Genomic DNA, 54,556 nt, shown 5'->3' with positions numbered 1-54,556 from the left:
TGCGCTGCGCCTCCGGAATCTGGAAACGGCTGTGGCTGCGGGAGCCGTCGGCGCCGGCGATGAAGTCCGCCTGGAGCTCGTATTCCACGCCGTCGGCGTCCGTGAACCAGACCTTCGGCTTGCCTTCAAGGTCATGGATGGTGGTGTCCGTGACGCTGTAGCGGACGTCGCCGCCGTCTTCCTTGCGCCGTGCGGCGAGGTCGAGGAAGACGTCGGTCTGGGGGTAGAGCCAGACCGATTCCCCGACGAGGTCCTGGAAGTCGATCCGGTGGCTTTCGCCGTTGAAGCGCAGTTCGATCCCGTCGTGCCGGTCACCGTCGCGGAGCACGCGGTCGGAGACGCCGCTGTCAACGAGCAGGTTCACTGAGCCGTGTTCCAGGATGCCGGCGCGCACGGTTTCCGAGATTTCGTTGTGGCTGCGGACCTCGATGACGGTGGATTCGATTCCCTGCCTGGCCAGCAGGTGGGAGAGCATCAACCCCGCCGGACCGGCACCCATGATGGCGACCTGGGTGGTGACGATTGTACGGTTTGCCATGTGTTCCTCGCTTCGTTGCGGAGCCCTGACCGCTGCGTGCCCTGGGGTACTTTGCGTACCCTGCAAGCGGTGCATCCAGCGCATCGGGGCCGGTTGGATTCCCTGGCTACAGTGTGCCCCGGGACACGTGATGGGCGTTACAACGGTTCCATTGAATGGAATTGAGCCGGCCGCGGTGAGATGATGGCCGGCGAGTCATGCAGTTGCCGCCCGATGCCGCGCGCCGCCGTCTGCAGCGCCGGGACCAGCGCCTGCAGCCGCATCTCGCGCAGCGGAACCACGACGCCGAGCGCGGCCACCGTACGGTTGCGCGCGTTCCGCACGGGCACGGCAATGCCCCAGGTGTCCGGGTCCACGACGCCGGCGAGCTCGACGTAGCCGTGGGCGGCAGTCTCATGAAGGAGGGCGCGGACATCCTCCGCGCGCAGCTTGCCCGCGGGATCCTTGAACTCGCGCAGATACTCAGCCTGCACGGCGGGTGGCTGGTTAGCCATCAGGGCAAGGCCGGCCGAGGATACGTGCACCGGCATCCGGCCCGCAATCTTTGCCCTGTTCGCTACGGATCCGCGGCGTGAGAGCCGTTCCACGAAGAGCGCCTCCCAGCCGTCCAGCACCGCCAGGTTCACGTTCTGGTTCAGGACCTGCTGGATGTCCTCCATGAACGGCATGGCCGCCTGGCGCAGGGCGAGGGTGGGCGAGTTGCGGTTGACCAGCTCCCAGAGCCGCAGGCCCAGCCGGACCGAGCCGCCGCTTCCCAGCTCCAGGAGCCCGTGCCCCGCGAGCTGCCGGACCAGCCGGTGGGCCGTGGCGAGGGGCAGGGCGGCGCGGCCGGCCAGCTCGGAGAGCTGCAGTTCGGTGACGCCCTCGGGAAAGGCCCCGATCACCCGGACGACGCGGTCCACCACGGAATCCCCGGACACAGAATTCGCCATGGGCGCCTCTTCCGTTGAATGGTATCTGGCCTTCCACCCTACCCATTGCGGCGGGAGAAAGCGCCGGATTCCGTGCGGACAGGGACCCTTCCCTGCAGCCTTCCGATATGGTAAAGGCCCCACAAGCGTAGAATGCGGGAAGAACCCGGTCGAGGCCACGTCCAGGTCCAGGTCCAGAATCTCCGAGGTAGCCATGTCCACGTCTCCATTGAAGAACAGATCCCGGTGGCCCATCTGGCTCTGTTGGCTGGCCATGGTCCTGGATGGTTTTGACCTGGTGGTCCTCGGCACGGTCATCCCGACCCTGATCAAGACGCACGATCTCGGGTTCGACGCCGTGGGCGCCACGTTTGCGGCCACCATCTCGCTGGTGGGCGTAGGGCTGGGTGCGCTGTTCATCGCCCCGCTCTCGGACCGCCTGGGCCGGCGGAAGCTGCTGGTGGCCTGCGTGACCTGGTTCTCCATCTTCACCATCGCCGTCGTCTTCGCCCCCAATGTGGCACTCTTCAGCACCTTCCGGCTCCTCGCCGGGCTCGGCCTGGGGGCGTGCCTGCCCGCCGCGCTGGCCTACATGAATGACTATGCGCCGGCCGGTTCTGCCGGGAAGTCCACCACGCGGACCATGACCGGGTACCACGCCGGTGCCGTGGCCACGGCCTTCCTTGCCCTGATGGTCATCCCGGACTGGCGGACCATGTTCGTGGTGGGCGGCGCTGCGGGCCTCGCCCTGGTGCCGTTCCTCTGGTTCAAGCTTCCCGAAACACTGCCGGCGGTGTATCAGGTCCCCGAGGCTGCCGCCGGCACCGCGGCGGCAGCGCCCGTCCCGACGTCCCAGCCGGGAGCGGCCCAGCCCGAGAGGGCCGGATTCCGGCACCTCGGCAGGAAGCCCTACCCCTTGGTGGCTGCAGGAGTGGCCGTGGCATCCTTCATGGGGCTGCTCCTGGTCTACGGGCTCAACACGTGGCTGCCGCAGCTCATGTCATCGGCCGGCTACAGCCTCAGCGCCGGGCTGTCGCTGCTGCTGGTGCTCAATGTCGGCGCCGTCGCCGGCCTCGTGATTGCCGGCATCCTGGCAGACCGGCACGGCACGAAGAAGATCGTGCTTCTCTGGTTCGGCCTCTCCGCCGTGTTCCTCGCGGTGCTCAGCGTCAAGATCCAGAACGAACTCCTGATCAACGTTGCGGTTTTTGTGACCGGTGTGTTCGTCTTCAGCTCCCAGGTCCTGGTGTATGCGTGGGTCAGCCAGCTGTTCCCGGCCCGGCTGCGCGGCACGGCACTGGGCTTCGCCGCCGGCGTCGGCCGCTTCGGCGCCATCCTGGGCCCCGCCGTGACCGGCACCCTGGTTGCCGCCGGAATTGCATACCCCTGGGGTTTCTACGTTTTCGCCGCCGCCGCCGTACTGGCTGTCGCGGCCCTGGCATTCGTACCGCACACCATCACCGCGCCGGCCGGCGCGGAGGCCGCCGTAGGCCGCTAGCAGGCAGCCGCTAGGGCGCCGGCTGCCGGGCGCGCAGGCGGCGCCAGGCCGTCGGGGCCAGCACGACGGCGACGCCGACGGCGGCACCGATGACGGTCTCCACGATCCGGTCCCGCAGCAGGAGTGCGGGCGACGAGGGCGCCACCAGCAGCGTCGAGATCAGGGCCAGGGGCGTGACGAAAATCTGGGCCAGGACGTATTGGCGTGCGATGAACATTTCGGCCCCGAACTGGCAGGCCGCGATCACCAGCACGGTCTGCCAGGGCGCCGGCCGCAGCAACAGGATCCCGGCCAGCAGCACGAGCCCCACGGCCGTGCCCACGATGCGCTGCAAACCCCGGCTCACACGGTGGCGGGTGGAGTGCCCGACTAGCGGGACCACCGCCGCCACCATGGCCCAGTAATTGTGGCCGAAGCCGAGCCACTCGCCGGCAACGGTCCCCAGGGTTCCGGCCACGCCGGCCGCCACGACGTACCCCACGGCCTCAAGCCGGGCAGCCCGCGTTTCGCCCGGCGTCAGCCGCGGGCGCTTCGGCCGCACCCACGGCATCCGGTGGCTTCGGACCACGCGGGCGGATATTCCGATCAGCAGCGAGAGCGCGACGGTCAGCACCGCCACCAGCATGCCTTGCCACAGCGGCGGCTGGTTGGGGATGGACGCGATGGCCGCGAAGGCGAAGATGTGGAAGAGCGAGCCTGCCGGGCGCAGGCGCCACCGCGCGACGATCAACGAACAGCCGCCGGCCACCACGGTGGTGGCCAGGACCTGGATCCATGTGGTGCCCGGGGCGGTCAGCGCGAAGGCCTCGCCGGTACGGGCCGTCAGGACGGCAAGGAGCATCACGAGCATCATGAGCAGGCCGGCACGCAACTGGAGGACGAACCGCTTCGCGTGCGGCTCGTTCCGGCCGTAGATCCCGGTGAAGGCCCCGAAGGAGGCGAAGACGGCCAGGTCCAGGCGGTCCAGCAGCAGGAGGGTGACCAGGGGAACAAAGACGCCGACGGCGCAGCGGAGCGCCACCTGATGGTCGTTCTTGCCGGGTCCCATGGTGAACATCTCGGAGAGCATCTTCACGGCTGGGGGCGCCTTTCGTTGAGGTCACAATGGTACGACGGCGGCGGTGGCATCCACGCTGGATTCTACGCCGCAACGGCAACGGGGCAGCATTGCCCGCCGTTCATTGGAATCGGACCCGCCTGCACGAAGTGGTAGCGTCTTTCGGTTGGTTCCTGCAACCAATTCATCCAGCAAAGACATACCGGAGGTCCCCATGCTCAAAGGATTCAAGGATTTCATCCTGCGCGGCAACGTGATTGAACTGTCCATCGCCGTCGTCGTCGGCACGGCGTTCACGGCACTGGTCGGCGCATTTACCTCCAACATCGTGAACCCGGTCATTGCGGCGGCCGGCGGTGTGGAAACCGACGGCCTGGGCTTCCACATCTGGCCCGGGAATGCGAAAACCTTCGTCAACTTCGGCGCGGTGATCACCGCTTTCCTCACCTTCCTAATCACGGCGGCGGTGGTGTATTTCCTCTTCGTGGCACCCATGAACAGGATCAACAGCATGGTCAAAAAACGTCTGGCCACGGCGGAACCCGAGGAGAAGCCGCTGCCGGCGGACACCGCGCTGCTCGCCGAGATCCGCGACCTGCTGGCGCAGCTCGCCGCCCCGGAGCGGCCGGCCGGACTGACCGGCGCGACGGCGGGCGCGACGGCGGGCGGGCCGTCCGGCGAAGAGGCGGCCGAGCTGACCGGTTCGCACCGCCGCTGACCGGGCCAGGCCGGTGCTTCCTCACCGGCAGCTTGCCTTGGCCGGCAGCGCCGGGTCCGAATCCGTCACCCGGCCGCAATCCGCCTGAAACAGCGGGCCGCCATCATGGGAGCATGAAGCCTAAAGCCCCTGGCAGAACATCGTCCCCCGCGCCCTCCGAATTGAGCTGCGAAGTCTGCGGCCAGATGCCCGAACCGACCAAGGCCAGGCTCACCCTCGCCAATATCGCCGTGATGCTGCCGATCGAACTGCTGGTGCACGCCGCTGTGGTGGAAACGCACCTGCCGTATGTCGCCAAGGTCCTGGTCCTCACGCTGACCGCCACGATTCTGGTGATCTGGGTGGCGGAACCCTCGGCTGCGAGGATGCTGCGCCGCTGGCTGCACGCCCCGGCCCTGCGGCACCGCAGCCGGCTGGTGGCGGCGCCTGCCCTCTGGCGGGCCCGGACCGTACTGAAGGACAGGCCCGGTTCGCTGCAGAAGATCACGCAGTCGCTGGCACGGCTGGACACCAACATCCTGAGCATCCATGTCCACCCGGTAGCCGGCGGGGTGCTGGACGAGTTCGTGCTGTCCGCGCAGGGGGAGCTCCGCGAAGGCGAGCTGCTCCGCGCGCTGCGCGACGGCGGCGGGAAGGATCCGCACGTCTGGCCCACCACGGCGCTGGCCATGGCGGACGGGCAGACCGGCGCGCTGAGCCTGGCCGCCCGGATCGCCGCCAATCCGGATGAGCTGCCGCTGGCGGTGGCGGAACTGCTGCACGCCGGGATCGTTCCCTCGGAGGGTTCGGACACCCGGCAGGAGGCCTCCACCGCCGGCGGCACGATGCTGCGCATCCCGACGGCCTGGCACGGCCCCATCACCTTTGTCCGGCCCGGCGAGCCGTTCACCCCGGCGGAATCAGCACGCGCCCACCGGCTGGCGGAGCTCGCCGAGATCCTGGCCCACCGCCCGGCCCCTGGGGGAGAGCAGGGCTCCCGGCCGTCATCCGCTTCCTGAGCGGCCGGAACTCCGCCGGCGTCGTCGGACACGGGCATCCACCGGGCGCTGCGGCCCGACCGGGAGTCAGGCGAGTCGGCCTAGACGGCCATTCTGATCTTGAGCGCGGCCGGCTCCACCGTCATGGTCAGGTGCGTTCCGGCGCCCACATGGTCGCCGTCCACTTGGAACTCCTGTTCGTGCTCCAGGGTGATCTCGGCCGATTTTCCCTGGAAATACTCGACGGATTCCGTCTCGCCTTTGCTGCGGCCGAAAATGCCGGCGATCACGCCGAGCCAGCCGAGCCGGCCGCGCGGTGCCAGGATCAGCAGGTCAAGCACGCCGTCGTCGGTTTTTGCCTCGGGGAAGATTTCGACGCCCCCCATGAGGCGGCCGCAGTTGCCGACCATGACGCTGCGGATCCGGCGGCGGACCGGCTCCCCGCCGTCGACGCTGATCCTCGCCCTCACGGGCTTGCCCGGCAGTTTGCGGATGCCGGCCTCAACGTAGGCGAGCCAGCCCATGCGGTCTTTCAGCACGTCCACGGTGTCGGCCATGATGGCGGCGTCATACCCGAGTCCCGCCATCACGAGGAACACCAGTTCGTCTTCCCGGTCCAGGGTTGCCTTGACCACGTCCAGGGACTTTTCGCTGCCGTTCAGGACGTCGAGGCAGGCCGCTACCGGGTCGCTGACGTTGATGCCGAGGTTGCGGGCCAGCAGGTTGCCGGTGCCCAGGGGAACCAGGCCCAGGGGAGTTCCGGTACCCGCGAGGACCTCTGCGACGCAGCGGACCGTACCGTCGCCGCCGGCGGCGATGACGACGTCGACCCCTTCATCCAGCGCCTGGCGGGCCTGCCCGGCGCCCGGGTCTTCGACGGTTGTCTCCAGCCAGAGCGGCTCGGTCCAGCCCTGCGTCTCGCAGAGCCGGTAGATGGCCCCCTGCAGCGCCGCACCGGAGGATTTCATCGGATTGATGATCACGGCGGCGCGCCTGGGCTGTGTTTTGCCATCAAGCGCGGGGTTGTTCTCTGGCATGGCGTCCTTCGGGGGCGGGGAGGCGGGTGTGTCCCGAACTGAAAGCCTAGCCGGACTCCGGCCGTAACCTCAGCACCGCGGGGGCGCGAATCGTGGACGTTCCGTCCGCGGGGTCATTAGACTGGCCATTCTTATGTACTGTGGAGCACGCGGGCACAATCTCACTGCCCGTCCGGACCAGCTGACGGGCCACGCTCCAGGCGCGGAACGCGGGGGAATCATGACCGAACCAGAGAACTACTCGGCCGAGGCCGAGGCATCCAGCATGGATCCCCATGACTGGGGGCGGGCCATGGCCTTGGCGGTCACCCGGCTCGCCTCCCAACTGGCACCCGGGGACAGCGAGGACGCCCATGCCTCGCTCGTGGGCAGGGACCTGCGCCTGCTGATCAGCGACGACCCCGCCGGGGTCAAGATCACCATTTCGACCGGGCCCATCGCGGGCTCCTGACACCTGCCGGCAGGGCCGCCGCCGCTACCGTCCCGAGGACAGGTCCGCCGAGATGAGCTCCGCGGTGGCAACCGTCGCCGCCCGCACTCCCGCCAGGTAGCTTTCCGGATCAGGCTGCGCGCCGACGGTTTGGGCCTGCAGGGAGACGTTGATGGCGGCCACGACCTTCGGCCCGTCATGGACCGGGGCCGCGACGGACATCAGCCCGAGTTCGAGTTCCTGGTTCAGCAGGCACCAGCCCTGCGCGCGGACGGTGTCCAGCTCCGCCAGCAGCGCCTCCCCCGTCCCGAGGGCCCGCGGGGTGAGCGGCCGGATCTCGGCGGCCGCGAGGTAGTCCTGGAGCTGGGCCGGCGGGAGGGCGGCGAGCAGTACCCGCCCCATCGACGTGGCGTACGCCGGGAACCGCGTGCCGACGGTGATGCCGACGGTCATGATCCGCTTGGTCGACACCCGCGCGATGTACGCGATGTCGGTGCCGTCGAGGACGGCCGCCGACGTCGATTCCCCCAGCCGCAGCGCCAGCTCCTCCAGGTGTGGCTGCGCGAGCTGCGGCAGGGACAGCCCGGACAGGTAGGCGTAGCCGAGCTGCAGCACCTTGGCGGTCAGCGCGAAGATCTTTCCGTCGGTGCGGACATAGCCGAGCTCCACGAGGGTGTACAGGAACCGGCGTGCGGTGGCGCGGGTGAGGTCGGTCCGGGCCGCCACCTCCGTAAGCGTCATCTTCGGATGGTCCGTGTCGAACGCCCGGATCACGGCCAGTCCGCGCGCCAGCGACTGCACGTACTGGTCGCTGGCGGCGGGCGCGCCGCCCTTTACTGCCTCAATCATATCCCACCTCATGGTCTCGCACCACTTTATCCGCGCGAACGTACACGTCAGGCCCTGAAACCGCCGTTTTGCGGGCCTGAAGTGTACGTTCGCGCAGCGGGGCGGAAGAGGCCGGCCTGTCAGCTTCCGACGGCGGACGCGGCCTTGAGCGGCACCGGCACCATCGCCTGCAGCTCCGCCAACGTGCAGCCGAAGGTTTCCCGCACCTCGACGCCGTCCGGGCCGGTCAGGAACACTGCCTTGTCCGTGTACACGCGCGTCACACAGCCGATCCCGGTCAGCGGGTACGTGCAGGTCTCCACGAGCTTGGACACGCCTTCACGGGTCAGGAGCGTCATCATCACGAAGACGTCCTTGGCACCGGTGGCGAGGTCCATGGCCCCGCCGACCGCCGGGATCGCGTCCGGGGCGCCGGTGTGCCAGTTGGCCAGGTCGCCGGTGGCGGAGACCTGGAACGCCCCGAGCACGCAGATGTCCAGGTGCCCGCCGCGCATGATCGCGAAGGAGTCCGCGTGGTGGAAGTAGGACGCGCCGGGCAGTTCGGTCACCGGGATCTTGCCGGCGTTGATGAGGTCCCCGTCGATCTGGTCCCCGGTGGCTTCCGGGCCCATGCCCAGCATGCCGTTCTCGGTGTGGAGCGTGATGTTCTGCTCCGGCTCCAGGTAGTTGGAGACCAGGGTGGGCTGGCCGATGCCCAGGTTCACGAAGGAGCCCGGCTTGATGTCCCGCGCGACCAGGCGGGCCAGGTCATCGCGGCCCAGCGGCTTCTCGGAGGTCTGGATGGACGTCTGGGTGCTGCTCATTTCAGGCCACCTTCACAATGCTGTTGACGTAGATTCCGGGGGTCACGATGATCTCCGGGTCGAGGCCGCCCGTGGGGACGATCTCGGCGACCTGGACCACGGTGTGCTTGGCGGCGGCGGCCATGATCGGGCCGAAGTTGCGGGCCGTCTTGCGGTAGACAAGGTTGCCCCTGCCGTCGGCCTTGAGCGCCTTGATCAGGGCGACATCGGCGTGGATGGGGGTCTCGAAGACCTGGCCGCGGCCGTCGATGACCCGGGTCTCCTTGCCCTCGGCGAGCATGGTGCCGTAGCCGGTGGGGGTGAAGAAGCCGCCGATTCCGGCGCCGGCGGCGCGGATGCGCTCGGCCAGGTTGCCCTGCGGGACGAGTTCCAGTTCAATCTCGCCGGCCCGGTACTTTGTGTCGAAGTGCCAGGAATCGGACTGCCGGGGGAAGGAGCAGATCATCTTCCTGACCCGGCCCTCCTTGATGAGCAGCGCGAGGCCCTGGTCGCCCTGGCCGGCGTTGTTGTTAACCACGGTGAGGTCCGTGGCGCCGCAGTCCATCAGGGCGTCGATGAGTTCGAACGGCTGGCCCGCGTTGCCGAACCCGCCGATCATGACGGTGGAGCCGTCCTTGATGCCGGCGACGGCCTCGCCGACGGTGTCTACGAAATTCAACATGCTTTAGCCCTTCTCTGTCTTTGCCGACAGCGCGGCAGTCTTTGCCGTCGGGGCGGCAGCAACGTTTTCGAGCACGACGGCCAGGCCCTGGCCGACGCCGATGCAGATGGCCGCGACGCCCCAGCGCTGGCCGGAGGCCTGCAGGCTGCGGGCCAGGGTGCCGAGGATGCGGCCGCCGGAGGCGCCGAGCGGGTGGCCCATGGCGATGGCGCCGCCGTGCCGGTTCACGATTCCCGGGTCGATGCCCCACGCGGTGATGCACGCCAGGGACTGCGCCGCGAACGCTTCGTTGAGTTCGACGGCGCCGACCTCATCCCAGCCGATGCCGGCCTTGGCGAGGGCCTTGTTCGCGGCCTCCACCGGGGCGTAGCCGAAGAACTGCGGATCGTTGGCGTGCGCGCCGCGGCCGGCGATGCGGGCCAGCGGCTCCATCCCGAGCAGCCCCGCGGCGTTTTCGCTCCCGATCCAGGCGGCGGAGGCGCCGTCGGAGAGCGGGGAGGCGTTGCCGGCGGTGACGGTGCCGTTCCCGGTGCGGAACACAGTCTTGAGCCCGGCGAGCTTTTCGGCCGAGGAGCCGGCGCGGATGCCTTCGTCCCGGACCAGGTCCGTGCCGGGGACCGGCGTGACGAGGGTGTCGTAGAAGCCCTCGTCCCAGGCGGCCGCGGCGAGGTTGTGCGAGTTCGCGGAGAATTCGTCCTGCGCCTCGCGGGTCACGCCGTACTTCTCCCGGAGCCGTTCGGTGGCCTCGCCGAGGGAAATGGTCCAGTCCTGGGGCATGGCCTTGTTGACCAGCCGCCAGCCCAGGGTGGTGGAGGCGAGGTTCAGGTCCCCGGCGGGGTAGGGCTTCTCGGTCTTGGGCAGGACCCAGGGGGCGCGGGACATGGATTCGGCTCCGCCGACCAGCATGAGCTCCGCGTCGCCGGTGTTGATCTGGCGGGACGCGATGATGGCGGCGTCCAGGGAGGAGCCGCAGAGCCGGTTGACCGTGGTGCCGGGGATGGAGACCGGCAGGCCTGCCAGCAGGGTGCCCATCCGGGCGATGTTGCGGTTTTCCTCGCCGGCGCCGTTGGCGTTGCCGAACACGACCTCGTCGATCCGCTCGACGTCGAGCTTCGGGGCGCGCTTGACGGATTCACGGATCACGTGGGCGGCGAGGTCATCCGGGCGGACGGCGGCCAGTCCCGCGCCGAACTTGCCGAAAGGGGTCCTGACTGCGTCATAGATGTAGGCCTGGTTCATTCTGCTCCTCTGATTCTGTGTGTCCCAACTAGCTCGCAGTGAATGTCGTTTTGAGGGCCCAAAACGACATCTACTGCTACCTAGTTGGGTGGGCGGCGGGTTCGTCGATCTGGGCGAAGACCTGCTGGGCGGTCTTGAAGGCGGTGTTGGCGGAGGGGACTCCGCAATAGATGGCGGTCTGGAGCAGGATCTCCTTGATGTCGTCCCTGCTCAGGCCGTTGGTGATGGCCGCGCGGATGTGCATTGCCAGTTCTTCCCAGTGCCCGTTGGCCACCATGGCGGTGATGGTGACGGCGGAGCGCATCTGCCGGGTCAGCCCGGGGCGGGTCCAGATGCCGCCCCAGGCGATCCGGGTGATCATGTCCTGGAAGTCCCCGGTGAAGGCGTCCTTGTTGGCGTTGGCGCGGTCCACGTGGGCGGCGCCGAGCACCTCGCGGCGCACCGCCATGCCGCCGTCGTAGATTTCCTGGCTGGTGGCGTCCGGCTGGACCACACCGTTTCTTTCCGGGCCGGAGAGTCCGGGACCGGGGATGACGGGGCTCACTTTTCGTTTCCCCCGATGAACGTCCGGAGGAGGTCCGCCACGACGCCCGGCGCCTCGAAGGGTGCCAGGTGGGCCACGCCTTCCAGTGCTACCGCGGTGGCGGTGCCGCCGCCGGCGGTGATGCCGGCGGCGATCTCTTCGGCGAACGGCGGCGGCGCGACGGTGTCCTCGACGCCCGCCACGGCCAGCACGGGGACGCGGATGCTGCCGAGTTCGTCCCGGACGTCGTAGCCGGCGAGGGCTTCGCAGCAGTAGGCGTAGCTGAAGCGGTCGGCATCGCGCAGGGAGTGCAGGAGCCGGCTGCTGAGTTCGGGTTCGCGTTCCATGAAGCCGGGGCCGAACCAGCGCTCCGCCGAGCCCTGGATCATCACCGGGGTGCCCTGGGTGCGCACGGTTTCGGCGCGTTCCAGCCAGCCCTCCGGCGTGCCGAGATTCGCTCCGGTGCACTGCACGGACAGGCTCTTGAGCCGTTCGCCGTGTTTGATGCCCAGCTGCAGCCCGGTGGCCCCGCCGAGGGAAACACCGGCGTAGTGGAACCGCGCGCCGGGCGCGATCGAATCGACGAGCCCGATCACGGCGTCGGCCAGCTCCGGGACGTCAAAGGTTTCCGTCGCGGCCGGCGAGATGCCGTGGCCGGGCAGGTCCCAGGCGACGACGTCGAAGTCGCCGCCGAGCAGGGCGCCGGCCCGGGCCCACAGCAGTGAGGACGTCCCGAGGGACGGTCCCACCACCAGGAGGGGCTTGTCGCCGAGAGGGCGCTCGGGCGAAAGCAGTAGTGCCTTGATCGTTGGTCTAGCCACGGGAGGCTCCGTTCAGGTCGGGATTCAGTGAGGGTCCGGCGTCGGCGCGGGCAGCTGGGCCGCGGGCATAGTCCGGGTAGGCCGCGAGGATGCGGCGGGAGATTTCGGCGGCCTGGCCCAGGTAGCCGGCCGGGTCCAGCAGCTCCTCGAGGCGGGTATCGGGGAGCTGCTCCGCGGGCACGGCCGCACGGAGCAGCCGCCGGTAGGTGGCTGCCTGCCCGGCGGCGGGGGCCTGGAGTGTCTGCTCCACGATGGCCTGCAGCTGCTGCTTGCCGGTCAGGCCCGCGCTGTCCGCGGCGAGCAGCGGCGCCACTGCGGCGGACACTCCCTCGCTGAGCAGCAAGGGCCCGGACAGGTCCAGGTTGCGGCGCATGGCCGCCGGGAAGAGCTGCAGCCCCTCGGCGAGCTCCGTAAGCTGCCCGGCGGCGCCGAGGGCCAGCCGGAGCAGCTGGCGGAGGGCCGGCCACTCGGTGTGCCAGGCACCGTCGGGGCGTTCGTCGTTGAAATTGGCGGCGGCAAGGTGCAGCTGGGCGGCCAGGGCGGGTGCCTGGAGCGCTGCGCTGCGGACCAGCACGGAGAGGACCGGGTTCTGTTTCTGCGGCATGGCCGAGGAAACGCCCCGTCCCGCGGCGCGTGGCTCCGCAAGCTCCGCCACTTCCGGACGGCTCAGGAACAGGACGTCGCCGGCGATTTTGCCCAGCGCATCCGTCACCGCGGCCAGGGCGTCACCCAGGGCGGTGACGGCCAGCCGGTTGGTGTGCCACGGCCCCGGCGTGGCAGCCAGCCCCAGTGCGGCGGCGAGGCGGTCCGCAAGGTCGAAGGGGGTCACGGCTGAGCCGTCGGTCAGCGCGGTGCCAGCTGCCAGCGTTCCGGCCGCACCGCCGGTCTGGACCGGCAGCTCCAGTGCTTCAAGCCGGCGCGCCGCGGCGGCGACGCCGTGGAACCACTGGGCTGCCTTGAGCCCGAAGGTGAAGGGCAGCGAGTGCTGGGTCAGGCTACGGCCCACGCACAGCGTGCCGGAGTGCTGTTCGGCGAGGGCTGCCAGCGCCGCCGTCGTCCGCTTCAGGTCGCCCAGGAGCGCCGGGAGGGCGTTGCGGGCCAGCAGCATGAGCGCGGTGTCGAGCACGTCCTGGCTGGTCAGCGAGGTGTGCACCGCTTTCACCGCCCCCACGTCGTCCGTGTCCAGGGCTTTGACCTGGGCGCGGAGGTCGGCCAGCAGCGGGATCACCGGGTTGGCGCCGCCCTGCGCGCGGACGGCGATGCCGGCGGCGTCGTAGCGGTCCACCTGCGCGGCGGCTGCCACCACCGCGGCGGAGCCGGCCGGGGCCAGTCCGGCGTTTTCCAGGACGGCGGCCCAGGCGGCCTCGACGGCGAGGATCGCCCCGAGCACCGCCCCGTCCCCGGTCAGCGCCGCCACGAGGGGCGACGCCGACACGGGGCTGAGCAGGCCAACGTCGCCGTGCAGTCCAATATCGCGGTGCAGGCCGGCGTCGCCGCCGGAGCGGTGCGGATCAGTCACTGCGCGGCGCCCCCGGCATCCGATCCTTCAAAATCCAGGAAGACGGTTTCGCCCTCGCCCTGGAGCCGGATGTCCCAGGTGAGGCCGCCGTCGGCGTCCCGGCGCGCGATCAGGGTCCGGCGGCGTTCCGGCTCGAGGGAGCGCAGCAGCGGGTCGGCGGCCAGGGCGTCCTCGTTTTCCGGCAGGTAGACCCGGGTGAAGAGCCGGTTCATCAGGCCGCGGGCGAAAACCACCACCGAGATGAAGGGCGCCGCACCGGCCTTGGTGGGCCCGGGGTTCACCGTGGTGAAGGTGTACACGCCGGTGTGGCCGACGGCGCTGCGGCCGAAGCCGGTGAAGGTGTAGCCGTCCCGCACAAGGGATCCCGTGCGGTGGGGGACATTGCCCTCGGCGTCCGCCTGCCAGATTTCCAGGATCGCGTCCGGGATGGGGTGGCCGGCGCCGTCGTACACGGTGCCCTGGAGCCGGATGGAGTCCGGGGTGCCGGGGGCCAGCAGCTCGCGGTCCTTGTTGTAGGGCAGGGCGTAGCCGTAGAAGGGTCCTACGGTCTGGCCGGGGGTTGGCGTCAGTCTGGTGGGGGTGGGGTTACTCATGGTCATCTCCGTCTGCTCCCAGAGCCTCGTTTTCGGTCCAGGTCCGCTTGGAGCCGGTCAGGACGATGTTCCAGTTGTATGCCAGGGCCCATTCGGGCGTGGTCTGCTCGTGGTTGTAGGTGGCCACGAGCCGGTCCCGCGCGTCCTGGTCCAGGATCGACTGGTAGATCGGGTCCAGCGGGAAGAGCTGGTCACCGGGGAAGTACATCTGGGTGATGATCCGCTGCGTGAATTCCTGCCCGAACAGCGAGAAGTGGATGTGGGCCGGGCGCCAGGCGTTGAGGTGGTTCTTCCACGGGTAGGCGCCGGGCTTGATGGTGGTGAAGCTGTAGGAGCCGTCGGCGCCCGTGATGCAGCGGCCGACGCCGGTGAAGTTGGGGTCGATCGGTGCCGGGTGCTGGTCGCGCTTGTGGATGTAGCGCCCGGAGGAGTTGGCCTGCCAGATCTCGACGAGTTGGCCGGCGACGGGGCGGCCGTCGCCGTCGAGCACGCGGCCGGAGACGATGATGCGTTCGCCGAGCGGTTCGCCGTTGTGCGCGATGGTGAGGTCCGATTCGAGGGCGTGGACGTCCATGTGCCCGAACGCCGGCGAGTACATTTCGATGGTCTCCGGGTCGGCGTGGTGCAGGTCCTTGGTCGGGTGGCGCAGGACGCTGCTGCGGTAGGGGGCGTAGTCCAGCCGGGGCTGGGTTTCCGCCGCGGCGCCGTTCCTGAGCGCCTGGGCGTAGGCCTCGCCGATGGCCTTCATCTCGGCGCTGAGGTCCGCCTGCGACTCCGCGGCGGCATCCAGGGCAGGGACAGCACTGGCGTGGGTCGTGGGTGCGGCTTCCGTGGCGTCGTCCGAGACGTCTTCGGTGATCGGGTCGGCGTTGAAAATGTCGATGGTGACTTCTTCAGGCACAGCAGCCTCCTTTCATTTCGGTGGTGGTTCGGCTTGGGTCAGATGGTGAGTTTGAGCTGGTGCAGGTGGTCGTACTGGACGGCGTGGCGCACCGGGGCGTTGGGTGCGCCGTAGCCGTCGTAGGCCCCGCGGCGTTCAACCATTTCGAAGAACACGCTGCCCACGGTGGCGGTATAGAAGTGCAGGAACTCGCCGTCGGCGTCGCGGTCATAGAGCAGGTTGAGCTCGCGGAGGGTGGCCAGGAAGTCCGGATCCAGCCCGAACCTCGCGTCCAGGTCCTCGTAGTAGTTGGCCGGGATCCGGAGGAAGTCCAGGCCGCGGTCCCGCGCGGCGCGGGCCGTGGCCACGAGGTCGTCCACCGCGAAGGCAATATGTTCCTGGTACGTCCTGCGCTGGCCGGTTCCGTCTGCGGGGCCCGCGCTGTGCTGGAGGAGCGGGGCCAGGTTCAGGACGAGGCGGACGCCCCGGTCCTCGGTGAGCATCACCTGGGACCGGACCAGCCCGGTGGGGCTGGCGACCTCCGCGTACGGCTGCGGCTCCAGGGCCAGGGCGCTCGTGTAGAAGAGCACGGCCTCGTCAAAGTGCTGCCAGGGCTGGGCCAGGTTCACGTGGTCGATCACGGCGCCATGGCCCGGGGTGGCGCCTGCGGCGGGCGCGACTTCCAGTCCTTCACCGAATTCGCGGGTCCACGCGGCGGTGCCGTCGGGGCTGCCCTGGCACAGGAAGATCTCGGTGGAGTCCGGGGCGGCGAAGCCCTGGAAGATTTCCTCGTCGGCCTGGCTCTTGCGCGGCACGGCCGGAGCCTTGAGCTGCTGGGCCCGCGCGGCGGCAATCACCGGGGAATCGACGTCGAAGCCCAGGGCGGAAATGGCCGGCGCGATGGCGGTGCCAGGGTTTACGGTGCCGGTTCCGGAGGCGGAGGCCCCCTCGGCAGTGCCATCGGCAGCCGGGGGCTGTTCGTTGATGATCACGCGCGCGTGGCCCATGGTCCACAATTGCACATTCTTGGTCCGGTGGCGGCCGTTGAACGCGAACCCCAGCTGGCCCAGCAGGGTTTCCAGGCTGGCGGTGTCCGCCGCCCTGACCTCTGCGAAGTTGAAGCCGGCGGGTTCTGCCACCTGCGGCAGGGTGGCCAGTTCCATCGGGTAGCGACGGCGGCCGGCGGCCCTGGTGGCCCCGCCGGATCCGTCGCTTCCGCCTCGTCCGGCACCTTCAGCGGCCGGGACGGGGTTTGCGTCGAGCCACTTGGCGGTTTGCTCTTCAAGCCAGATCAGGGAGCGCATCGCGTCCACGGCGGTGCGCTCGACATCGGACTGCCGGAAGACGTCGTTGAAGACTTCCAGCGACACCGGACCGGTGTAGCCGGCCCGGACGACGTGGCCCATGAACTTGGCGAGGTCGAACTGCCCTTCGCCCGGGAAGACCCGGTAGTGCCTGCTCCAGGAGAGCACGTCCAGGGAGAGTTTGGGGGCGTCGGCAACCTGGACGAAGAAGATCTTCTTAGGGTCGAAGCCCTCGATCGGGGCGGTGTCCGCGTCCCGGGAAAGGATGTGGAACGAGTCCAGGCAGGTGCCCAGGCTCGGGTGGTCCACCATGTCCACCAGGCGGTGGGCGTGCCCGTAGTCGTTGACGTACTTGCCCCAGGCGAGGGCCTCGTACGCCACCTTCATGCCGTGGTCCCCGGCGAGGGCGGCGAGCCGGGCGAGCTGGGAGGCGCGGAGCTCGTCGTCGTCGATGGCTGCGGTGGCCACGTTGGAGCAGACGAGGATGGTATCCAGGCCCAGGCGGGACATCAGCTTGAACTTGGCCCCGGCCCGGCGCAGGTTGGCGGCGAGGAGGTCCTCGGGAACGCTGTCGAAGTCGCGGAACGGCTGGTAGAGGTCCAGGGTGAGGCCCAGGTCGGCGGCCATCTTCCGGACGTCTTCCGGGCTCAGGGGGGACGTGACGAGGTCCTGCTCGAAGATTTCGATCCCGTCGAAGCCGGCGATGGCGCAGGCCTGCATCTTTTCCCGCAGGGTGCCGGAGAGGCAGACGGTGGCGATTCCGGTACGCATCAGGCGGCCACCTCTTCCGCGGCCACGAGTTCCAGGAAGTGCGCGCGCATGCGGTCCGCGTCGGCCTCGAGCCCCGTGAAGATCCGGAAGGCGTCGGCTGCCTGGCCCACCGCCATGCGGCCGCCGTCCAGCACGGCACACCCCTTGGCCCGGGCTTCGCGGACGAGCTCGGTTTCGATCGGCCGGTACACGATGTCCGCCACCCAGTGCCGGGACTCCACGAGGGACATGTCCAGAGGGACGCCGGGATGGGCGGCCATGCCCACCGGGGTGCAGTGCACGAGGCCGTCAGCCAGCGGCATCAGCCGCGGCAGCTCCGCCGTCGTCCGCGCCGTGACCGTGCTGGCCGGGAAGAATCCGGCAAGTTCGGCCGCGCGCGCCGCGCAGCGTGCGGCGTCGGTGTCCACCAGGTCCAGTTCGCGGACGCCGGCGGTGAGCAGGGCGTAGGCGACGGCGGAACCGGCACCCCCGGCTCCGAGCTGGACCACCCGGTCCAGCCTCGCGCCGGGCAGGCCCGAGGCCAGGGCGGCGGCGAACCCGGAGAAGTCCGTGTTGTGGCCGACAAAGCGGCCGTCCCGGATGATCACGGTATTGACCGCTCCGAGCCGCCGGGCGTCGGACGAGACCTCGTCCAGGTGTTCCAGGACCAGTTGCTTGCAGGGGTGGGTGATGTTCAGGCCGTTGAAGCCGAGCCGCCGTGCCGCGGTCAGGAGCTCCCCGACGGACCGGCCGGGCAGCCCGAGTTCAAGGAGGTCGATGGGGCGGTAGAGGTACCGCAGGCCCTGCACATCGCCTTCGCGTTCGTGCATGTAGGGCGTAAGCGACGGCATGACACCGTCACCCACCAGTCCCACGAGGAAGGACTCTGCTCGATTGCTCATCCGTGTAGCTCCTTTGACAATGGCACGCGGCGGGCGGGGACGCGCTCGGCGTCGCCGGCGGGCCGGGTGATGGGGATTACAGTACCGCAAATGTTCACATGTTGCACTGTTGTTCTTATGGCGAACAATTCAGAACGACGGCGGCCGCGGCCCTTCGGCTCCCGGATGGGGGCCTCCGGCTCCCGGACGCCGGCCGCGGCCGGGGCGGTTTTCATCGCTGGGGAAGCCTGGCCGACAGCTCGGCCGCGGCGGATTGAAGCAGCGGAACGAGGGCCACGAGGGCCTCCATGCCCATCCGGAAGACCGGAACGGCAGTGGCCAGCGACGCGAAGGCGTGGCCCTGGGAGTCGAAGACCGGGACGGCGACGGCGCGCATGCCCAGCTCGTTTTCCTCGTCCATCGTGGCGTAGCCGCGGCGCCGGACCAGCTCGATCTCGGCCCGGAAGGCGTCCCGGTCCGTGATGGAGAACTCGGTCAGCGGCTCCAGCTCCAGCCCGTCGACAAGCCGGGTGCGGGCGGCGTCGTCAGCGAAGGCCACGAGCGCCTTGCCCACCGATGTGGTGTGCAGCGCGCCCAGATGCCCGGGGTCGCTCGTGACCCGGAAGGTCTGGGGGCCATCGACCTTGTTCACGGTCAGATGGTGGTCGCCGTCGCGCACGGACAGGATGGTGGCCTCACCGGTCTCGTCCGTGACACGCCGCAGGACGGGCAGGGCGGTGCCGGCGAAACCATGATGGTTGGAGACACGCTGGCCCAGCTGGAACACGCGCAGGCCCAGGCGGTAGCGGCGGCCGTCCGGCTCGTAGTCCACGAAGCCGTCCCGCGTCAGGGAGCCGAGCAGGCGGTAGGTGGTACTGAACGGCAGCTCGGCGCGGCGGGAGAGCTCGGCCGCGCTGGCGCCGCGCGGCTCATCCCCCAGCAGGACCAGCAGGCCCAGGGCCTTCCCCACCATGTCCGTCCGGGAGTCTTCCTTGACCCCCTTGGCTGCCATGGCTGTCGTGCCGGCATTTGCCTCGCGGGCGGGGCCCGCGGGGGGCGGGGCGGCGCCGTCGAGGTCTGTGTCTTGATTCACACTCATGCCCCTATATTGCCACATCGTGAGAGCTATTTCTAGATGGTGATTATTTTTCTTGACAAGTGACAACACTCACAGTCATTATTGCTATATCGCACAAGTAGCTTCCACCATGTGGCTACTGGTCCGGGTCTTTTCAACGGGCCTCCGGCCGCCGCAGACTTAGAGGAACGGCAGCTGGGTAACTCCTGATCCATCCGCGACACCGTCGTCACAGCAAAGGAACACCATGAGCCAGACACTTCCGTCCGCGAGCCCGGGCACCGCTGCACCGGCCGGGACGCCGAAGAAGGCAGCCCTCGCCAGCTTCCTGGGCAGCGCCGTCGAATATTACGACTTCTTCATTTTCGGCTCCGCAGCCGCCCTGATCTTCCCCAAGGTCTTCTTCCCCGACGCCGACGCCAACGCCGCCATCATGTCCTTCGCAACCTTCGGCTTCGCCTATGTGGCCCGCCCCGTCGGTGCCGTCATCCTGGGCCACTTCGGCGACCGCGTCGGCCGGCGGAAGGTCCTCATGTTCACGCTGCTGCTGATGGGCGCCTCGACCTTCATCATCGGCTGCCTGCCTGACTTCAAGACCGTCGGCTGGTGGGCCCCCGTCCTGCTGGTGCTGGCGCGCCTGTGCCAGGGTCTCTCCGCGGCCGGCGAGCAGGCCGGCGCCTCCTCGATGACCCTCGAGCATGCCCCGGACAACCGCCGTTCCTTCTTCACCTCCTGGACCCTGACGGGCACGCAGGGCGGCCAGATCCTCGCCGCCCTCGTCTTCATCCCCGTCCTGGCCCTGCCGGATGAGATCAAGTACGGCATCGGCTGGCGCATCCCGTTCTGGCTCAGCGCCGTCGTGGTCCTGGTGGCGTTCTTCATCCGCCGCACCCTGCACGAGCCGCCGGCTTTCGAGGAAGCCCAGAAGACCGCACAGATCGCCAAGCTCCCCGTCGCGGAGCTCCTCAAGCACCACTGGCGCGATGTCCTCCGCGTGATCGCCTGTGCCTTCATCGCCGCCGTCTCCACCGTGTTCGGAACGCTGGCCATCAGCTACGCAAAGACCGTCGCCGGCGTGGACGGCACCACCACGCTGTGGCTCGTCGTCGGAGCCAACCTCGTCGCACTCGGCACCCAGCCGCTCTTCGGCAAGCTCGCGGACAGGATCGGCCGCAAGCCGGTCTTCATCTACGGGGCGCTGTCCAGCGCGATCCTGACGCCTGTGTTCCTGCTGAGCCTGGAGTCCGGCAGCGTCCCGCTGATGTTCCTCGCCGCCATCGGCTTCTTCTCCTTCGGCTACGCCGCTTCCAACGCCGTCTGGCCTTCCTTCTACGCCGAGATGTTCAGCACCAAGGTCCGCTTTTCCGGCCTGGCGATAGGCACCCAGCTCGGCTTCCTGATGGCCGGGTTCGCACCTGCCATCGTGGCGGCCATGGGCGGCATCAAGCCCGGCGGCTGGGTCCAGATCAGCATCTTCACCGCGGTCATCTGCGTCATCGCTGCCATCTCGGCGCTGACCGCCAGGGAAACGTACAAGGTTCCCACCAAGGAACTCGGCCTGCGCTGAGGTTCCGTGGCACGACGTACGACGGCGGTCCGTCCCTTCCCGGGGCGGGCCGCCGTCGGCGTAGGCGGGCGGTTACCGGCGGCCGGCTTCCAGGACCTCGGCGAGATCGTAGCTGACCGGCTCTTCGAGCTGTTCATAGGTGCACGTCCGCGGATCGCGGTCCGGGCGCCAGCGGACGAACTGTGCCGTGTGCCGGAACCGTTCGCCTTCCATATGGTCATATTTCACCTCGACCACGCGCTCGGGGCGGAGCGGCGTGAAGGACAGGTCCTTGCCGCCGCTCCACCGGCTGCCCTCGGCATTGCGCGGTGTCCTGGTCCCTTCCTCCTGCCGGGCCGACGCCCACGGATGATCCTCGAAGCCGGTGGCGAGCGGCCGGAGTTCCTCAAAAAGTTCCTTGCGGCGCTGCATCGGAAAAGCGCCCACGACCCCCACGTTGGTGAGCGATCCGTCGCCGTCGTAGAGGCCCAGCAGGAGCGAGCCGATCCGGTCCGGCCCGCTCGTGTGCACCCGGTAGCCGGCGAGGACACAATCGGCGGTGCGTTCATGCTTGATCTTGAACATCGCACGTTTGTCCGGCTGGTACCCGCCGTCCAGCGGCTTGGCCACGATCCCGTCCAGGCCCGCGCCTTCGAACCGGCGGAACCACTGCCCGGCGGTCTCCCGGTCACGGGTCGCGGCCGTCAGATGGATTGGCGCCGTGCTGTCAGCGAGCACCCGTTCCAGCGCCGCCCGCCGCTCGGTGAACGGCCGTGCGGTGAAGTCCTCCTCATCCAGCGCCAGCAGGTCGAACGCGACGAACCGTGCCGGAGTCTGTTCGGCCAGCAGCCTGACCCTGCTCGCGGCGGGGTGGATCCGTTGCTGGAGCGCATCGAAGTCCAGCCGGTCCCCGGATGCCCCGACCAGGATGATCTCGCCGTCGACCACGCAGCGCGGCGGCAGATTCGCCTTCAGCGCCGCGACCAGCTCGGGGAAGTACCGGGTCAGCGGCTTGCCGTTGCGGCTGCCGATCTCCACTTCCTCGCCGTCGCGGAAGATGATGGACCGGAAGCCGTCCCACTTCGGTTCGAAACTCACCGGCCCTTCGGGCAACGCATCCACGGCCTTCGCGAGCATCGGCGCAATCGGGGGCATCAGCGGCAGTCGCATAGTGCCCATTCTTGCCCCACGCCCGCCTTCCGCCAACCCCCCGCCCGGTAACAGTGCCGGCGCGCAGAACTAACCCACCGCTTACCGGGCCGAAACGCGGCGGCAACATCGGCGCGCCACACTGGAGGTGCCGGCAAACAGCAGGCACAAGCTCCAGTCCAGGAGGCCCCGCCATGTTGAAGGAAGCCAAAGCCCATGTAACCCGTGTCCGGGCCCTCGACCAGCTGCACCGCGGCGACGAGATCGAGGCCCGCCTGAAGGTAGGACCGGACTACGACGACGTCGTGATCCGCCGCGGCTGCGTCCAGGAGACCGCCCCGGGAATCGGCGTCATCTGGATCATGGACCGCCAGTCGGGCTCGCGGAAGGCGATCAACGCGGACGAGTGCACGCTCTGGCGGGTCGCCTGAAGCGTCAGCCGCCGGCCACGGACTGGAGGATCAGGACCTCCTGGCCGGGTGCCACCTCAGTCGCCAGGCCCTGGAGCCGCCGGATCTCATTCCCGCTGACGTATATATTCACGTAGCGGCGGATCGTGCCGGTCTCGTCCCGCAATCGCCTCGAGAGCGCCGGGTAGTCCCCGGCCAGCGAGTCCAGCAGCCATTGAACCGTCACCGTCCCGTCCGCGGGTGCAGTCAGGCTCGACTGCCCGCCGGCGAGCGGCTGGAGGACGCTGGGCAGCAGCACGCTTATCTCCGACGCCACGGCAGCTCACGGCCTCGATGGGACGCCGGCGAGCAGGTCTGCGGGGACGGACGCTGCCCGCACGCACAGCACGTCGGGCAGGTGCGAGGCCAGCTCCGTGAAGTGTTCGCCCTCGTCGTCGCTGGCGTAGACGCTGCCGCCGCGCGTTCCGAAGTAGACGCCGGCGGGCTCGGCGGAGTCGACACAGGCGGCATCGCGGAGCACCGCGTTGTACTCGGCTTCCGGGAGCCCGGTGTGGAGCCGCTTCCAGTTCCCGCCGGCGTCGTCGGTCCGGTGGACGGCCAGCTTGCCGTCCGGCGGGATCCGTTCGCTGTCGGCTTTCAACGGGATCACCCAGGCGGTGCCCGCCCGGCGCGGGTGCGTCAGCATGACAAAGCCGAAGTCCGCGGGCAGCCCCTCGGCGATCGACTGCCAGTTCTCGGCGTCGTCATCGCTGCGGTAGACGCCGTGATGGTTCTGGGCGTACAGACGGCCGTCGACGGCGGCGTCCGCGGCGATCTTGTGGACGCACTGGCCGAATTCGGGGTTGGGATCGGGCATGAAGTAGGCGGAAATCCCCTTATTGCGCGGCTCCCAGGAGGCCCCGCCGTCGAGCGAGCGGTAAACCCCGCCGGTGCTCATGGCGACGTGCACCTTCTCACCGCTCGGGTCGATGACGATCGAGTGGGCGGCGGCACCGCCGTAGCCGGCGCCCCATTCCTTGCGGTGCGGATGGTCCCAGAGCCCCCGGTTGAGCTCGAAGTGCTCACCGCCGTCGGTTGATTTCCAGACCGAGATCGGCTCGCAGCCGGCCCAGACGACTCCCGGCCGGGCTTCCGAGTCGGGATGGATCTGCCAGACACGCTCCAGCGCCGCCTCGGCGTCTTCGGGGAACCGGATGGCGCCCTGCTCGGGCTCGTCCCACGTTGCGCCCAGGTCATCGGAGTGGAAGACCGTGGGTCCCCAGTGCTCGGAGCGGACTCCCACCAGGATCCGGGTGCGTCCGTCGCGGCTGTCAATGCCGATGCTGGGGATTTCGCTCATCAGGAAATGCGGGCCGGAAAGGGACCAGTCCTTGCGGTCCGGACTTGTTGCCAGCCAGAGCCCCTTTTTGGTTCCGATCGCCAGGACATAACTCTCTGCGGTAGCCATGCCCTCCATGCAACCACCACCGAAGGATGGCCGCAATGCATTTTGGGCTGCTTGTTTCCGCCGAGCGGAGGCAGCGCCCCGGACGGGGCGGGGAGTCAGTCGACGAATTCGGACTGCGTCTCGATGAAGTCCCAGTCCGCCTCGGTCAGCACCCCCGCCACATCGTCCTGGCCGGGTCCACCGGCCGCCGCGATGCTCTGCACCACCTCCACTGGCAACTCGGTGGCACGCAGGTTTTCCCGCAGCCACTCCTTGCACGCCAGATCCAGATCCAGCCACCACATGAAGATTTCCACGGCGGTCACCCTTTCCTCGTTCTTCAACGTTATGCCCCGCGCCGGGGGTGTTCAATAGCCACCTTTGCGTGGCAAGTCCGGAAGTCCGGGGAGTAATCCCTGTTCAGGCCGGCGCCCAGGGGAAAGAATTGAGTATGTCTTCAGCGCGCAGCAGCGGCCCGGCTCCCCTGGTAGTGGGCGTGCATCCCGGCCAGCACCCCGAGGTCCTCGAAACCGCGGCGTCGCTGGCCAGGAGCCTCGCCGTCCCGGTTATTTGTGCCTACGTCGACGAGGCAAGCTACCTCGTGGAGTGGGATCCGGCACGCTCCGCCCACCGGCTTTCCCTGCACCCGGACACCGACGACGACGAGATCCGGGCGGCGGCCCAGGGGCTGCGGTCCACGATCGAGGCGGCCCTCGCCGGCCAGGGGGTCGACTGGTCCCTGCGTACCCTCGCCGGGGATCCCGCCCGGGCGATCGGCAGGCTCGCTGCCGAATCCGGGGCGGCAATGATCATCGTCGGGACACCCGAACGCGGGCTGGGCCACCGCATCTCCGCGGCGCTCAACGGCTCCGTGGCCGCCTGGCTGAGCCATCATCAGGACCATCCGGTCCTGATCGTTCCGGCACGGTCTCCGGACCGGACTCCGGACGGCCCGGCGCGGGGCGGGTGAGGCGGCGCGTGAACCGGCGGCGAACGGCACAGGAAAATAAAGTGAAAGTACTTACCCGGGGTGCTGGCTTTCTTCCGGCACCGACCAGTAAGCTTGTTTCTGTGGGCAAGGACGCCCACCCCATAGTTGCTCCGGAGTGCGTATCCCCCAATAACGCACTCCGGAGTTTTTTAATGTCCGGACCGTGGGGAACGTGTGATAGCCGCGGAGGCAGTTGCTGGATACCCCTAGGGGGTATATGCTGTTCTCATGGACGAGCCCGAATTTCCCCTCATCGCTGCTGAGGATACAGAAACGCAGCAGCACGGCTATTCCGCCAACAAGGAGGCCTACCTTCGCCGGCTCAAGCGGATTGAAGGCCAGGTGCGCGGCATTGCCCGGATGGTCGATGAGGACAAGTACTGCATCGACATCCTCACCCAGGTCGCCGCCGTCACCAAGGCCCTGCACGCCGTCAGCCTGGGACTCGTGGAAGAACACATCGGCCACTGCGTGCTCGGTGCTGCCTCCGAGCCGGACCCGGATCTTCGGGCTGAAGCGATTGACTTCAAGGTCAAAGAGGCCACCGATGCCATCGGCCGCCTGCTGCGGTAGCGGCAACACCACCCACCCGCCATCGGGCTGATAAACCACCATCAGTCCCCCACAAGGAGCAAGCCATGAGCACAGTTTCCACCACCGTCAACGTTTCCGGCATGACCTGCGGCCACTGCGTGTCCTCGGTGAGCGAGGAACTCGAGGCCCTCGCCGGCGTCGAAAAGATCGACGTCGACCTCAACGCCGGCGGCATCTCCACGGTCACGATCACCTCGGACACGGCACTGTCCTCGTCCGAAATCGGCGAGGCGATCGCCGAGGCGGGCTACCTGGTGGTCGCCAACGAAGCATGAGCACCGGCGCCCCGTCATCAGCCCGCACGCCGCCGGGACAGAGCAGAAAAGGACAGGAAGGCACCGTGAGCAGCACCGTGGATAGAGATCAGCTGCTGGACCAGCCGGGAACCCGGGTGATCGAACTCGACATCCAGGGCATGACCTGCGCCTCGTGCGTCAGCCGCGTCGAACGCAAGCTCGGAAAGCTCGACGGCGTGGCAGCCTCGGTCAACCTCCCGCTGGAATCCGCCCAGGTCACCGTCCCCGCGGGCGTCACCGACGAGCAGATCACCGCGACGGTGGCCGCCGCAGGCTACCAGGCAACAGTCCGCCGGGCTCCGGTGTACACGAGCCCTACCGCGCTTGACCACAGCGTCGACGGTGCCGGCATGCGGCAGCATGCGTCTAAGCTGGGGCCACGCCGGCAGGGTTCCCTGGCCGAGCTTGCGAGGCTAGGGGGCCGGTGGGGAGGAACGAGCGAGCATGCAGAGCATGGCGGACCGGCGGCGCACCCAGCCAGCCGCTTGCGCCCGCGGCTGGTCCTCGCGGCCGTCCTGAGCGTTCCGGTGCTGCTGATCTCGATGTTCCCGGCGTTCCAGTTCGCCAACTGGGGCTGGGTTGCGGGGGCCCTGGCGCTGCCGGTCGTCACGTGGTCGGCATGGCCGTTCCACCGGGCGGCGGCCCTGAATGCCCGGCATTTCGCCTCCACCATGGACACGCTGGTATCCATCGGCGTGACTGCGGCGTACGTTTTTTCGGCCTGGCAGCTGCTGGCAGACCCGTTGCTGACGGCTTCGCCCGACATGGAAACGCGCTCCGAAGGGCTCTACTTCGAAACCGCCGCTGTCGTGAGCACGTTCCTGCTGCTGGGCCGCTACCTCGAGGCCCGCGCCAAACGGGCGGCCGGCGATGCCCTCAAGGCCCTGCTGAACCTCGGCGCCAAGGATGCCACCATCCTGCGGGACGGCCACGAACACCAGATCCGCGCCGACCAGCTGGGCGTGGGCGATGTCATCGTGGTCCGCCCCGGCGAGAAGATCGCGGCCGACGGCGTCGTCATTGACGGCTCCTCCGCCGTCGATGCCTCCCTCGTGACCGGCGAATCGGTGCCGGTGGACGTCGGTCCGGACAGCCCTGTCACAGGCGCCACCATCAACACCTCCGGCCGCCTCCTGGTCCGCGCCACGCGCGTGGGCTCCGAGACCACCCTGGCCCAGATGGGCCGGCTCGTCTCCCAGGCCCAGACCGGGAAGGCTCCGATCGCCCGCCTCGCGGACCGCATCAGCGCCGTGTTCGTGCCGGTCGTCCTGCTCATCGCCGCCCTCACCTTCGCCGCCTGGCTCCTCCTGTCCGGACCGGTGATCAGCGACGCCGGACTCCGCGCCGCCTTCACGGCCGCCGTCGCCGTGCTGGTCATTGCCTGCCCCTGCGCCCTGGGACTGGCCACTCCCGTCGGACTCCTCACCGGAACCGGCCGGGGCGCGCAGCTGGGCATCCTGATCAAGGGCCCGCAGGTCCTGGAGGACACCCGGACGGTGGACACCATCCTGCTGGACAAGACCGGTACGGTCACCACCGGCCACCTCGCGGTCGACGGCACCCAGGCCTTCGCCGGCTTCAACGGGACCGGGGTCCTGCGCCTCGCCGGGGCGGTGGAGGCCGCCTCCGAGCACCCCATTGCCCGCGCAATCGCCGCCGCTGCACGTTCTGCTGAAAGCCGGAACAGCGGCGCCGGAAGGCTTCCCGCCGTCGAGTTCTTCCGTTCCGCCCCCGGCGGCGGCGTCACCGGAACCGTCGAAGGGCGGGTCGTCACGGCGGGCCGCACCGGCTGGCTGCGGGAGAACAGCGTCGCCTTCACGGCGGCGCAGCAGCTCGCCCTCCGCACGGCGGAGGAATCAGGGGCCAGCGCCATCTGGGTCGCCGTGGACGGCCAGGCCGCGGGCCTCATCAGCCTGCGGGACACCGTCAAGCCCGGCTCGGCCGCCGCGGTCGCCCGGCTCCGGCAGCTCGGGCTCCGTCCGATCCTGCTGACCGGCGACAACGCCGCCTTGGCCGCCCGGGTGGCCGCCGCCGTCGGGATCAGCCCCGAGGATGTGTACGCGGGCGTGCTGCCGGAGGGCAAGGTCGAGGCCGTGCGGAAGCTGCAGGCCGGGGGTGCCACCGTGGCCATGGCCGGGGACGGCGTGAACGATGCTGCGGCGCTGGCGCAGGCGGACCTGGGCATCGCCATGGGCTCGGGCACGGATGTGGCCATCGAGGCGGCCGACCTGACCGTCATGGGCAACGACCTCGGGCAGGTGGCGCAGGCCATTGAACTGTCCCGCCGGACCCTCGCCACGATCAAGACCAACCTGTTCTGGGCTTTCTTCTACAACGCGGTCGGCATTCCGGTGGCGGCCCTGGGCCTGCTCAATCCGATGATCGCGGGAGCGGCGATGGCCGCGAGCTCCGTGCTCGTGGTGGCCAATTCACTGCGGCTGCGCGGCTTCGGCAAATAGTGGCTACCGTGACGGGGCACCCGGCCCCAGACCCCAGGCGGTGCGTGGATGGGCGGTTCAGGCGGTACCAAAGCGGACGGCGGCCTTGGCACGCGCCTTGGCCGCCTCTTCCGCCCGGTCCTTGGCCGGGGCATGCGCTTCCAGCGAATCCAGCAGGTGCGCGGTGGCGTGCGCGATCTCGTGGACGGCCCGGTTGAAGGCTTCCTCGTTGGCTTTGGACGGCTTCGTGCTGCCGCTGATCTTGCGCACGTACTGCAGCGCGGCGGCCTCCACCTCAGCCGTGGTCGCGTGGGGCTCAAAGTTATGCAGGGTCCGGATGTTGCGGCACATATCACCATGTTAATCTCCGGAAGGCCTGGGATCGAGGCCGGCGGCCGCGGTCGCTGGAACCGCCGGCAGAGGGCACCGCAGCTTAGGGAACGGGTTCGACGTCGTTCGCGCGGGCCAGCGCCGCCGGCGGCAGAACCCCGTCGGGCCGGGGGACTGCGCCGGGCCGGGATGCCGCGCGGAGCTCGTCCACGCGGACCAGCACCACCCCGCCCACGATAAGGAGCCCGCCGAGGAGCTGGATGGGGCCGGGAAGCTCCCCCAGCAGCAGCCAGGCCCAGATTACGGCAAACAGCACCTCGGTCAGCGAGACGAAAGACGCCACCTTCGAGCCGAGGGCCCGCGCGGCGACAATGCCGGAGACATAGGCCAGGACGGTCGCCATGACCACCAGCCCCGCCAGGGGCATCCACCACGGAGTGATCCAGGGCCCAAGCTTCGTGTCGGAGGTGCTGAACGCCATCGGCAGCAGGCCCGTCGCCGCGGCCAGCCACATCACGACCGCGCCCACCATCAGCCCGCCGGAGGCCAGGACGATCGGCGGGAGGGTGTCGTTCTCCTTGGCGGTGATGAAGAAATAAATGGCCAGGCAGACGGCGGCCGCGATCCCCCACAGGACGCCGATGAGGTCGATCTTCACGGCCCCCGTGAGGTCCAGGACCAGGACCAGCCCGCCGAGGGACAGCAGCGTGCCGGCGATGGTCAGCGGCCGCGGCCGTTTCCGGCTGGCCGCCCAGAGCCAGAGCACGATGATGACGGGTGCCAGGTACTCGAGCAGGAGGGCGACACCGACAGACAGGCGGGACACGGCGTTGAAGTAGAACAGCTGGCAGGCGGCGACCCCGATGAGGCCGAAGAGCAGGACGGTGAGCCAGTTGTCCCTGAGCTGGTGCCAGCGTCCGCGCAGCGCCGGGATGGCCGGGATCGCCAGGATCAGCGCGGCTCCGGTGAGCCGGGCCGTGACCGCGGCACCGGGCGTCCAGCCTGTCTCCAGCAGCGCTTTGGCGAACGAGCCGGAAAGGCCGAACACCGCCGAGGAGAAGAGGGCCACACCCAGGCCCGAGGCCATGAAGCCTGAAGCCAGGCCGGTTGTTCCAGGACCCTGCCCGGCGGGGGCAGTGACCGGTGCGTCGGCGGGGCGGCGTGCGGCAGACACGGGCTGTCTCCTGTCAGGAGTAAAGTGGGGTTATGGTCATGACAGTACGCCGGGTACAGGTAAGGAGTCAAGATGGTTTTTGCCCCTGACACGGAAATTGCCCTGCGTTCGGTGGTCAACCTCATCAACAGCGCGGCCAACGGTGAGGAGCAACTGTCTACCCCCGGGGATCTGGACCGCTTCCTGGCGGCCGAGGGATTCACCGGTTCCCGGACCCGGGACGCGGCCGAGCTGGCCAGCGTCCACCGGCTCCGCAGCCGGCTCGCCGCGCTCTGGCTCGCCGATGAGGACACCGCCGTGGAGACCGTCAACCGGCTGCTCAGCGAGGCGCGGGCGCTCCCCCAACTGGTCAAACACGATCAATGGGACTGGCATCTGCACGCAACCACGCCGGACGCGCCCCTGGCGGACCGGATGAGCACCGAGGCCGCCATGGCCCTGGTTGACGTGATCCGCAGCAAGGAGATGGACCGGCTGCTGGTGTGCGCCGCCGAGGACTGCGACGCCGTCGTACTGGATCTGAGCCGGAACCGTTCCAAACGCTATTGCGACACGGGAAACTGCGCCAACCGGGCACACGTGGCCGCGTACCGGGCGCGGAAGGCCGCGTCCTAAGGAGCGGACGCCGTCCCGGCGTTCCTAGCCGAGGTCGTCGCGGGGCGCGTCCGGAGCCCCGGAAGCGCCGGGCCCGGGCCGGGTGGAGCCGCCGTGGCCCGTTGAGGGCTTTTTCGAGCTCAGGTTGACGCCGGAGCCCTTGCCGAGGTGCTCGGGGTTGTCCTTGTGGCTCATCGAGAGCATGGCGAGTACCACGAGGATCACGATGAAGGCGATGCCTCCGCCGATGAAGGCCAGGTCAAAACGGGGCGAGCGGGCACTCCCGCCCGAGGCGAAGATCAGGACGCCGACGAAAGCCACCACGCCCCAGAACGCGGAGAACATGAGCGGTCCCTTGACCGAGGTCCGCAGGCCGCGCGGTTCTCCGGATTTCTGCTGTGCCAGGGTACTGTCCTCCTGCCGCCAACGCCCGGCAGGCGTGGCGGGTCTGTTACCGCAATCGTTCTACGCAAGGTAGAACCTGTCGGTACTAGTTTACGGCCTCCGCCGAATTGCCCTGTGCATCGTGCCGCAGCGTCAGGCCTGCCAGTCCCCACAGCACTCCGCTGATGATGGCCCCGCCGCCGGCAACACCGAGCAGCGCGTGGGGGCCCAGGCCGGTGAAGAACGGCAATGCGGCGGCCGTGCCGAGCCCGATCACGCCGGAGGCGATCCAGTCGCGTGCCAGCACGGAGCGGCCGCGGCCGGTGATGCCGAGGTACAGCTCCGCGACCCCCGCGAGGCTCAGGCCCAGGGCCGCGATGGTCCCGAAAACGAGCCCGCCGGAAATCAGGGCGACTGCCGCGCCGGTTCCGGCCAGAACGGCACCGGCCGCGGAAACGATCTTGCCGGCGGGCGCCCCTGTCCGGAATCCGGCCTTCTGCACGCTCCAGATCAGCACCACACCGGTCGCCAACAGGTAGGCCCCGCCGGCCCAGCCCATTCCGGCCACGGACGGCGCACCCCAGAACACGGTCAGCGCGCCAAACACGAGCGCGACGGCGGCCCGGACGAGCACCGGCTTCCAGAGGTCCACGGCGGCGGGCAATGCGGTGGACGCGTCAGGGGCTGCGGGGAGAGTCACCCGTCCAGTTTAGTGCGAAGCGGATCCACTCCGCGCCGGATGAGCCGGCGCGCCAGCGGGAACGCCTCAATGGGAACCTCAAGGGGAACAACTCAGTGCGAACCGAGCACCATCCAGCGGTCCGTCCGCGCGCGGAGCCCGAGCGTGAGGGCCCGGGCGAGCATGTAGCCGAGCGAGAACGCGGCCCACAGCCAGAGCAGCGCCGCGCCGCCGCCGGCCCCGGACAGCCGGACGGCCAGCAGCAGCGGCAGGTAGGCGGCGAGATTGACGACGCCGGCGATCGCCAGGTACCGCGCGTCACCGGCGCCGATCAGGACCCCGTCGAGGACGAAGACGTAGCCGGCGATCGGCTGGCCGGCGGCAAGCACCCACAGGGCGAGCGTCAGGGCGGCCCGGACGTCGGCGTCGGAGGTGAAGAGCAACCCGGCCCACGGCGCCACCGCGGCGAGCAGGACGCCGGTCACGGCACCGAACCCGAGGCCCCAGCGGGTCATGGTGCGCGTCAGTTCGCGGGCCGCGCCGGCGTGCGCGGCGCCGAGCTCCTTGCCGATCAGCGCCTGGGCCGCAATCGCGAGGGCGTCCAGGGCGAACGCGAGGAAGGTGAAGATGGTCATCGCAAGCTGGTGGGCGGCCAGGTTGACGGGGCCCTGGGCGGTGGCCATGAGGACCGTGGCGAGGATCGCGATGCGCAGGCTGAGCGTGCGCAGCATGAGCCAGGAGCCGACCCTGGTCATGGCCCGGATGCCGCGCCAGTCGGGGAGCAGGGAGACCCCGTGGTGGCGGGCATGGCTCCGGACCATCAGCACGTACACGCCCGCCATGGCCCACTGGGCGATGCTGGTGCCGACGGCGGAGCCGGTGACGGACCAGTGCAGCCCGTAGACGAGGACCAGGTTCAGCAGGATGTTCAGGGTGAAGCCGGCGCCGGCCACGGCCAGCGGGGTCCGGGTGTCCTGGAGCCCCCGCAGCACGCCGGTCCCGGCGAAGATGAGCAGCATCGCCACGAGGCCTGGCATGGACCAGCGCAGGTAGTCCACCGCGAATGTCCGCACCTCGCCGCGCGCGCCCATCAGGTCCAGGAGCGGTTCCGCGGCGAGGAACCCCGCCACGGCCAGGACGGTGCCCAGCACGAGCGCCAGCCAGACGCCGTCGCGCCCGGCCGCGAGGGCCCTGGGGAGCTGGCCGTGGCCGACCGCCCGCGCCACGGCCGGGGTGGTCGCGTAGGCCAGGAAGACCATGAGCCCGACCCCCGTGTGCAGTACAGCGGACGCCAGCCCGACGCCGGCCAGCTCGGCCACGCCAAGATGGCCCACGATGGCCGAGTCCGCGAGCAGGAACAGCGGCTCGGCGATCAGGGCGCCGAAGGCCGGCACGGCGAGGCTCAGGATGTCCCGCCGGTGCCCGGCGGCCGGCGGCTTTGCGGCCGCTGCGGGCGTTGCTGGCGGCGGCGCTGCGGGCGGCGGCGGAGAGGGATGCACGGATCCACCCTAACGGGAAATGCGCCACATCCCACCCCGATTAGTTGACATTTCAACAAAATATCGGAAGACTAGGAGTTGAAGCTGCAACCTTAAGGCTGTACACCGACGCCCAGGGCAGCGCCCCTCCCCCAATTCCAGAAAAGGCACCTCACATGAACCAGCCAGCACTCACCACCACGGCCCGCACCATCCTGCGCGTCATCACCGGATTCCTCTTCGCCGCCCACGGCCTGCAGAAATTCAACGAATGGACCATTGCCGGCACCCAAGCTGCGTTTACGCAGATGGGCGTTCCGGCCGCCGGGCTGGCAGCCCCGGTCATCGCCACTCTTGAGCTCGTCGGCGGCGTTGCCCTGATCGTTGGCGTGCTCACCCGCGTCTTCGCCGCCCTCCTTGCCCTGGACATGCTGGGCGCCTTCTTCCTGGTACATGTTTCGGCCGGCGTCTTTGCCGCCACCGGCGGCTATGAGCTGGTGCTCCTGCTGGCCGGCGCCGCCGTGGCCGTCGCCCTGGTCGGCGCAGGAAAGCTCTCCGCGGACCGCGCCCTCTTCGGCCGCGCCAACTCGAAGCTCAGCATCCTCGCGTAGCCCCTCCCCCAAACAACCCAGCGCACGACGGCGGGCAGTCACCCCAGGGTGGCTGCCCGCCGTCGTGCGCTGTCAGGTTCTGGACCTGCTTAGTGGATGTCGGAGGGATGCTTCGCCAGCGGCGTGACCTCGATGTCCATGTAGGGGAAGAGCGGCAGGCCGGAGAGCATGTCGTGCAGCTCGTCATTGCTTTCCGCGTCGAAGACCGAGTAGTTGGAGTATTCGCCCACTACCCGCCAGATGTGGCGCCATTTTCCTTCGCGCTGAAGGTTCTGCGAGTAGGCCTTTTCCACAGCCTTGATCTCGGCCGCCCTCTCGGCGGGCATGTCTACGGGAATGTGGACGTCCATGCGGACCAGGAACAACATGGGTTCTCTCTTTCGTTCGGGTTCGTTCGGGTTCATTCGTGCGGGACTGCCGTGCGGACCGGCCGGAGGCCTTCCCTGCCTTGCTTGGCCTGCCTAGCCCAGGAAACCCCAGAGCAGGACGGCGGCAATGTAGATGATGCCTACCCAGAACATCATGATCACGGTGTAGCCCATAATGTCCTTGAGCTTGAGCCGGGACAGGGCCAGGGCCGGGAGGATCCAGAACGGCTGGACCAGGTCGTTCCAGGCGTTGCCGAGCATTACCGACATGGCGGTCTGGGCAGGCGAGGCGCCGATCGCGTTGGCGGCGTCCATCATGAACGGACCCTGGATGACCCAGTGTCCGCCGCCTGAGGGGGCAAAGAAGTTGATCAGGAACGAGCTGACCAGGCCCCAGAACGGCAGGGTCTCGGGCGTGGAGATGCTGGTGAAGATGCCCGAGATGGTCGAACGAGTCCCGAGGCGCCCATGATCGCCATGATGCCGGCGTAGAAGGGGAACTGGAGGATGATGCCGGAGATGGTCTTGATGCCCTCGTTCAGCTGGCGCAGGTAGGCATTGGGGGTGCCCAGCAGCAGGATGCCCAGGAACAGGATGAAGAAGTTGATCAGGTTCAGGTCCACGCCGCCGCCGCGGATGAAATTGATGACCACGTACGCCATGCCCAGCGCGCCGATGCCGGCCGCCAGGATGCGGCTGTTGTTCAGCTTCGAGGCGATGGTGTTCGCATCGAGGTCCGCTGCCTCGGACTTGGCCGGGGCCGCGGCGTGCAGGGCGCGGTCAATCTCGGTGACCGTCTGCCCCGGCTTCGGGTGCAGCATGCCGTTGAGCAGCGGAAGCGTGATGAGGACGACGGCGGCCGTGATCAGCATCGGAGCCGAGAAGATGGTCTCGGCCAGCGTGATGAGGCCCATCTGCTTCTCCATCGGGTGGCCCGGGGTGGAGATGACCATGGGGATGGTGGCGGAGAGGCCCAGACCGTACATGGTGAAGCCGCTGTAGGCAGCGGCGATGATCAGCGGATAGTGCACGTTCCTGACATGCAGGGCCAGCTTTTTCGCGATGATGCCGCCGATCACGAGGCCGAACCCCCAGTTCAGGTAGGACCCGACCGCCCCCACCAGGGTGGCCACGATGACGGCCGTCCGCGGGGTTTCGACCCGGCTGACGATCGCATCCATCAGCCGGTCCACGACAGGAGCCTTGGCGAGGTCGTAGCCCATGGCCAGGATGACCGCCATCTGCGTCGTGAAGGCCAGCAGCGACCAGAAGCCCTTGCCCCAGGCCGCCGTCACGTCAATGAAGCTCTGCTGCTCGACGACGATCGCCAGGATGACGGTGAGGAACGTCAGGACGATGGCGAAAACGAAGGGGTCCGGCAGATAGCGGCGCATGAGCTCGCCGGGCGGTGCTGCCGCCGCTGGCCAGGGCGCTCCGCAAGGCCGAGCCCGGCATCGAGCTCAAGCTCGTGTCGATGGTGTAAGCCGGGTCCGCGCCGGCACAGGTCGCGGCGGGGGGTGCTGGACATCGGCTTCTCCCGGATGCCGGTGCGCAGCACGGAAGTCAACACCCGCATATTTGCCTACGAGCGGTTGCTGGCAGCACTGCCTGAGGACCATGCCCTGGCCGCGCAGGAGACCGTGGACCTCAACGACCTGGCCGACGAACCCTTCGTCAGCTTCCCGGCCACGCAGGGCGCGACGTTGCGCGACGCTTCCATGCGGCTGGCCCTGGAAGCGGGCTTTTCGCCCCGCGTGATGCAGGAGACCCCGGACTCTTATGCCATTCTCGGCCTGGTCGCCGCCGGCGTCGGCGTCACCCTGACGCTTTCCTCGGTGAGCCACATCAGCCACCCGGGGCTCACCTATCGGGAACTGCAGGGCTCCCCCACCTACCTGGCGGCCGTCGTCGTGTGGCCCAAACACCATGTCAGCCGGGCCACGCAAGCGGTGCTGGAGCTCATGGAAGAGATTTTCCCGACCCCGGAGCGGCCGAGGGGACGGATTCTGGACTGACAGCCGCATCCTGGACTGACAGCCGCATCCTGGACTGAGGGCCGGCCCGTGTGTGGCGCACGCGCGGCGTTTATGTCCTTTCCCCGCGGCGGGATGCCGGGCCTGTCAGTAAACTCGCAGCATGAGTGAAACAGCCGCCAGTTCCGTGACCCTGCGTTTCCTTGCGGCCCCCACCGACGTCGGCCACAGCGGTTCCGTCGACGCCGGGACGGTGCTGGAGTGGGTGGACAAGGCGGCCTATGCGGCCGCCGTCGGCTGGTCAAAGTCCTATTGCGTGACGGCCTACGTCGGCAACATCCACTTTGCCGATCCGGTCAACAGCGGCGACATGGTCGAAGTCACGGCCGCCATCGTCTACACAGGCCGTTCCTCGATGCACATCCGCACCGTGGTCTCGTCCGGCGATCCGAAGGGCGGTCCGGCCACGATGCGCAGCCAGTGCATGGTGATCTTCGTGGCGGTGGGTGAGGACGGCAAACCCATCCCGGTGCCGCAGTTTGAGCCCGCCACGGCCGGGGAGATCGAGCAGCGTGACCATGCGCTGGCGCGGATCAAGGTCCGTGAGGAGATCGTCCAGGCCATGAGCGCCCAGGAATACACCGACGCCGGCACCGCCGAGCGCGTGGTCCTGCGGTTCATGGCCGCCCCCACCGATGTGAACTGGGGCGGCAAGGTTCATGGCGGAATCGTCATGAAATGGATCGACGAAGCCGCCTACGTCTGCGCCTCGCGGTACTGCGGGAAGGACACGGTGGCCGTGTTCTCCGGCGGCGTTCGGTTCTACCGTCCGCTCCTGATCGGCGATGTGGTGGAAGTCGAGGCGCGGCTGGTCTACACGGGGACCAAGGGCATGCACATCGCCGTCCATGTCCGGTCCGGGGATCCCAAGGGCCGGGAACTGAACCTCACGACCTACTGCCTGACTGTCATGGTCGCCCGCGATGAACACGGCACCTCCGTCCCGATCCCGCGGTGGGTGCCGGTGTCCGGGGAGGACAAGCGGCTGCACGCCCATGCCCGGGAGTTGCTGGAAATCCGCGGCAGGGCCCCCGGAAACCGGCTGCCCAACCACCTGCTGGCCGCAGCCCAGGAGCCGGCGGGCTGACAATCCGCCGGCAGTGCCCGGCGCGCTGCAGGCTGCCGCAGCCCCCGGGCGGCTAGAAGCCGCCGCCGGCGTCGGCGGCCATGTTGGCAAAGCGCGAGTAGTGCCCCTGGAACGCCACCACGATGTCCTTGGTGGGGCCGTTCCGGTGCTTGGCGATCAGGATGTCCGCCTCGCCGGCCCGGGGCGATTCCTTGTCGTAGACGTCTTCGCGGTGCAGCAGGATGACCATGTCCGCGTCCTGCTCGATGGAACCGGATTCGCGGAGGTCCGAGACCATGGGCCGCTTGTCCTGGCGCTGCTCGGAACCACGGTTCAGCTGCGAGAGGGCGATCACCGGCACCTGGAGTTCCTTGGCCAGCAGCTTCAGGGCACGGGAGAACTCGGAGACCTCCTGCTGGCGGGACTCGACTTTCTTGCCCGAGCTCATGAGCTGGAGGTAGTCGAGGATCACGAGTTTGAGGTCGTGCTGCTGCTTCAGCCGGCGGCACTTGGCCCGGATTTCCATCAGCGACATGTTGGGGCTGTCGTCGATGAACAGCGGGGCGTCGTTCATCCGGCCCATGGTGGTGGCGATCTTGGACCATTGTTCGTCCTTGATGGTGCCCTTGCGGAGGTCCTGGAGGCCGATGGTGGCCTCGGCTGACAGCAGCCGCATGGCGATCTCGTTCCGGCCCATTTCCAGGGAGAACATCACCGTGGCCAGGTTGTTCTTGATGGCCGCGGAGCGGGCGAAGTCCAGGGCGAAGGTGGACTTGCCGACGGCCGGGCGGGCCGCGATGACGATCATCTGGCCCGGATGCAGGCCGTGGGTCAGCTCATCCAGTTCATAGAATCCGGTGGGCACCCCCGTCAGCCCTTCGCCGCGGTGGCCGGAGGCCTCGATCTCGTCCACGGTGGCTTCCATTACGTCCTTGAGGACAACGTAGTCCTCGGCCGTGCGGCGCTCGGCCACGGCATAGATCTCGGCCTGCGCCTGGTTGACCAGGTCCTCGACCTCACCGTCCGCGCCGTAGCCCAGCTGCACGATCTTGGTGCCGGCGTTGACCAGGCGCCGCAGCACAGCGCGTTCGCCGACGATTTCCGCGTAGTAGCCGGCGTTGGCCGCGGTGGGGACGGTCTGGATGAGCTCGTGCAGGTAGGCGGGGCCGCCGATCCGGTTGATCTCACCGCGTTTGGTCAGCTCATCCGAGACTGTCACGGCGTCGGCGGGCTCGCCCCGGCCGTAGAGGTCGATGATGGCCTCGTAGATGGTTTCGTGCGCGGGGCGGTAGAAGTCCTGTCCACGCAGGATCTCGACGACGTCGGCAATGGCGTCCTTGGACAGCATCATGCCGCCCAGCACGGACTGCTCCGCGGGAATGTCCTGCGGAGGTTTGCGGCTGACGTCAGATCCCCGCGTGCCCTCGACCGAGTCCAGATGCGTAACTGACAAAGCTGCCGTCCTTCATTGTGTGCCGTGGCGGATATCAGTTCGCCGCCGGCGTGTAAACCATGTGCCTTGGTATGTGCTGTGGTGCAAAGTGGCGTGTAACCCGGTGTACCCCGCCCGGTTAACTCCTATCAGGCGGCTCCGACAGTATTGTCGATTGTCGCGATTCCCTCGCCGGATGCCGGCCAGGCGGTCGACGCGGCCCCGTCAGGGATGGCGCGCTGCCATGCCGGCCCCGGCCACCGCTTTATCCACAGCCCGGACCCCGTGTCCGGGCAGGACGGTCCGTTGCGCGGCCCCGCGGTGCGGCGCAACCAGGATTTCCGCATGCACAGCCCGATACCCCGCTACGTTATCCCCGGATCCGGCCGGCACCAACCCGGCCAGTGTCCGCCCCTGTGGAAAAGCTGTGTACTAGTGCCTCCTGCTTGTGCACAGCCTGTGCAAAGAGCTGTGGATAGAAAAATACTTCAGCACTCAATCCGACGCTGACCTGCGGAAACACCAGGCCTACCTTGTGGACACAAAAATAGTTTCGCACGGCTTCATCCACAGCTTGCATCCCGGTGGCGGGAATCAACGGCGGATTCCGGACCACAAACAGCGCCAATTGCATGCATTTTGTGGCCGGCGTCACGGGCCCGGGCGGAATTGACGGCTGCCATGCCGCCCTGTAGGCGTTCTGCCTCAAGGTGCTGTGGATAACTGCTTTCTGGCATAAGCTCTAGGCATGGGCGATGTACTGCTGGTCATACTGCCTGCCCTCGTTCTCGCGGCAGTGCTCTGGGCCGTCGTCACGGCGCTCAAGCCAAGGGATTCCGGCATTTCCGACGCGGAGCGCTATCAGCTGGAACTGGCCGTGCGCTCACAGGCCCATTACGCGGCCCAGGTCCGGGCCGCAACGGCGGCGCGGGCCCGGGTGGATGCGGCCACCCGCCCCAGCCAGAACGAGCAACAGCAGTCGCAGCAAGCGGAGCACGCCCGCACCTCCCTGCGTGCCCGGACGGGCACCGCCCCGGCCGCGGGGCAACCCGGGTATCAGGGCCCCGTCCTGCCCGGCGGCCAGCTCAACCCCCAGTTCGCCCTGCAGCTCCAGTCGCTGGCCCGCAACGGCAAGAGGATCCAGGCCGTCAGGCTGCTGCGCCACGCAACCCATTCAGATCTCCTGACCGCCCAGAATTATGTAGATCGGCTGTAGTACATGGAATCCCTGCTCATTCCCGTCCTGATCCTGGCGCTCGTCGGCGCCGGCGTGCTGCTGGCAGCCCGGGCCCTGAGCCGCCGCGGCAGCCGGCCACGGCCGGAGGCCTCCCCGCAGCCCAACCGCGACCCGGCGGAGCTCGCCCGGGCAGCCGCCGCCAGGCTCAACGAGGAGCAGCACCGCCGCCTGTACGCACTAATTGCGCAGGGACAGGCCATGGCCGCCATCAAGCTCTACTTCGAGGCCACGGGAGAGGGCCTCCGCGCCTCCCGCGACGCGGTCGGCGCACTGGCCGCCCATCCGCAGCCCCTCCCCACCTCAGCTCCGCAGCAAGCCTCCCCCGGGGATGAGGACGACACCCCCCAGCGTTTCCCGTACCGCTACCGCGCGATCGCCAGCAAGGGCGACGTCACGCGCGAGGTCAGCAGCAACATGCTCAATGATGAGATCTACGGCAGGATCCGCACCCTGGCCAAGAGCGGCGATACCGAGGCGGCCGCGACAGCCCTGACACGCCACTCGGACATTTCCATGAAGCAGGCCAGGGAATTCATCGCACTGCTCGACGATTGAGGAGATTCCCGATCGGCCCCTGCCGCTAGTGCCCGCCGGAGATCCCGGCGAGCAACTGCTCGAAGGGAAGCGATTCCAGCGCTGCCGGCTTCTGCTGCGGCTGCGCACCCTCCAGCAGGCGTGCAAACTCGCCTGACGCCCGGTCGATCCGCACCGAGAGCGGCGAGCCGCCGTCGTCGGTATTTCCCCAGTCCTGCGGGCCGGCGAAAACCGCCGTCGCCGCGATCCGGGTGCGCAGGTAGGTGAACAAGGGCCGCATGGCGAAGTCCAGCACCATCTGGTGCCGGTCCGTGCCCGCCGTGGCGCCGAGCAGCACGGCCTTGCCGGCCAGGGACTTGGGGTCCAGGACATCGATGAACGACTTGAACAGGCCGCTGTAGGAGGCGCTGAAGACCGGGCTGACCGCGATGATGCCGTCCGAGGCTTCGACGCCGGCGATCGCCTCTGCCAGGCGCGGGGCGGCGTAGCCTGTCACGAAGTTGTTCGCGATATCCACGGCGAGGTCCCGCAGCTCCACGACATCGACGGTGACCGCGTAGCCGGACGCCGAGAGCTGGCGTTGCGCCGAGGCGGCCAGCTGATCGGCCAGCAGGCGGCTCGACGACGGGACGCCGAGGCCGGCGGAGAGGACGGTGATGCGGCGGGTTTCCATGAAGTGCTCCTGGTGTAGACGAATCAAAACCATAATACATGCGTTTGCATCTATCTACACAAGCAGCGGGCGGGGGATTTTATTCCCACTCTGACTGCGGCGGCTGACAGTGGCGCCGCCGTCTGCAACACTGCCCTCATGGCTGAAAACAAAACCCAGGCGACGGGCGCCTCCGTGGACGAGTTCCTTGCCGTCGTCGAGCATCCGGTCCGCCGCAGCGACGGTTCCCGCCTCCTGGCGCTGATGTCCGTGATCACCGGGCAGGAAGCGCAGATGTGGGGACCAACGATCGTGGGGTTCGGCCGCTACCACTACCGGTACGGGAGCGGGCGGGAGGGGGACGCCGCCTCTGTCGGATTCTCCCCCCGGAAGGGCGCCCTCTCGCTGTACGGCCTGACGGCAGCGCCGGAATCGGCCGGGCTGCTCGGCAGGCTCGGGAAGCACAGGACCGGCGCGGGCTGCCTCTACATCAACCGGCTCGGGGATGTGGACGAAGCGGTGCTGGCGGAGCTGGTCCGGGCCGGCTACCGGCACATGACCACTGTCCTGCACGACGGCTGAGCCCCGCGAGATTACTGCAACGCGGGGTCACTTACGGCCCATACGGGGCCCCGCAATGGGCGCGATATGACCCCGCGTTGGGTTAAAAAGCAGAAGGCCCCCACCATCGGTTCCCAAGGGGAATCCGAAGGCAGGGGCCTTCCGGCAGTCCAGGACTGCCTGGCCAGGCGGTAGTCGAAGGACTACTTGCCCGGGACCACGTCGAGTTCGATCACAGCGGCAACGTCATCGTGGAGACGGACGTGAGCCTGGTAGGAACCGACCGACTTGATGTGTGCCGGCAGTTCAACCTTGCGCTTGTCGATGCGGCCAAGGCCAGCGGCCTCAACGGCGTCGGCGACGTCGCCCTGCTTGACGGTGCCGAACAGGCGTCCGGTCTCGCCGGCCTTGACGATGAGCTTGACCGGCTTGGCGGAGAGTGCAGCGGCCTGCTTCTGGGCATCTTCCAGGGAAGCGTGCTCGCGGGCAACGCGGGCAGTCTTGATGGACTCAACCTGCTTCTCGCCACCCTTGGACCAGGTCAGAGCGAAGCCGCGGGGCAGCAGGAAGTTACGTGCGTAACCGTCCTTCACCTCGACAACATCGCCAGCAGCACCGAGACCGGTTACTTCGTGGGTCAGAATGAGCTTTGCCATGTTAGTTAATCCCTTCCTTAGCCGCGGCCAGCGCCGGAGTAAGGCAGCAGAGCAACTTCGCGGGCGTTCTTGATTGCCTGGGCGATCTTGCGCTGTTCCTGCACCGTGACGCCTGTGACGCGACGGGCGCGGATCTTTCCGCGGTCGGAGATGAACTTGCGCAGCAATGCTACGTCCTTGTAGTCGATGACAGTGATGTCAGCGGCCTTCAAGGGGTTGGACTTTGGTTTGGGCTTACGGAGTTCAGCCTTAGCCATCGTGGAGCTCCTATTCGATGGAGCCCGTGGATATTGATCCACGGGATGGTGGTGGTCCGGCGTCGTCTGCGCCCGGAAGCCTGGCGGCGTCCCGGCGGTTTCCGGCGTCGGACCTTAGATGTTTTTTAGAAGGGAGGTTCGGAATCCGGGCCGTTGCCCCAGCCGCCGCCCGCATTGCTGACCCCGGGCGTGGCCCAGGGGTCTTCCTGCGCGGCGGGCTGGTTGCCGCCCCATGTTCCGCCGGTGTTGCCGCCCTGGTTTGCACCCTGGCCGCCACCGAAACCGCCGCTGTTGCCGCCGCCGAAGCCACCCTGGGAGCCGTTTCCGGCACCCCCACCGCTTGAGCGCTGGGTACGGTTGACCTTGGCGTTGGCGTAGCGCAGGCTCGGGCCGATTTCGTCGACCTCGAGCTCGATAACGGTGCGCTTCTCGCCTTCTTTTGTTTCGTAGGAACGGCTCTTCAGGCGGCCGGAAACGATCACGCGCATGCCCTTGGTCAGGGATTCGGCGACGTTCTCGGCTGCTTCGCGCCATACCGATGCGCGGAGGAACAGGGTTTCCCCGTCCTTCCACTCATTGGACTGGCGGTCGAAGGTGCGCGGGGTGGAAGCGATGGTGAAGTTCGCTACTGCCGAACCTGACGGCGTGAACCTCAGTTCCGGGTCACTGGTGAGATTACCGATGACCGTAATCGTGGTTTCGCCTGCCATCTACTGCCTCCTTGTTCGTTCCTGCGGGGGTAAAGCTTGAAAATCGGGAGCTGAAATTACTCAGCGACGACCTTCTGCACTTCGGGGCGGGTGACCTTGGTGCGCATGATGGTCTCATTGAGGCTCAGCTGGCGGTCAAGTTCCTTGGCGGTAGCCGGCTCGGCGGTGAAATTCACCACGGCGTAGATACCTTCAGTCTTCTTCTGGATTTCGTAAGCCAGGCGACGGCGGCCCCAGATGTCAACCCTTTCGATGGTTCCACCATCGTTGGTGATGACATTCAGGAACTTCTGAAGCGTTGGCTCAACGGTACGCTCTTCGACCTCGGGGTCGATGATTACCATCAATTCGTAAGGACGCATATGTGAACCCACCTCCTTTGGGCTAAGCGGTTACGGCATTTCCGTAACAGGAGGTTCATTTGCGGTGCCGTGCGTTGCACGGTCACCGGAACGGTGGCGTGGCGCAGCACAGACTTCAACATCTTAGTGCATTCGGGCCGGTTTCGGCGATTCCTTGCCTACTGTAGGCGCAGCAGCGGCGCGGCGGGAAGCAGCGCAGCCATCCATGTGGATAACGGCCGGGCCAACCGGTGCACGGGCGGAAGTCCGGTGCACGGGCGGGGGATGGTGGCTGTGCCATGATCAGGGCATGAACACCGGATCGCCGTTCCGCAACGCCGTCCGCACCCGGCGGAGCCGCCTGCGTTTCGCCGTCATGCTGCTGGCGGGGCTGCTGGAACCCGCGGAGACCCGGGCCCACGCCACTGCCGAGGGCCCGGCCCGCGGCACCACGGATCTGCTGATCCTGGCCGCGAACGCCGCCAGCCTGGCGGCGGTGGCGGCGGTCGTCGTCGACTCCCACGGCAACGCCGACGGCGCGTCCCGGCTCGGCGGCGGCCTGCTCGCGCTGACCTCGGTGGTACTGTCCTGGATGCTGGTCCAGACACTCTTCACGCTCCGCTACGCAGAGCTGTACTACGGCACCGGCAGGAAGGCCGGGTCCGCGGTCGGCGGCATCGACTTCAACCAGAGCCGGCCGCCGCAGTACACCGACTTCGCGCATCTGGCAACGAGCCTGGCAACGAGCCTGGGCATGACCTACCAGGTTTCCGACACTGCCCTGCAGAACCATGGCATCCGCGCCGAAGCGCTCAAGCACAGCCTGCTGTCCTATCTGTTCGGCACGATCATCCTGGCCGCCACGATCAATCTCGTGATCGGGCTGGCTGCATAGGGCGGCTGCATCGGCCGGGTGCTTTGCCCGGCGCCTGGCGGTCCACCCTCCTTTTGCTTCGCCGCGCGGACAGGCCGCGCGGACAATTCCGTATTGCCACCCAAGTGTTTTGGGAACGCACTACTCGTCTTTTACGAACCCGCTACTCGACTATCCGTGCGCCATCATGCCCCGGCAGGCCCCAAGCTATATTGGCATCAGCACAGCCATCTGGTCAGGGCTTCCGCTCCAACCCGGAGCGTTATCCCGGACCTTGTGTTTTGCAGAAAAAATTTGGCCTGTGGAAGATAAACAGGTCAGCCGGGCTCCATTAATTCAACCAAAAGCATGAAGTCCTGGCTGACCGGTCTCTTGGGGATGAAATTGGGGGGCCCATGGTTTTGTTCGGCCGAGACAAGGAACTCGCACGTGTCCTGGCGCTGATCCGGAGCTCCCGGGAATCCGCCATGGCAGTCACCGGAAAGCACGGGAGCGGAAAGTCTTCTCTGCTTGCGGAAATCCCGAAGTTGCACGGCCACCGCACGGTGGCTTTCCGCGCCAATCCTTCAGAATCCTCCTGGCCCTTTTCCGGCGTGACCGCGCTGCTCAACGGAATTGACGACGCCACGCTCGGGCCGGCCATCGAATATGTGACCGGTACACCGGCCGGAGAGACGGACCTTTCGGCCTTGTCATCGATGCTGCTCGCCGCGCTCCGGCATCAATCCGCGGCGAGGACCGTGGTGGTGGTGGACGACGCCGACGAACTGGACTCCGCGAGCCAGACGGTTATCGGCTTCCTGGCCCGGCGCCTGGCGGGTACCGGAATCGTGCTTATTGTCAGCATCCGCCGCGAGGCTCCTGAGAGCCCCTTTGCCCGGCTTGCTTCGCTTCATTTGCCGGATCTGAGCCACCGCGACACCGTGAGAATGCTCGAATCGATGTCGGCGGGACAAACCGGCACTGCAGCCCTGCACGCTGTCGCTACCGCCACCGAGGGGAATCCGCTGGCATCGATTGAATTGTTGAATGCGCTGGCGCAGCGCCAATTGCAAGGCCAGGATGCGCTGCCCGTCCCCTTACATTGGACGGGCAGTTTCGAAATCGGTCTTGCCGGAATGATTTCGGGGCTTTCGCCCCGTGCACGACGGGTTCTTGAGATCCTGTCCCTTTCATACCGCAGCAGCGTCGGCGTCCTGGAAGGGATGGCAGGCGACCTCTGGCCCGGGGTGGACGAAATCCTGTCCGCCGGGATCGCGGTCCGTTCCGGCCCCTACCTGAGAATCCAGAACCAGATGCTGCGGGCCCACGTTTTCTCGGCAATGTCACCCGAGCAACGGTCCGCCAATCATCAGGCGTTGGCCGCCATTGCGGACACTGCGGATCCCCTGGCCTGGCCCTGGCACGTGAGCTATACGCCCGAGGCGCGGCGGGACACGTCGTTCAGCCTGCTCCGTTTTGCCGTTGAACTGGTGAGGGCCGGGGAAAGGCAATCCGCGGTGGAGTATGTCGAACGGGCCCTCATGATCAATCCCTGGGAAGCGGAAACAGCCGCCCGTCTCGGTACGATCGCCGAGGTCCTGTTCAGCAGGGGCGAGTTCGTCCACGCGAAACGCTACCTGGACTGGGCACAACGCATCACGAAAAACCGGGCCCTGACCCTTCGCCTCACGGGACTCGATTTCCAAATCGAGCTGATGCAGGGCCATTCCGTCAGGCCGAGCATGCTGCTGCGCCTGATCACGGAATTCGGGCATCATGATCCGTCCTTCTCCGCCTGCCTTTTGTCCATCGGCGCGATCCACCTGGCGGAACGCTGGCAGATCGAGGACGCCGAACGTCTGCTTAAGCGCGCGGAGCAATTCCGGGGCTCGGCATCCGGCGAGGCCAGGGCAGTGAACCAGCGTGCCAGGCTGCTGACGGACGCCGTGAAGGGGAGCATCGAGCGGATTTCGCGGGCGGCTGACGGCGGCGGCAACAGCTCGGTGGCGTCCCTGCTTCTGAAGGGGCGCGCCCTCAGCTATGCCGAGAACTATGAGGGAGCACGTGACCTCTTCGCCCTCGTCCGGAATCTGAGCGCGGTCAGTGATGCGAACTGGAGCGAGACCGCCCGCTACTTCGCGGCCGAGAATGAAATCCGCGCCGGGAATTTTCGCTCTGCGATCGCGCTGATAGACGAAATCTCCGGTTCAGTAGCGAGCCAGCAATACCACCGCGGAATGCGCAACAATCTGCTCCTTTGGCGCGCCTATGCAGTGGGAGACGAGGTGGAGGCCCGGTCCCGCCTCGCGGAAGCCCAACGGGTCGCCAGCGCTGACACTCCGCCGCAAGCCGCGGCGCGGCTCCTGGCGTGCCAAGGGCAGTCTGCGCTGATGCGCGGCGACCTTCAGGAGGCAGGTGCCATGCTCGCCCGGGCTGCCGAGATCGGCATGGACTTCGCCAATCCCGCCCTGCTGCGCTGTGAGTCCGATCTGGTCGAAGCACTCGTCAGGTCGGGCCATCGGCGCGAAGCCGCCCGGACGCTGACAAGGCTGGAATACCGGTCAGCCGGCCTGAAATCCCGGTGGCTTAGCATGGCCGTGTCCCGTTCACGAGCCCTGGTGGCGGAGGGCGGAGCGTCTCTTGAACTCTTCGTCCAGGCATTGGAGACCTGCCAGAAGGACGATTCCGTCTTCGAGCGGGCCCGGACCCTTCTCTGCTATGCGGAGAGGCTGAAGGGTTCCGGCAGGCCGAAGGACGCAAAGAACGCGCTGCTGAGGGCAAAAGCGCTCTTCGAAGAACTGGGCGCCGCAGCGTGGACGCGGCAAGTGGACACGCTGCTTGTCGGCGACCGCGTCGAAGCCGTTCCGGAGATCCAGAACCCGGCCCTGCTGCTGCTGTCGGACCACGAACGCGAACTGGTGCAGTTGGTGGCCAGGGGCCGGCGGAACAAGGAAATCGCGGCATCGCTGTTCGTATCCGTTCGGACAGTCGAAGTGCGCCTGACGGGGATATATCGAAAGTTGGGGGTCCAGTCACGGTCCCAACTGACGTCCCTGACATCGGCCCGGGAGCCGCTCCCGGCCCCCGAACCGGTCCGCGAGACGTCCCCGCGTGAGGCCTCCCCGGTGGCCGTCTGAGGGACGGGCTGCAGGCCGTCCCCGGATGTGAAATCCCGCAGATCCCGCACACTTCCCGCGGGTCGACCACATCGGGACTTCCATTCCCGTTTTTGGCCGTCCGCGTGGGCTAGCTTTGCCAGAAGGGTTAACGAAGTACGGGACAGGATCCGGCCTGTCTTTCCCATAGCTCCCCTGGCGGGCTGGACCGCTCCCCGGACCGACAACAGCAGCAGGCGGGTGGGAAGATGAGTGAGCTTTTGCTGATCGGCGCGAGCGGCCTGGCCCGCGAAGTCCTTGCCACAGTGCGCAGCAGCGGGCAGTACGACGTGGCCGGATTCCTGGACGACGATGAGGAACTGCGCGGGATCGACGTCGACGGCGCGCCTGTTCTGGGACCCGTCGATGACGCGACTGAGTACCTGCACGCGTTCGTGCTGGTCTGCCTGGAGTCCGGCCGGGCCCGGAAGACCGTGGTCGACCGCCTGGCTGCCCTGGGTGTTGCGCCGATGCGGTACGCGACGGTGATCGACCCGGCGGTGCGGATGCCGGAGGGGTGCCGGATCGGCCGGGGCAGCATCCTGTTTCAGAACGTGACGCTGACGGCCTCGGTCACCCTGGGTTCGCATGTGGTGGCGTTGCCCGGGGTCACGTTCACGCACGACGACGTCGTGGCGGACTTCGCGACGCTCGCCGCCGGGACCTCACTTGGCGGCGGTGTGCGGATAGGCCGTGGCGCCTACCTTGGCATGAATTCCAGTGTGCGGGAACGGACGTCGATCGGCTCTTACGCCACGGTCGGCATGGGTGCTGCCGTCCTGAGCGACGTCCCGGAGGGTGAAACCTGGGTGGGCGTCCCGGCGCGTGCCGTCGACTGCGAAGGCTTCAACGGGGCATTCGCGTGAACCACACAGAAGCTGCAGAAGGAGCTCCATGGGATGTCCGGATGGCATTTCTGGGGGCCGTGGGTTGATGCGGACTGCCGTGCGGCATCAACCCACCTGCAAGAGGCCCTACGCCGCCGTGCGGAAGAACAGCCCGGTCACCTTCGCCAGCCGGTAGGGGTCCTCGACGCCGCAGAGTTCGCGCGCGGAGTGCATCGAGAGCAGGGGAACGCCAACGTCGACCGTCCTGATCCCGAGCCGGGTGGCGGTGAGCGGGCCGATCGTGGAGCCGCAGGGCATCGCGTTGTGGGAAACGAATTCCTGGTACGGGATCCCGGCCGCGATGCAGAGCCGGGCCCAGAAGGCGGCGCCGGGGGCGTCCGTGGCGTAGCGCTGGTTGGCGTTGATCTTCAGCAGCGGGCCGCCGTTCATGGCGGGCCGGTTGGCGGGGTCGTGCCGTTCGGCGTAGTTGGGGTGCACGGCGTGGCCGGCGTCGGCGGAGACGCAGAACGACGCCGCGAACGCCTGCCGCCGCTGGCTCGCCGAGGCGCCCAGGCCGTCGGAGATACGCGCCAGGACGTCCTCGAGGAGGGGCCCGCTGGCGCCGGAACGGGAGGCCGAGCCGATTTCCTCGTGGTCGAAGGCGGCCAGCACGGCGACCGGGGCGCCGTCGGGCAGCGGAGTGGACGCGTGCCCGATCAGGGCGGTGAGTCCGGCGTGGGTGGCCGAGAGGTTGTCCAGGCGGCCGGAGGCGAAGAACTCGCCCTTGGCCCCGAAAACCGCCGGTGCCTGCGTGTCCGCGACGACGACGTCGTACCCGCCGATCTTCGCCGGATCGACGTTCTTACCCGCAACCCGTGCCGCCAGCAGCCCCAGCAGGTCCTCGCCCGCCGGATCCCCGAGTCCGAAGACCGGATTCATATGCTGCTGCTTGTCCAGCGCCAGGCCTTCGTTCACCGCGCGGTCCAGATGAATGGCCAGCTGCGGGAAGCGCAGCAGCGGGCCCGTGGCCGTGAGGTGTTGCGTGCCGTCCAGCATCACAAGGCGGCCGGCGAGCTGGAGTTCGCGGTCCAGCCACGAGTTCAGCAGCGGTCCGCCGTAGACCTCGACGCCGGCCTGGAGCCAGCCGAACTTGCCGGTGGTGGGTTTCGGCTTGAGTTTGAACGAGGGCGAATCGGTGTGCGCGCCCAGGATGTTGAACCCGGTAGTGGGACCGGCGCTCCCGGGCGTCACCCAGGCGATCAGGGCGCCGTCGCGGATCACATAGTATTTGCCGGCGCCGTCGTCCGGGCGCCCGCCGCCCCAGGGCCGCAGTTCGTCCAGGCCGGTGAAGCCCGCCTCGTCCAGCCGGCGGGCGGCCTCGTGGACGGCGTGGAAGCTCGAGGGCGACGCGGTGACATACGCGCCGAGGTCCCTGATGTGGTCTGCGGCATTGGTCGGTGTGGGCATGGCTCCGAGTCTAGCGGCGCCCGCAGCCGGGGTTTCTTGCACCAAGACCTACACCGTGACGTTGAGCCCCGCCGCGTAGCCGCCGGATGCCGAGCCGGCCATCGTGGCCAGCTGGTAGATCCCGCCGTCGTTGCCGAAGACGTTGTCCGATTTCAGGGTGGTCCGGGGAAAGTTCCGGGCGCTGGATTCGTAGCCGGCCGAGGCGTAGACCTCCTTGCAGGCCGCCTCGGTCAGCGCGATCTGGGAGACGGCCAGGACCTGGCCGGCCGCGGTGGCGTTGGACATGGACTCGAAGACTTCGAAGTGGATGTGCGGCCAGCGTCCGCTGTACGCGCCGGGGAAGATGGTCTTGAAGGTGACCTGCCCGTTGGCGTCGGCCTCCTGGACTCCGCGGAGGAAATTCTCGTTCTTCAGCCCGGAGTCGTACATGGAGTACCTGCCGTCCCAGTCGCAGTGCCAGGCATAGACGGCGGCGCCGGCCAGGGGCGTGCAGCCGTTGGCGTTGTCGAGCAGGGTCAGCGTGACCGTCAGCGGCACGCCGCCGGCCGTGGTGGTGGAGGTCCCGAAGCTGGACGTGATGTCCTGACGGATGACCCCGGAGGCGGCCAGCGCGTTGGGCCCGTTGGAGCCGTCACCGGGATAGGGCCCGGCCGTCTCCTTCGGGATCTCGACGCCGCACTCGGCGATCGCGCGGGTCAGTGTCGGAGCGGCGGTGGGGACCGATGAGGTGGATGGTGCCGCGGCTACGGCGTCTCCGGTGGACCCCGCCGTCGAACTGGCGGTCGGTGCTGTGCTTCCGGAAGTGGAGGATCCGCCCGGCGTGCAGGCCGCGAGAGCCGCGGCCGCCGTGCCCGCCCCGAAGAACATGCCCAGGGAGCGGCGGCTCATCAGGGTGGAGAGGTCGAATTCCAGGCCGCGGTCGTGGTCGGGAAGGGGCTCGTGCGGGGGCTGCGGTGAAATGGTCATGTTTCCATGGAACCCCGGAGGGCTATGGCGTGACTAGGGCGCTCCTGTGAGCGCCCTGTGTCTTACGGCGGAGGAGGCTGATGGTCACAAGGAGCCTCCCGCGGGACATGCCCTCCCCTGCGCGGCCGGATCCGACATGTCGCACGCCCTTCCCGGGCATGCCCTCCTGTGGTGGCCAGGCGTGGACATAGTGGCACTATGCCCACGCCCGGGCGTCTGCGCTGGGCCTATCCGGTGGTGTCGGGGACTACGACGCCGGGTGGGCGCCTACTGTCGCGTCCTCGGCGGGCATTTCGGCTGCGGCTTCACCGGGCTGCAGCCGGGACTTTCCGCCGTCCTTGCGGTAGCGCCAGAGGCCGATGCCGGCCACGACGGCGGCGAGGGCCAGCGAGAGCATGAGCGACTCCCGCGTCGTTTCCAGAATCACCATGCCGATCAGCAGCGCGACGATGCTGACGATGGCCGCCCAGGTCAGGTACGGGAACAGCCACATTTTCAGCTGAAGGTCCTTGGCGGCCGCTCCCATCCGGCGGCGCAGGACCAGCTGCGAGCCGGCGATGACAAGCCACACGAACAGGGCGATGGCTCCCGAGGTGTTGACCAGGAACAGGAAGACCGTGTCAGGCGCGATGTAGTTCAGGCCGACGGTGATGAAGCCGACCACGGTCGAGGCCAGCACGGCGGCGGCCGGGACGCCGCGCTTGGAGATGCGCATCCAGGAGCGCGGGGCGTCGCCGCGGCGGGCGAGCGAGAACAGCATCCGGCTGGCGGTGTAGAGTCCGGAGTTGAGGCAGGACAGCACGGAGGTCAGCACGACGATGTCCATGATGGTGCCGGCACCCGGGATGCCGAAGAGCTCGATCACGGCGACATACGGGCTCTTGGCCACGGAGGCCGAGTTCCATGGCAGCAGGGTGACCACAACGGCGATGGAGCCAATGTAGAAGACCAGGATGCGCCAGACTGTGGACTTCACTGCCTTCTTGACGGCATCGACCGGGTTCTCGGACTCGCCGGCGGCGATCGTGGCGATTTCGGCGCCGAAGAAGGAGAAGACGACCACCAGGATGCCCGCCAAAACCGCGCCGGGGCCGTTGGGCATGAAACCGCCGTTGTCGATCAGATTGCTCAGCCCCGGGGCGGGAACTCCGGGAATGAGGCCCAGGATCGCCGCGACGCCGAAGAGCAGGAACAGCGCGATCGCGGTCACCTTGATGGAGGCGAACCAGAATTCAAACTCGCCGAAAGACTTCACGGAGCCGAGGTTGGTGAGGGTCAGCATGACCATCAGGAGGAGCGCCCAGACCCACTGATCGATGCCCGGCACCCAGCGGTGCATGATGGCGGCTCCTGCCGTGGCCTCGATACCGAGGACGATGATCCAGAACCAGGCGTAGAGCCAGCCGATGCTGAACCCGGCCCAGCGGCCCAGGGCCTTGTCCGCGTACGTGGAGAAGGAGCCGGTTTCCGGGTTGGCTGCAGCCATTTCGCCCAGCATGCGCATGACCAGAATGACCACGAGCCCCGCCGCCAGATAGGCGATCAGGATGCCGGGACCGGCCTGCTGGATGGCGACGCCGGATCCGACAAACAGTCCGGCGCCGATCACGCCGGCGATGGCGATCATGGAAAGATGCCTGGGTTTCAGGGACTTTGAAAGCTGTTGGTCAGCGTGCACGGAAGCGCCGTCCTTCGTGAATTGTGCGGGCCCGGCTACAGGGGATGTGCTGCGGGCCACATGGTCGTTTCACCCTAGCCCGGGCCGGCGACAGCGCGTCCTGTGCAGTTACACAAATAACCCGGCGCCGAGCAGGGCGGTGCTCCAAAAAGTGGCACACAAGGCAGGAGAAGTTGCCTGAGGGGCACTTCTGAAATGTGCCTGAAACCACTGCTTCAAGACTCGGCGGTCAGGCCGGAGGGCTACCGATCAGTAGTGGGCGGTCGGTAATCCGAGTTGCTCGTGCGCCCGAGCCGGCCTCGTGGGCGTACCGACTCGACCCCGCCGTCGGGCGGTGATTCCAGCGAAGGACGCGTCAGCTTGGCGGGCTGGCGCGTCCTTCACGGGTACAGCATCGATCATGCTCTGAGCCTAGACAATGGGAACCGGCGCCCCCGCCTAGACGTCGCGCTTCTTCAGCAGGACCGCGGCGAGCAGGACCGGGATGAGAACCCAGCCGCCCAGGACGAGCGCGGCCTGCCAGGCCTCCAGGGTGTCGGTGACATGTTCGGCGGCGGTCATGGGCGCCAGGGTGTTGTCCGGGATGAACTTGCGGAGTTCCTTGACGAAGTCGCCCTGGATAATCTGCAGGGCAATCGGCAGGACAAAGAAGATCCCGACGAGGCTCATGATGCCGCCCGCGGAGTTACGGATCAGGGCACCAAGGGCCATGCCGATGGCGGCAACGGCGGCAACGTAGACGCTGTTGATCAGCAACGTCCTGATGTAGTGGCCGCTGGAGATGTCCAAGGTGTGCCCATACTGGTCGAAGATGGGCACTGCCACGAGGCCGGCCAGCCAGAGCGAAAGACCGGTGACCAGGAAGGCGGAGACCACCACGACGAGGAGCTTGGCCAGGAAGGCCGGGATCCGCTTCGGCACGGCGGTGAACGTTGAACGCGCCATGCCCGTGGTGAACTCGGAACTGACGATCAGCACGGCCAGCGATCCGAGGATCAGCTGCGCGAAGGAGATCCCGGCGCTGGGCGCCGAGGCGGCGATGTCGCCTTGGGCGGCCAGGGCGGCGGCCCGCTGCGGATTCGCTCCCGAGGCCTGCAGCGCCTGGCCGATTCCCCACGCCGCGAGGGCGCCGACGCCCACAATGACGGCGACGGTGGCGCCGAGCAGGATCAGGGTGGACAGCAGGGTCCGGAACTTGATGAATTCGGAATGGAGCACGCGCAGGAAGCGCGGCCCCGGGCCGGTGCTGGTGCCGTTGCCGGACAGCGCGCGGCGGACGTCGGGCCCGGCGTGGGCGCCGCGGCGTGAGGGTGTGGGGTCGAGGGTGGTGGAGCTCATGCTTGGTTGCCTCCGGACTGGGCGGGAGCGGCAGCGCCCGCGGTGATCAGCGAGTGGTATTCGACCTCATCCTTGGTCAGTTCCATGTAGGCCTCCTCGAGGCTGGCCTGAAGCGGGGTGAGTTCGTAGATCATGACCTGGCGCTCGAGGGCGGCGCGGGCAATCTGCCGCGGATCAAGGCCCCTGACCTCCAGCAGTTCGTTGTCCTGCACCTCCACCGAGACGCCCGTTCCGGCCAGCGCGTGCATGAGCTGGTCCGGCTGGTCGGTGCGGACGCGCGTGCGGCTTTGGCCATTGCCGTTGATGATCTCCTGGATCGGGCCGTCGGCGATGATCCGGCCGCGGCCGATCACGATCAGGTGGTCCGCCGTGACGGCCATTTCGCTCATGAGATGGCTGGAAAGGAACACGGTGCGCCCCTCGGAGGCCAGATACTTGGCCAGGTTGCGGACCCAGACGACGCCCTCCGGATCGAGGCCGTTGACGGGCTCGTCCAGGATGACCGTCTGCGGGTCGCCCAGCAACGCCGCGGCTATTCCCAGCCGCTGGCCCATGCCGAGCGAGAAGCCCTTGACTTTCTTCCTGGCCACCTCGGCCAGGCCTGTCATTTCGATGACTTCGTGCACGCGCTTCCTCGGAATGCTGTGCGTCGCTGCCATCGCCAGGAGGTGGTTGTAGGCCGAGCGGCTCGTGTGGACGGCCTTGGCATCGAGCAGGGCACCGACGTCGCGCAGCGGGGCGGCATGGCTGGCGAACGCGGCGCCGTTGACGGTGACGGAGCCCGACGTCGGCCGGTCCAGTCCCATGATCATGCGCATGGTGGTGGACTTGCCGGCTCCGTTGGGGCCCAGGAAGCCGGTGACCCGGCCGGCTTCGACGGTGAAGTTGACTCCGGCGACGGCGGTCTTGTCGCCGTAGACCTTGGTCAGGCCTCTTGCTTCGATCATGGAAGCGTTCCTTTGCGTAGCGGGGTGTGCGGACCGTCGTGGACACGAGTCCGTGTGCACACCCCACGGTACAGAGGGCCGCGGCGGATTCCACCGGTCTCAGGGATGATTCAGGGTCGAATCAGGGTAATCCCCACGGAGAATTGCCGGGTCGGCACGTCCCCGACGGCGGGCCGGAGTCTTCGGCCGCGTCCTCCCTGCCCGTCCTCCCTGCCGTCCTCCCGCCGGGGAAATCCGCGGGACGTCAGCGCTCCGGCCAGGGCGAGTAGTACCGAAGCGCGCCACGCTTCACCGAAAATTCGGCGGCG

Annotated in this window: 58 protein-coding genes and 1 pseudogene (2 of these 59 only partly in view); 20 read left to right on the top strand and 39 right to left on the bottom strand. The window is 68.0% G+C overall.

Features of this window, described 5'->3' with window-relative positions; translation table 11 throughout:
* Window positions 1–538: the beginning of a 4-hydroxybenzoate 3-monooxygenase gene (locus J9611_RS02300; protein WP_211877378.1), read on the bottom strand. Its footprint begins 653 nt before the window's first position; 538 of the gene's 1,191 nt are visible here — the first part of the coding sequence; its start codon is at window positions 536–538; its stop codon lies off the left edge, out of view.
* Between the two features lie 137 nt (window positions 539–675).
* Window positions 676–1,470 carry an IclR family transcriptional regulator gene (locus tag J9611_RS02295; RefSeq protein ID WP_211877377.1) on the bottom strand — a complete coding sequence of 265 codons (795 nt, stop codon included), beginning with the start codon at window positions 1,468–1,470 and terminating at the stop codon, window positions 676–678.
* 193 nt (window positions 1,471–1,663) lie between these two features.
* Between J9611_RS02295 and J9611_RS02290 the strand changes: the two genes are divergently transcribed.
* Window positions 1,664–2,947, top strand: coding sequence for an MFS transporter (locus J9611_RS02290; protein ID WP_211877376.1), 1,284 nt, complete (start codon window positions 1,664–1,666; stop codon window positions 2,945–2,947).
* 10 nt (window positions 2,948–2,957) lie between these two features.
* Here J9611_RS02290 and J9611_RS02285 read toward each other — a convergent pair whose 3' ends face one another.
* Entirely contained in the window at window positions 2,958–4,022 is a 1,065-nt protein-coding gene (locus J9611_RS02285; RefSeq protein WP_211877375.1) for an FUSC family protein, read from the bottom strand.
* Window positions 4,023–4,218: 196 nt separating this feature from the next.
* On the opposite strand from J9611_RS02285, the gene mscL reads away from it, so the two are divergent.
* Window positions 4,219–4,722 (top strand): large conductance mechanosensitive channel protein MscL, encoded by a 504-nt coding sequence (mscL, locus tag J9611_RS02280; RefSeq protein ID WP_211877373.1) that lies wholly within the window; start codon window positions 4,219–4,221, stop codon window positions 4,720–4,722.
* A 113-nt stretch (window positions 4,723–4,835) separates the two neighbouring features.
* Window positions 4,836–5,720: an ACT domain-containing protein gene (locus tag J9611_RS02275; protein ID WP_211877371.1), complete on the top strand. Its 885-nt coding sequence runs from the start codon at window positions 4,836–4,838 to the stop codon at window positions 5,718–5,720.
* A gap of 80 nt (window positions 5,721–5,800) precedes the next feature.
* Here the strand turns inward: J9611_RS02275 and J9611_RS02270 are convergent, their stop codons facing one another.
* Window positions 5,801–6,736, bottom strand: coding sequence for a diacylglycerol/lipid kinase family protein (locus J9611_RS02270; RefSeq protein ID WP_211877369.1), 936 nt, complete (start codon window positions 6,734–6,736; stop codon window positions 5,801–5,803).
* A gap of 220 nt (window positions 6,737–6,956) precedes the next feature.
* On the opposite strand from J9611_RS02270, the gene J9611_RS02265 reads away from it, so the two are divergent.
* A complete protein-coding gene (locus J9611_RS02265; protein ID WP_211877368.1) occupies window positions 6,957–7,187 on the top strand; it encodes a hypothetical protein in 231 nt (76 codons plus the stop codon).
* 24 nt (window positions 7,188–7,211) lie between these two features.
* Here J9611_RS02265 and J9611_RS02260 read toward each other — a convergent pair whose 3' ends face one another.
* From J9611_RS02260 to J9611_RS02205, 12 genes are all read right to left on the bottom strand, one after another.
* Window positions 7,212–8,015 carry an IclR family transcriptional regulator domain-containing protein gene (locus J9611_RS02260; protein WP_211877367.1) on the bottom strand — a complete coding sequence of 268 codons (804 nt, stop codon included), beginning with the start codon at window positions 8,013–8,015 and terminating at the stop codon, window positions 7,212–7,214.
* Window positions 8,016–8,134: 119 nt separating this feature from the next.
* Entirely contained in the window at window positions 8,135–8,818 is a 684-nt protein-coding gene (locus tag J9611_RS02255) for a 3-oxoacid CoA-transferase subunit B (protein ID WP_211877365.1), read from the bottom strand.
* A 1-nt stretch (window position 8,819) separates the two neighbouring features.
* A complete protein-coding gene (locus tag J9611_RS02250) occupies window positions 8,820–9,479 on the bottom strand; it encodes a 3-oxoacid CoA-transferase subunit A (protein ID WP_211877362.1) in 660 nt (219 codons plus the stop codon).
* Window positions 9,480–9,482: 3 nt separating this feature from the next.
* Window positions 9,483–10,718, bottom strand: coding sequence for a thiolase family protein (locus tag J9611_RS02245; protein ID WP_211877360.1), 1,236 nt, complete (start codon window positions 10,716–10,718; stop codon window positions 9,483–9,485).
* 76 nt (window positions 10,719–10,794) lie between these two features.
* Entirely contained in the window at window positions 10,795–11,262 is a 468-nt protein-coding gene (gene pcaC, locus J9611_RS02240; protein ID WP_307856998.1) for a 4-carboxymuconolactone decarboxylase, read from the bottom strand.
* Entirely contained in the window at window positions 11,259–12,062 is an 804-nt protein-coding gene (locus J9611_RS02235; RefSeq protein WP_211877352.1) for an alpha/beta fold hydrolase, read from the bottom strand. Before J9611_RS02235 ends, pcaC begins: the two co-directional genes overlap by 4 nt.
* A complete protein-coding gene (locus tag J9611_RS02230) occupies window positions 12,055–13,527 on the bottom strand; it encodes a lyase family protein (RefSeq protein ID WP_211877432.1) in 1,473 nt (490 codons plus the stop codon). The genes J9611_RS02235 and J9611_RS02230 overlap by 8 nt, the downstream gene beginning before the upstream one ends.
* Before the next feature lie 50 nt (window positions 13,528–13,577).
* Window positions 13,578–14,174: a protocatechuate 3,4-dioxygenase subunit alpha gene (pcaG, locus tag J9611_RS02225; protein WP_211877351.1), complete on the bottom strand. Its 597-nt coding sequence runs from the start codon at window positions 14,172–14,174 to the stop codon at window positions 13,578–13,580.
* Window positions 14,167–15,075 carry a protocatechuate 3,4-dioxygenase subunit beta gene (pcaH, locus tag J9611_RS02220; RefSeq protein WP_211877350.1) on the bottom strand — a complete coding sequence of 303 codons (909 nt, stop codon included), beginning with the start codon at window positions 15,073–15,075 and terminating at the stop codon, window positions 14,167–14,169. The genes pcaG and pcaH overlap by 8 nt, the downstream gene beginning before the upstream one ends.
* A 38-nt stretch (window positions 15,076–15,113) precedes the next feature.
* The gene (locus J9611_RS02215) at window positions 15,114–17,129 is read right to left on the bottom strand and encodes a bifunctional sugar phosphate isomerase/epimerase/4-hydroxyphenylpyruvate dioxygenase family protein (RefSeq protein ID WP_211877349.1); all 2,016 of its coding nucleotides are present in this window, start codon (window positions 17,127–17,129) and stop codon (window positions 15,114–15,116) included.
* Complete coding sequence (locus J9611_RS02210; RefSeq protein WP_211877348.1) at window positions 17,129–18,010, bottom strand: shikimate dehydrogenase; 882 nt, start codon at window positions 18,008–18,010, stop codon at window positions 17,129–17,131. The genes J9611_RS02215 and J9611_RS02210 overlap by 1 nt, the downstream gene beginning before the upstream one ends.
* Before the next feature lie 211 nt (window positions 18,011–18,221).
* On the bottom strand, window positions 18,222–19,088 hold the full coding sequence (locus tag J9611_RS02205; protein ID WP_211877347.1) for an IclR family transcriptional regulator: 867 nt from the start codon (window positions 19,086–19,088) through the stop codon (window positions 18,222–18,224).
* A gap of 226 nt (window positions 19,089–19,314) precedes the next feature.
* Between J9611_RS02205 and J9611_RS02200 the strand changes: the two genes are divergently transcribed.
* Window positions 19,315–20,634: an MFS transporter gene (locus J9611_RS02200; protein ID WP_211877346.1), complete on the top strand. Its 1,320-nt coding sequence runs from the start codon at window positions 19,315–19,317 to the stop codon at window positions 20,632–20,634.
* A gap of 72 nt (window positions 20,635–20,706) precedes the next feature.
* Here J9611_RS02200 and J9611_RS02195 read toward each other — a convergent pair whose 3' ends face one another.
* Window positions 20,707–21,783, bottom strand: coding sequence for an ATP-dependent DNA ligase (locus tag J9611_RS02195; RefSeq protein WP_211877345.1), 1,077 nt, complete (start codon window positions 21,781–21,783; stop codon window positions 20,707–20,709).
* Between the two features lie 173 nt (window positions 21,784–21,956).
* Here J9611_RS02195 and J9611_RS02190 point away from each other — a divergent pair, with 173 nt between their 5' ends.
* On the top strand, window positions 21,957–22,193 hold the full coding sequence (locus J9611_RS02190) for a hypothetical protein (RefSeq protein ID WP_211877344.1): 237 nt from the start codon (window positions 21,957–21,959) through the stop codon (window positions 22,191–22,193).
* 4 nt (window positions 22,194–22,197) lie between these two features.
* On the opposite strand, the gene J9611_RS02185 is transcribed toward J9611_RS02190, so the two are convergent.
* The 3 genes from J9611_RS02185 to J9611_RS02175 form a co-directional block, all read right to left on the bottom strand.
* Entirely contained in the window at window positions 22,198–22,470 is a 273-nt protein-coding gene (locus J9611_RS02185; RefSeq protein WP_211877343.1) for a MoaD/ThiS family protein, read from the bottom strand.
* 24 nt (window positions 22,471–22,494) lie between these two features.
* Entirely contained in the window at window positions 22,495–23,628 is a 1,134-nt protein-coding gene (locus J9611_RS02180) for a WD40/YVTN/BNR-like repeat-containing protein (RefSeq protein ID WP_211877342.1), read from the bottom strand.
* Between the two features lie 86 nt (window positions 23,629–23,714).
* Window positions 23,715–23,915, bottom strand: a complete 201-nt coding sequence (locus tag J9611_RS02175) for a hypothetical protein (RefSeq protein ID WP_211877341.1) — start codon at window positions 23,913–23,915, stop codon at window positions 23,715–23,717.
* A gap of 134 nt (window positions 23,916–24,049) precedes the next feature.
* Between J9611_RS02175 and J9611_RS02170 the strand changes: the two genes are divergently transcribed.
* The 4 genes from J9611_RS02170 (at window position 24,050) to J9611_RS02155 (ending at window position 27,938) form a co-directional block, all read left to right on the top strand.
* On the top strand, window positions 24,050–24,568 hold the full coding sequence (locus tag J9611_RS02170) for a universal stress protein (RefSeq protein ID WP_211877340.1): 519 nt from the start codon (window positions 24,050–24,052) through the stop codon (window positions 24,566–24,568).
* Window positions 24,569–24,817: 249 nt separating this feature from the next.
* A complete protein-coding gene (locus J9611_RS02165; protein ID WP_211877339.1) occupies window positions 24,818–25,162 on the top strand; it encodes a metal-sensitive transcriptional regulator in 345 nt (114 codons plus the stop codon).
* Between the two features lie 65 nt (window positions 25,163–25,227).
* A complete protein-coding gene (locus J9611_RS02160) occupies window positions 25,228–25,458 on the top strand; it encodes a heavy-metal-associated domain-containing protein (RefSeq protein WP_211877338.1) in 231 nt (76 codons plus the stop codon).
* A 140-nt stretch (window positions 25,459–25,598) separates the two neighbouring features.
* Window positions 25,599–27,938 (top strand): heavy metal translocating P-type ATPase, encoded by a 2,340-nt coding sequence (locus J9611_RS02155; protein WP_246527266.1) that lies wholly within the window; start codon window positions 25,599–25,601, stop codon window positions 27,936–27,938.
* A gap of 57 nt (window positions 27,939–27,995) precedes the next feature.
* On the opposite strand, the gene J9611_RS02150 is transcribed toward J9611_RS02155, so the two are convergent.
* Entirely contained in the window at window positions 27,996–28,268 is a 273-nt protein-coding gene (locus J9611_RS02150; RefSeq protein WP_211877333.1) for a DUF2277 domain-containing protein, read from the bottom strand.
* A gap of 82 nt (window positions 28,269–28,350) precedes the next feature.
* Window positions 28,351–29,334, bottom strand: coding sequence for an EamA family transporter (locus J9611_RS02145; protein ID WP_211877430.1), 984 nt, complete (start codon window positions 29,332–29,334; stop codon window positions 28,351–28,353).
* Between the two features lie 159 nt (window positions 29,335–29,493).
* On the opposite strand from J9611_RS02145, the gene J9611_RS02140 reads away from it, so the two are divergent.
* Complete coding sequence (locus tag J9611_RS02140; protein ID WP_211877326.1) at window positions 29,494–30,036, top strand: CGNR zinc finger domain-containing protein; 543 nt, start codon at window positions 29,494–29,496, stop codon at window positions 30,034–30,036.
* Between the two features lie 24 nt (window positions 30,037–30,060).
* Here the strand turns inward: J9611_RS02140 and J9611_RS02135 are convergent, their stop codons facing one another.
* The 3 genes from J9611_RS02135 to J9611_RS02125 form a co-directional block, all read right to left on the bottom strand.
* Complete coding sequence (locus J9611_RS02135; protein ID WP_211877429.1) at window positions 30,061–30,420, bottom strand: hypothetical protein; 360 nt, start codon at window positions 30,418–30,420, stop codon at window positions 30,061–30,063.
* An 85-nt stretch (window positions 30,421–30,505) separates the two neighbouring features.
* Window positions 30,506–31,099 carry a hypothetical protein gene (locus J9611_RS02130; protein ID WP_211877324.1) on the bottom strand — a complete coding sequence of 198 codons (594 nt, stop codon included), beginning with the start codon at window positions 31,097–31,099 and terminating at the stop codon, window positions 30,506–30,508.
* A 92-nt stretch (window positions 31,100–31,191) separates the two neighbouring features.
* Window positions 31,192–32,472, bottom strand: a complete 1,281-nt coding sequence (locus J9611_RS02125; protein WP_211877428.1) for an MATE family efflux transporter — start codon at window positions 32,470–32,472, stop codon at window positions 31,192–31,194.
* A gap of 260 nt (window positions 32,473–32,732) precedes the next feature.
* On the opposite strand from J9611_RS02125, the gene J9611_RS02120 reads away from it, so the two are divergent.
* Window positions 32,733–33,167 carry a DoxX family protein gene (locus J9611_RS02120; protein WP_211877322.1) on the top strand — a complete coding sequence of 145 codons (435 nt, stop codon included), beginning with the start codon at window positions 32,733–32,735 and terminating at the stop codon, window positions 33,165–33,167.
* Window positions 33,168–33,256: 89 nt separating this feature from the next.
* Here J9611_RS02120 and catC read toward each other — a convergent pair whose 3' ends face one another.
* Together catC and J9611_RS02105 are read right to left on the bottom strand one after the other, a co-directional pair.
* Window positions 33,257–33,535: a muconolactone Delta-isomerase gene (catC, locus tag J9611_RS02115; protein ID WP_211877320.1), complete on the bottom strand. Its 279-nt coding sequence runs from the start codon at window positions 33,533–33,535 to the stop codon at window positions 33,257–33,259.
* A gap of 93 nt (window positions 33,536–33,628) precedes the next feature.
* A pseudogene (locus J9611_RS02105) lies at window positions 33,629–34,929 on the bottom strand (short-chain fatty acid transporter).
* Between the two features lie 123 nt (window positions 34,930–35,052).
* Between J9611_RS02105 and J9611_RS02100 the strand changes: the two are divergent.
* Window positions 35,053–35,550, top strand: a complete 498-nt coding sequence (locus J9611_RS02100; RefSeq protein ID WP_211877318.1) for a LysR family substrate-binding domain-containing protein — start codon at window positions 35,053–35,055, stop codon at window positions 35,548–35,550.
* A gap of 121 nt (window positions 35,551–35,671) precedes the next feature.
* On the top strand, window positions 35,672–36,655 hold the full coding sequence (locus J9611_RS02095) for an acyl-CoA thioesterase (RefSeq protein ID WP_211877317.1): 984 nt from the start codon (window positions 35,672–35,674) through the stop codon (window positions 36,653–36,655).
* Between the two features lie 52 nt (window positions 36,656–36,707).
* Here the strand turns inward: J9611_RS02095 and dnaB are convergent, their stop codons facing one another.
* On the bottom strand, window positions 36,708–38,087 hold the full coding sequence (dnaB, locus tag J9611_RS02090) for a replicative DNA helicase (RefSeq protein ID WP_211877316.1): 1,380 nt from the start codon (window positions 38,085–38,087) through the stop codon (window positions 36,708–36,710).
* Between the two features lie 727 nt (window positions 38,088–38,814).
* Here dnaB and J9611_RS02085 point away from each other — a divergent pair.
* Both J9611_RS02085 and J9611_RS02080 read left to right on the top strand, forming a co-directional pair.
* A complete protein-coding gene (locus J9611_RS02085; protein WP_211877315.1) occupies window positions 38,815–39,282 on the top strand; it encodes a hypothetical protein in 468 nt (155 codons plus the stop codon).
* 3 nt (window positions 39,283–39,285) lie between these two features.
* Window positions 39,286–39,858: a hypothetical protein gene (locus J9611_RS02080; protein ID WP_211877314.1), complete on the top strand. Its 573-nt coding sequence runs from the start codon at window positions 39,286–39,288 to the stop codon at window positions 39,856–39,858.
* A 25-nt stretch (window positions 39,859–39,883) separates the two neighbouring features.
* Here the strand turns inward: J9611_RS02080 and J9611_RS02075 are convergent, their stop codons facing one another.
* On the bottom strand, window positions 39,884–40,510 hold the full coding sequence (locus J9611_RS02075; RefSeq protein WP_211877313.1) for an FMN reductase: 627 nt from the start codon (window positions 40,508–40,510) through the stop codon (window positions 39,884–39,886).
* Window positions 40,511–40,648: 138 nt separating this feature from the next.
* Between J9611_RS02075 and J9611_RS02070 the strand changes: the two genes are divergently transcribed.
* Window positions 40,649–41,071 carry a DUF1801 domain-containing protein gene (locus J9611_RS02070; RefSeq protein ID WP_211877311.1) on the top strand — a complete coding sequence of 141 codons (423 nt, stop codon included), beginning with the start codon at window positions 40,649–40,651 and terminating at the stop codon, window positions 41,069–41,071.
* Window positions 41,072–41,253: 182 nt separating this feature from the next.
* Here J9611_RS02070 and rplI read toward each other — a convergent pair whose 3' ends face one another.
* The 4 genes from rplI to rpsF form a co-directional block, all read right to left on the bottom strand.
* Window positions 41,254–41,706: a 50S ribosomal protein L9 gene (rplI, locus tag J9611_RS02065; protein ID WP_211877309.1), complete on the bottom strand. Its 453-nt coding sequence runs from the start codon at window positions 41,704–41,706 to the stop codon at window positions 41,254–41,256.
* 17 nt (window positions 41,707–41,723) lie between these two features.
* Entirely contained in the window at window positions 41,724–41,963 is a 240-nt protein-coding gene (gene rpsR, locus J9611_RS02060; protein WP_003800144.1) for a 30S ribosomal protein S18, read from the bottom strand.
* Window positions 41,964–42,088: 125 nt separating this feature from the next.
* A complete protein-coding gene (locus tag J9611_RS02055; protein ID WP_211877301.1) occupies window positions 42,089–42,673 on the bottom strand; it encodes a single-stranded DNA-binding protein in 585 nt (194 codons plus the stop codon).
* A gap of 56 nt (window positions 42,674–42,729) precedes the next feature.
* Window positions 42,730–43,035 (bottom strand): 30S ribosomal protein S6, encoded by a 306-nt coding sequence (gene rpsF / locus J9611_RS02050; RefSeq protein ID WP_211877294.1) that lies wholly within the window; start codon window positions 43,033–43,035, stop codon window positions 42,730–42,732.
* Between the two features lie 289 nt (window positions 43,036–43,324).
* Here rpsF and J9611_RS02045 point away from each other — a divergent pair, with 289 nt between their 5' ends.
* From J9611_RS02045 to J9611_RS02035, 3 genes are all read left to right on the top strand, one after another.
* On the top strand, window positions 43,325–43,909 hold the full coding sequence (locus J9611_RS02045; RefSeq protein WP_211877292.1) for a DUF1345 domain-containing protein: 585 nt from the start codon (window positions 43,325–43,327) through the stop codon (window positions 43,907–43,909).
* 374 nt (window positions 43,910–44,283) lie between these two features.
* Window positions 44,284–47,007, top strand: a complete 2,724-nt coding sequence (locus tag J9611_RS02040; protein WP_211877290.1) for an AAA family ATPase — start codon at window positions 44,284–44,286, stop codon at window positions 47,005–47,007.
* A 227-nt stretch (window positions 47,008–47,234) separates the two neighbouring features.
* Complete coding sequence (locus J9611_RS02035) at window positions 47,235–47,891, top strand: acetyltransferase (protein ID WP_211877283.1); 657 nt, start codon at window positions 47,235–47,237, stop codon at window positions 47,889–47,891.
* Between the two features lie 108 nt (window positions 47,892–47,999).
* Here the strand turns inward: J9611_RS02035 and J9611_RS02030 are convergent, their stop codons facing one another.
* From J9611_RS02030 to J9611_RS02005, 6 genes are all read right to left on the bottom strand, one after another.
* Window positions 48,000–49,319, bottom strand: coding sequence for a M18 family aminopeptidase (locus J9611_RS02030; RefSeq protein ID WP_211877281.1), 1,320 nt, complete (start codon window positions 49,317–49,319; stop codon window positions 48,000–48,002).
* 48 nt (window positions 49,320–49,367) lie between these two features.
* Window positions 49,368–50,285, bottom strand: a complete 918-nt coding sequence (locus J9611_RS02025) for an intradiol ring-cleavage dioxygenase (RefSeq protein ID WP_211877279.1) — start codon at window positions 50,283–50,285, stop codon at window positions 49,368–49,370.
* A 247-nt stretch (window positions 50,286–50,532) separates the two neighbouring features.
* Window positions 50,533–51,963: an amino acid permease gene (locus tag J9611_RS02020; RefSeq protein WP_211877277.1), complete on the bottom strand. Its 1,431-nt coding sequence runs from the start codon at window positions 51,961–51,963 to the stop codon at window positions 50,533–50,535.
* Window positions 51,964–52,401: 438 nt separating this feature from the next.
* Window positions 52,402–53,301 (bottom strand): ABC transporter permease, encoded by a 900-nt coding sequence (locus J9611_RS02015; RefSeq protein ID WP_211877275.1) that lies wholly within the window; start codon window positions 53,299–53,301, stop codon window positions 52,402–52,404.
* On the bottom strand, window positions 53,298–54,248 hold the full coding sequence (locus tag J9611_RS02010) for an ABC transporter ATP-binding protein (RefSeq protein WP_211877273.1): 951 nt from the start codon (window positions 54,246–54,248) through the stop codon (window positions 53,298–53,300). The genes J9611_RS02015 and J9611_RS02010 overlap by 4 nt, the downstream gene beginning before the upstream one ends.
* A gap of 244 nt (window positions 54,249–54,492) precedes the next feature.
* Window positions 54,493–54,556, bottom strand: partial view of a bifunctional phosphatase PAP2/diacylglycerol kinase family protein gene (locus J9611_RS02005; RefSeq protein ID WP_211877271.1) — the final stretch only. It continues 1,439 nt past the right edge of the window; only the last 64 of its 1,503 coding nucleotides appear in the window; its start codon lies off the right edge, out of view; it ends in the stop codon at window positions 54,493–54,495.

It is taken from the genome of Pseudarthrobacter albicanus, assembly GCF_018224015.1.
GTDB classification, from domain to species: domain Bacteria; phylum Actinomycetota; class Actinomycetes; order Actinomycetales; family Micrococcaceae; genus Arthrobacter; species Arthrobacter albicanus.
Note: the sequence above shows the minus strand (reverse complement) of the source record. Positions and strands in the feature narration are given on the sequence as shown.

Excerpts from the sequence above, each read along its gene's own strand:
- J9611_RS02295 (WP_211877377.1), bottom strand. The coding sequence starts at position 1,470 with ATGGCGAATTCTGTGTCCGGGGATTCCGTGGTGGACCGCGTCGTCCGG.
- J9611_RS02290 (WP_211877376.1), top strand. The coding sequence starts at position 1,664 with ATGTCCACGTCTCCATTGAAGAACAGATCCCGGTGGCCCATCTGGCTC.
- mscL (WP_211877373.1), top strand. The coding sequence starts at position 4,219 with ATGCTCAAAGGATTCAAGGATTTCATCCTGCGCGGCAACGTGATTGAA.
- J9611_RS02275 (WP_211877371.1), top strand. The coding sequence starts at position 4,836 with ATGAAGCCTAAAGCCCCTGGCAGAACATCGTCCCCCGCGCCCTCCGAA.
- J9611_RS02270 (WP_211877369.1), bottom strand. The coding sequence starts at position 6,736 with ATGCCAGAGAACAACCCCGCGCTTGATGGCAAAACACAGCCCAGGCGC.
- J9611_RS02265 (WP_211877368.1), top strand. The coding sequence starts at position 6,957 with ATGACCGAACCAGAGAACTACTCGGCCGAGGCCGAGGCATCCAGCATG.
- J9611_RS02260 (WP_211877367.1), bottom strand. The coding sequence starts at position 8,015 with ATGATTGAGGCAGTAAAGGGCGGCGCGCCCGCCGCCAGCGACCAGTAC.
- J9611_RS02255 (WP_211877365.1), bottom strand. The coding sequence starts at position 8,818 with ATGAGCAGCACCCAGACGTCCATCCAGACCTCCGAGAAGCCGCTGGGC.
- J9611_RS02250 (WP_211877362.1), bottom strand. The coding sequence starts at position 9,479 with ATGTTGAATTTCGTAGACACCGTCGGCGAGGCCGTCGCCGGCATCAAG.
- J9611_RS02245 (WP_211877360.1), bottom strand. The coding sequence starts at position 10,718 with ATGAACCAGGCCTACATCTATGACGCAGTCAGGACCCCTTTCGGCAAG.
- pcaG (WP_211877351.1), bottom strand. The coding sequence starts at position 14,174 with ATGAGTAACCCCACCCCCACCAGACTGACGCCAACCCCCGGCCAGACC.
- J9611_RS02215 (WP_211877349.1), bottom strand. The coding sequence starts at position 17,129 with ATGCGTACCGGAATCGCCACCGTCTGCCTCTCCGGCACCCTGCGGGAA.
- J9611_RS02210 (WP_211877348.1), bottom strand. The coding sequence starts at position 18,010 with ATGAGCAATCGAGCAGAGTCCTTCCTCGTGGGACTGGTGGGTGACGGT.
- J9611_RS02205 (WP_211877347.1), bottom strand. The coding sequence starts at position 19,088 with ATGAGTGTGAATCAAGACACAGACCTCGACGGCGCCGCCCCGCCCCCC.
- J9611_RS02200 (WP_211877346.1), top strand. The coding sequence starts at position 19,315 with ATGAGCCAGACACTTCCGTCCGCGAGCCCGGGCACCGCTGCACCGGCC.
- J9611_RS02195 (WP_211877345.1), bottom strand. The coding sequence starts at position 21,783 with ATGCGACTGCCGCTGATGCCCCCGATTGCGCCGATGCTCGCGAAGGCC.
- J9611_RS02190 (WP_211877344.1), top strand. The coding sequence starts at position 21,957 with ATGTTGAAGGAAGCCAAAGCCCATGTAACCCGTGTCCGGGCCCTCGAC.
- J9611_RS02180 (WP_211877342.1), bottom strand. The coding sequence starts at position 23,628 with ATGGAGGGCATGGCTACCGCAGAGAGTTATGTCCTGGCGATCGGAACC.
- J9611_RS02170 (WP_211877340.1), top strand. The coding sequence starts at position 24,050 with ATGTCTTCAGCGCGCAGCAGCGGCCCGGCTCCCCTGGTAGTGGGCGTG.
- J9611_RS02165 (WP_211877339.1), top strand. The coding sequence starts at position 24,818 with ATGGACGAGCCCGAATTTCCCCTCATCGCTGCTGAGGATACAGAAACG.
- J9611_RS02160 (WP_211877338.1), top strand. The coding sequence starts at position 25,228 with ATGAGCACAGTTTCCACCACCGTCAACGTTTCCGGCATGACCTGCGGC.
- J9611_RS02155 (WP_246527266.1), top strand. The coding sequence starts at position 25,599 with ATGACCTGCGCCTCGTGCGTCAGCCGCGTCGAACGCAAGCTCGGAAAG.
- J9611_RS02150 (WP_211877333.1), bottom strand. The coding sequence starts at position 28,268 with ATGTGCCGCAACATCCGGACCCTGCATAACTTTGAGCCCCACGCGACC.
- J9611_RS02145 (WP_211877430.1), bottom strand. The coding sequence starts at position 29,334 with ATGGCCTCGGGCCTGGGTGTGGCCCTCTTCTCCTCGGCGGTGTTCGGC.
- J9611_RS02140 (WP_211877326.1), top strand. The coding sequence starts at position 29,494 with ATGGTTTTTGCCCCTGACACGGAAATTGCCCTGCGTTCGGTGGTCAAC.
- J9611_RS02120 (WP_211877322.1), top strand. The coding sequence starts at position 32,733 with ATGAACCAGCCAGCACTCACCACCACGGCCCGCACCATCCTGCGCGTC.
- catC (WP_211877320.1), bottom strand. The coding sequence starts at position 33,535 with ATGTTGTTCCTGGTCCGCATGGACGTCCACATTCCCGTAGACATGCCC.
- J9611_RS02095 (WP_211877317.1), top strand. The coding sequence starts at position 35,672 with ATGAGTGAAACAGCCGCCAGTTCCGTGACCCTGCGTTTCCTTGCGGCC.
- J9611_RS02085 (WP_211877315.1), top strand. The coding sequence starts at position 38,815 with ATGGGCGATGTACTGCTGGTCATACTGCCTGCCCTCGTTCTCGCGGCA.
- J9611_RS02080 (WP_211877314.1), top strand. The coding sequence starts at position 39,286 with ATGGAATCCCTGCTCATTCCCGTCCTGATCCTGGCGCTCGTCGGCGCC.
- J9611_RS02075 (WP_211877313.1), bottom strand. The coding sequence starts at position 40,510 with ATGGAAACCCGCCGCATCACCGTCCTCTCCGCCGGCCTCGGCGTCCCG.
- J9611_RS02070 (WP_211877311.1), top strand. The coding sequence starts at position 40,649 with ATGGCTGAAAACAAAACCCAGGCGACGGGCGCCTCCGTGGACGAGTTC.
- rplI (WP_211877309.1), bottom strand. The coding sequence starts at position 41,706 with ATGGCAAAGCTCATTCTGACCCACGAAGTAACCGGTCTCGGTGCTGCT.
- rpsR (WP_003800144.1), bottom strand. The coding sequence starts at position 41,963 with ATGGCTAAGGCTGAACTCCGTAAGCCCAAACCAAAGTCCAACCCCTTG.
- J9611_RS02055 (WP_211877301.1), bottom strand. The coding sequence starts at position 42,673 with ATGGCAGGCGAAACCACGATTACGGTCATCGGTAATCTCACCAGTGAC.
- rpsF (WP_211877294.1), bottom strand. The coding sequence starts at position 43,035 with ATGCGTCCTTACGAATTGATGGTAATCATCGACCCCGAGGTCGAAGAG.
- J9611_RS02045 (WP_211877292.1), top strand. The coding sequence starts at position 43,325 with ATGAACACCGGATCGCCGTTCCGCAACGCCGTCCGCACCCGGCGGAGC.
- J9611_RS02040 (WP_211877290.1), top strand. The coding sequence starts at position 44,284 with ATGGTTTTGTTCGGCCGAGACAAGGAACTCGCACGTGTCCTGGCGCTG.
- J9611_RS02035 (WP_211877283.1), top strand. The coding sequence starts at position 47,235 with ATGAGTGAGCTTTTGCTGATCGGCGCGAGCGGCCTGGCCCGCGAAGTC.
- J9611_RS02030 (WP_211877281.1), bottom strand. The coding sequence starts at position 49,319 with ATGCCCACACCGACCAATGCCGCAGACCACATCAGGGACCTCGGCGCG.
- J9611_RS02025 (WP_211877279.1), bottom strand. The coding sequence starts at position 50,285 with ATGACCATTTCACCGCAGCCCCCGCACGAGCCCCTTCCCGACCACGAC.
- J9611_RS02015 (WP_211877275.1), bottom strand. The coding sequence starts at position 53,301 with ATGAGCTCCACCACCCTCGACCCCACACCCTCACGCCGCGGCGCCCAC.
- J9611_RS02010 (WP_211877273.1), bottom strand. The coding sequence starts at position 54,248 with ATGATCGAAGCAAGAGGCCTGACCAAGGTCTACGGCGACAAGACCGCC.